Raw genomic sequence first — 57,671 nt, 5'->3', positions numbered from 1 at the left:
AGCCAGTTCAGGTCGCGGGCCGGGTCACCGACGCTGAGTGCCGACCAGCCGAGAACGCCGGAAACGGAATCCTCGCTGATCAGGAACGAGTCGGCGGACATCGACCCGTGCACCACGCAGGGCGCGAACTGCCAGAGCGAGTCGTCGTCGGTGGCCAGTTCCCACCGGCGGAGGATCGCGGCGGGGAGGTAGCCGGTCGCGGCGGCACGGTCGATCAGGTCGATCGTTGACGTGCGGCACTCCTCCGCACTCTGCTGGGGGAGCCCGGCGGTGCCGACGAACGCCGTCGGCAGACCGTGGATCGCGGCGATGGCGCGGCCGATCGAGCCGGACACGCCCGCGTGGCCGGTGAGGGCATCCGCGTCAAAGGAATCGCCGGGCAGCAACTCGTAGACCACCGCGCGGGTGCCGCCGAGCGGCGCCTGGCCGACGAATTCCGGCACGTCGAAGGGCAGCCGGCTGCGCGTTCCGGTCGTGAGCGCGCGGAGTGCCACGAGGTCGGCGGACTGTTCGGTCTCGGCGGCCTGACTGGCGGGCACCCTGATGATCAACTCGCGGCCGTCGCGGTCGACGATGAGGGCGGAATCGAAGGCGCCGTGAGCGCCGGGGGTGCGCGCGCTGGACCCGTGCAGCCGGGCCCGGGCGACGTCGAGGCCCGGGACAGCGGAGGTGGCCAGCGCGGCTAGAGTGAGATGGGATCTGGCCATGCCTACTAGGTTAGGTCGACTTCCCCCCGGCGTGGTTGTCCGCCACGCCTCCACACCTATTCGGCAGTCACGCCAGAGACCGAAGGGTCAGCATGTCGTTCTCTTTCACGGCCCGGTTGCCGCTGTCCCGTCACGCGGTCGACCGCGATCATGAAACCAGGTCGCGCCCCGGCCTTTTCGACGAGCTGGGGGCGGATGCCGGCACGCGGGTGCTCGTGCTCTGGCGCGGTTCGGTGCTGCTGGCACCGGATCCCGGCCCGCCCCGGCTCCTGCTGCTCGAACCCCGCGCCGTGCCCGAGGCCGACGTTTCGGTCTATCTCGGCCGGTCCCTGGCCGAGGACGCGGACGAAGCGGTGGGCACCCGGTTGGTGGCCGCGGTCCTCGGCGACGAGGCGGCGCACGCCCTCGAACCCGACCCCGAGGCCTGGATCTCGTTGCGCACTCTGGCCACCACCCTGTCCGACCGGGACGCCGGTCTGTTCACCGAGGCGCTCGGCCTCGCCAACTGGCACCTCTCGCACACGCACTGCCCGCGCTGCGGCGCCCCGACCACGGTCGAGTCGGCCGGGTGGAGCCGGCTCTGCCCCGTTGACGGCAGCCAGGTCTTTCCGCGCACCGACCCGGCCGTGATCGTGCTGATCACCGACGCCGACGACCGCATCCTGCTCGGTTCCAACGCGCTCTGGGAAGGCAACCGCTACTCCCTGCTCGCCGGTTTCGTCGAGCCGGGCGAATCACTCGAGGCGGCCGTGATCCGGGAGATGTTCGAGGAATCCGGGCTTCGGGTCACCGACCCGGTCTACCTCGGTTCGCAGCCGTGGCCGTTCCCGGCCTCGATCATGTTCGGTTTCACGGCCAGGCTCGCCGACGACCAGGCGCCGACCGGGTTGCGGCCCGACGGCCAGGAAATCCTCGACCTGCGCTGGTTCAGCCGCGATGAGCTCCGCGCGTCCGGCGAGAGCATCATCCTGCCCGGCCGCTCATCGATCGCCCGCGCGATCATCGAGGAGTGGCTCGGCGAACCGATCGACTTCGGACCGGACCTGGTGCACGGATGGCGGTGACCGGCGAGGAACTGCTGGCCGGCCTCGACGAACAGCAGCGGGTCGCGGCCGAGTCCCTCGTCGGTCCGGTCTGCATGCTCGCGGGAGCGGGAACCGGGAAGACCCGAGCGATCACCCACCGGATCGCCTACGGCGTGCTGACCGGCGCCTACGCGCCGGGCCGGGTGATGGCGCTCACCTTCACGGCGCGCGCCGCCGCGGAGCTACGCGGCCGACTGCGCCAGCTCGGCGCCGGCGGGGTCGCCGCGCGCACCTTCCACTCCGCCGCCCTGTCCCAGCTGAACTACTTCTGGCCTCACGTCGTGGGCGGTCAGGCACCGCGCATCCTCGACGGCAAGGGTCGCCTCCTCGGCCACGCCGCCGAAACCCTGAAACTGAAACTGGACACGGCCACCCTGCGCGACCTGGCGGCCGAGATCGAGTGGCGCAAGACCAGCGGACTGAGCATCGAAGCCTACGGCGCCGGCATCGCGGCGCGCAGCCTGCCCGGCCGCCTCGACGTCGACCAGGTCATGTCGATGCAGGAGAGCTACGAGCGACTCAAGGACGAGCGCAAGCAGATCGACTTCGAGGACGTGCTGCTGGCCATGGCCGGCATGATCGAGGCGGAACCGTCGGTCGCCCTGCAGGTGCGGGAGCAGTACCGGTTCTTCGTCGTGGACGAATACCAGGACGTCTCGCCGTTGCAACACGACCTGCTCACGCTCTGGCTCGGCGAACGCCGCGACCTCTGCGTCGTCGGCGACGCCAGCCAGACCATCTACTCCTTCGCCGGGGCCCGCAGCGACTACCTGCTCAACTTCCCGAAGCGGTGGGAGGACGCGACCGTCGTGCGGCTGGAACAGAACTACCGGTCGAGCGGCTCGATCGTCGCCGCCGCGAACCAGTTGATGCGCGGCCGGGCAGGTGCCCTCACCCTCCGCGCCCACGCCAGCGAGGAGGGCGTCGTGCCGACCGTGCGCGAATACGCCAACGACATGGCCGAGGCCAGGGGAGTGGCCCAGAGCATCCTCGACCTGATCGAAGCCGGCACCCGCCCCGAGAACATCGCCGTGCTCTACCGGATGAACGTGCAGGCGGCGATGCTGGAGACCGCGCTCGGCGACATCGGCGTGAACTACCAGATCCGCGGATCGAAGCGGTTCTTCGACCTGGCCGAGGTCAAGCAGGCGGTGATGCAGCTGCGCGCGGCATCCGTCTCGATCGTCGGCGAACCCCTGTTCAAATCGGTCAGCGACGTGCTGCGTTCCCTCGGCTGGAGCCAGACGGCCCCCGATGCCCCCGGCGCGGTACGCGACCGCTGGGAGTCGCTCAACGCGATCATGGGCCTCGTCGACCAGGCCGGCCCGGAGACCACCTTCCGCCAGTTCACCGACGAGCTGATGGAACGCCAGGCCGGCCAGCACGAGCCGACGGTGTCGGCCGTGACCCTCGCCACCCTGCACTCGGCGAAAGGGCTCGAATGGGACGCCGTGTTCCTGATCGGGCTGTCCGAGGGGCTGGTGCCGATCAGCTACGCCGGCAGCTTCGACCAGATCGACGAGGAGCGGAGGCTGCTCTACGTCGGCATCACCCGGGCACGGCGTCGGCTCGGGTTGAGCTGGTCGTCGGTGGGAGCGCAGCAGCGGTCACCGCGGGAGCAGTCCCGGTTCCTGGCAGAGATCGGCATCCGCACCGCTCGTGCGGCCGGTGCCCGCGGCGCCTGATCATACCTGAGGCCGCGTCGATCACCAGGGTCGTGCCGGCCAGGCTCGACCTGCCTGAGTCGACCCGGTCCTGCACGAGACCGGCGACCCTGGCGGCGACGTCAATGCTCATCCGGCGGGTTTCCGTGGCGGCGACGCGGGTGAGCAGCTGGCAGGCGATCGCCGTCCAGGCCGGGTCGGCGTCGAGACGGGTCAGCTCGAGGCAGTACAGGCACGGGCCGGAACCCGGTTCGACCAGCGGACCGATGCGCACCTCCGCGTCGCTGAAGACGACCGGCAGGTGCGGCACGTCCCGGCGCAGCCAACGGCCGTGCCGGGACGGTTCGAGGGCGTAGTGACCGACGATGACCGCCAGGGCCGGCTCGTCCGGGTCAGGACCGGCCGCGACCCGCAGCCCCAGGTCGAGAAGCAGCGTCCCGATCCTCAGCGCGGTCTGGCCGTCCCCGTCGACGCAGACCACGGGCACGGGAGGGGGCGGCGTCACGGCGGCAACGGGGTCGGGGAGCGCCGACCGGCGCGGTGGTTCCGCGGTGACGATGAGGGCGGGTCGGAGGGCCTCCAACAGCGCCTCGGTGGTGGCGCCGGATGCCCCTGCTCGCCGGCCGAGCATCAGCGCGCCCGAGCGTGGTACCCCGCCGATGAGGGCGGCGATGACGTGTTCGAGGCCGGGGTTCACGTCGGGGATGACGACGAGGGGGTGGTCGATGCCGACCTGGATGGTGTCTGGTGTGCGCCAGACGAGCGGGTAACGAGGGTTGAGTCGAAGTGTCATGCGGCGATGATGCCGGAGACGGTGTCCGCCCGCACGAGTCATCCACAGGGGCGACGGCCGGGCGGGCGCGACATCCTCGGCTCCAACCCAGTTTTCCCGCCTAGGCTGGTTGCATGACGGGCAGAAAAGTTCTCGTGACCGGGGCCACCGGGTACATCGGTGGCCGACTCATTCCGCTGTTGCTGGATTCGGGCGACGAGGTGACGGCGCTCGTGCGGTCACCGCAAAAGCTCAAGGATGTGCCCTGGATGCACCGGATCACGGTCGTGCAGGGGGACCTGGGGGACGCGGCCGCTGTGCGGTCCGCGCTGGTCGGGATCGACGTCGTGTACTACCTCGTGCACTCGATGGGCACCCGCGGCGACTTCGAGCGCACCGAGCGGGTGGCCGCGCAGAACGTCGCGGATGCCGCCGCGGAGGCCGGGGTCTCCCGGATCGTCTACCTGGGCGGACTGCACCCAGAGGCCGCCGAACTGTCCCAGCACCTGCGATCCCGGGCCGAGGTGGGCAGGATCCTCCTCGCCTCCGGGGTGCCGACGGCGGCGCTCCAGGCCGGGGTCGTGATCGGATCCGGGTCTACCTCGTTCGAGATGATCCGGCACCTGACCGAGGTGCTCCCCTACATGCCCGCGCCGAAGTGGGTGCGCAATCGCATCCAGCCGATCGCGGTGCGCGACGTGCTCTACTACCTCGTGGAAGCGGCCGGCCTCCCCGCCGAAGTCAACCGCACGTTCGATATTGGCGGGCCCGACGTGCTTCGTTACGGCCAGATGATGAACGGCTACGCGCTCGAGGCCGGTCTGCACCAGCGCCCCATCGCGTCGCTGCCGGTGTTCACGCCGTGGCTTGCCTCCCAGTGGGTCAATCTGGTCACCCCGATCCCGCGCAGCCTCGCCGTGCCGATCATCGCCTCCCTGCAGAACGACTGCGTCGTGCACGAACGGGACATCGACACGTACATCCCGAGGCCGCCCGGCGGTCTCACCGGTTATCGGCGGGCCGTGCGGCTTGCCCTGGGACGGATGCGCGACGGTGACGTCGAGACGAGCTGGCGCAACGCGTCCATCGAGGGGGCGTCGAGCAACCCGCTGCCCAGCGACCCGGACTGGGCCGGGCACCTCGTCTACACCGATCTGAAGGAGAAGCACACCGCCGCGAAACCGGCCGACCTGTGGCGCGTGATCGAGGGCATCGGCGGCGACAACGGCTGGTATTCGTTCCCCCTGGCCTGGGCGGTGCGCGGCTGGATGGACAAGATCGTCGGCGGGGTCGGCCTGCGCCGCGGGCGTCGCGATCCGCAGCATTTGCACACCGGTGACGTGCTCGACTTCTGGCGGGTCGAACGGATCGATAGCGGTCGGTTCCTGCGCCTCCGGGCCGAGATGCGCGTCCCCGGGCGGGCGTGGCTCGAAATGACCGCCGCACCGGCGCCGGACGGCGGCTCGGTCTACCGCCAGCGCGCCGTGTTCTTCCCCCGCGGCCTGGGCGGGCGGCTCTACTGGTTCTCGATCCTGCCGTTCCACGGCGTCATCTTCAACGGCATGGCCAACCGGATCACCGAAGCAGCAGCGGCAACCGCGGAAGATGAGCGGACGTCGACCGGTGCCTCGTCGACTGCCGATGCGAAGCCCGTCAACCCGGCTGGCCCGGTCGGCCCGGAGGTCCCCGCCGGGCAACGCTAGGTCGAGCGCCGTCCTGCTGCGTTTCCCCGTGGCTTCAGACCGTTGGGTTGCGGAAAACGCACCTTGGTGGGTGGCTTGAGGGTGTCTTTTCCGCGACTCAGCGGGGTGGGATGGTGGGGTGTGCGGAGGCGGTGCGGGGCGGTCAGGCGCGCCCCGAGGGGACCGCAAACGTGAATACCCCAGAGGGGTACGAGGCGGTGGGTTCTCAAGCCCTGAGTAGAGTTGGATCATGCGTCGACTGGTTCGCCTTCTCCTGTCCGGTTCGCTGGCACTCGCGGTTTCGCTCGGCGCGTTCGCTCTGCTCGGAGTGCCCGCCTCGGCGTCGGCGTCTCCCTCCACGGCCGTCGGGTCGGTGCAGGCGTCTGCCCCCGGCAGCCTGCGCGCGGGCACCGACGACTTCACCTTCGACTCCTGGCGCTCCGAGTTCCGGCTCGGCCTCACCGACGATGGCCACTCCAGCCTCACCACCACCGAGACGATCGTCGCCCGATTCCCGGATTTCGACCAGAACCACGGCATCCGTCGCGCCATCCCGACCCACTACGACGGCCACCCGACCGGGCTCACCCTGGTCAGCGTCACCGACGAGAACGGCACGAAACGGGATTCCGAGAGCGAATGGACCAGTGACGACGGGCCGGAGTTCCTCACCGTCACCATCGCGGCCGACGATTTCGTGCACGGGGCGCAGACCTATGTGATCACCTACCGCCAGATCGACGTCACCCTCATCCCGGACAATGCCATCGGTGAGGAGTTCTACTGGGAGGTCAACGGCACGGGCTGGAACCAGCCGTTCGGCGACGTCACCGCGTCTCTGACCGTGGCGCCCGAACTTCTTCCCAGCCTGACCGGTCAGAACGACTGCTACCAGGGCGGCATCGACTCATCGTCGGCCTGCGCGGGCCTGACGACGTCGGTGGACGGCAGCGAGGTCACCGCCGAGGCCGGCTCCCTCGAACCGCACCAGGGGCTGACCATGGTGGTCGGATTCGAGCCAGGCACCTTCGTCCCCCGGGACTCCTCATTCACGGCGAACCCCTTCCCGAGCATCGGCCTCGGCGCGGCGCTGATCGGCCTGGCCGTGTCGATCATGGCGGCCGTCCAGCGGGTCACCCGCTGGCGCAACGCGCCGGGGCGCCCCGCCATCATCGCCGAGTACCTGCCGCCGAAGGGCGTCAACCTGCTCCAGGCCGGCGACGTGGCCGCGGCATCCGCCAAGGCCATGACGGCGCTGTTCCTCTCCTTCGCCGTTCGGGGCAATGTGCGAGTGCTCGAGGGCGAAGGTAAGAACCACTACCTGCTCGAGCTGCGGCACTCCGGGGGACTCGACCGCACCGAACGCTCCGTGCTCGCCAAGCTCTTCCCCGGGCTCGCCCCCGGCACGGTGCGGGATCTGAAGGCGAAGGACACCCGGCTGACAACCGCGCTGGTTGCCGAACAACGAGGCAATCCGAAGCGGATGCTCGACGACGGTTTGCGAGAGAAGAAGGGCGGCTCGACCCGCCGTTGGCTGCTGTTCGCCGCCGGCGCCAGCGTCGTGGTCGCGGTCGTCGCGAGCATCATCGGACTCGCCAGCGAGATCGGCGGAGTCTGGCCGGTGCTGATCCTCGTGCTGGGCATTCTGTGCGCGGTCGGCACGATGGTCCTGGCCGGGAGCGTGCGACCGCTGACCGCGTCCGGTTCCGAGCTCCGCGACTACCTCAAGGGCGTGAAACTGTACATCGGAGTGGCCGAAACCGACCGTCTTCGAATGCTGCAGAGCCCGGCCGGCGCCCTCCGGTCGCCGTATCGGCCTGACCCTGCGGCGGTGCTCGCGGAAGCCGGGCTGGACGGCTCCGGCTCGTCCGCCGGAACGGCCGACCCCAATCGTCCGCTCCAGGTGCTGAAAATCTACGAGCGCCTGCTGCCGTTCGCCGTGTTGTTCGGCCAGGAGAAGGAGTGGTCCAGCGTGCTGGGCGACTATTACGCGCGCAGCGGCACCCAGCCGGACTGGTACTACGGGAGTACCGCCTTCAACGCCGGCTTCTTCGCGGCCGGGATCAGCTCGTTCGCCAGCAGCACCTCGGCCGCCTGGTCGGGAACGGCGTCGAGTTCCACCAGTTCCGGTGGCGGGGGCGGCGGCTCCGTCGGCGGGGGCGGCGGCGGCGGCGGCGGAGGGGGAGTCTGATGGGCACTCCGGTCGCACCCACCTTCAGCAGGTCAGCGCTCGCGCCGGGCCTGCTCGGCGCCATGGCGCTGCTCGGCGGCCTCGCGCTGCTCGAATCGCCCGGTTACATCGTCATCCGCTACGCGGTGAGCATCCTCGCCCTGATCGTCTGCGTCTTCGCCTGGCAGGCGCGGTCCTGGTGGTGGCTGCTCCTGCTCGGTCCGATCGCGGTGCTCTGGAACCCCGTCTTCGTGATCGACCTGCACGGGCAGGGCTGGGTGTCCGCCCAATTCGCCGCCGCACTGGTCTTCATTCTCGTCGGCGTACTCACCAAGGTGCCGGTGCAGCGGGCCGGTGGTGCTGGCGTAGACTGAATCAGCGCCTTGAAAGCCCGGTTACCGTCTCGGCCGTGCCGCTCCACGCAAAATGTGAGCAGCACAAATATGGTTGACGCGGTGTTCGATTCAGGGTTCGGCGTATCGATCGCAACGGCATCCGTGGATGCCGCAACACGACGAGCACGGCTCCGTCTGCCGTGCTGCTGTGAAGTTGGAGAAGAATGGCATACACCCGCCACCAGGCCGCAGGTTCGAACAACCGTGCCGCGGCCGGAGGTCGCGCCAGGCAGCGGCCACGATCCCGCGACGACGACGCGCCGATCATCCCCATCCTCGCCCGCAAGGTGCGCGAGGTGGAGGCGAAGGCGCAGACCGGCGGCAAGCTCGGCCCGACCAACCGCACCAAGTACCAGGTCATCGCCCTGCTCATGCGCGAGGAGCGCGCCAGGGTCAAGGCCGACAAGGAACTCACCGACGCGAACCGGGCCGAGCTGCTCAAGCGCCTCGACGGCATCGCCCAGATCCTCGCGAAGACGGCCGCCCGGGACACCAGCCTGATCACCCTGCTCGAACCCGACGCGGGCGTCTCCACCGTCGCCCAGCGGTTCCGCCGGGACTGGCTGCTCGAATCCGGGGCGGAGCTCAGCCCCGACGAACTCATCATCACCCGCGAGCCGGAGGCCAAACCGGAGGTCGCGGAGAACCAGGTCGTGCCGCAGTCGGTGAAGGCCAGACAACTGGCGAACCCGTTCCTCGCCCCCGACTTCAGTGCGGCCCAGGCCCGTCCCGTCGCCTCAGCCCGCCGGCTCGCGAACTGGGACCTCATCGGCCCGCTGTTCAAGTCCTTCGAGTACGGATCCGGTGGCCAGGCCGCCAGCATGGACCTGCCGGAGGCACCACGGGTCGACCGGCTCTCGCCTCCCGGCATGGAACTGATGCGCCACCAGGCCCGGTTCGTGGAGAACGCCCGCCTCGGCCACCGCAGCTACCTGCTCGCCGATGAGCCGGGACTCGGCAAGACCGCGCAGAGCCTGCTTGCGGCATCCGTCGCCGGCGCCTACCCGCTGCTGGCGATCGTGCCCAACGTTGTCAAGATGAACTGGGTACGCGAAGTGGAGATGTGGACGCCGCACCGCCGCGCCACCGTCATCCACGGCGACGGCCAGACCCTCGACGCGTTCGCCGATGTCGTGATCGTCAACTACGACGTGCTCGACCGGCACCGCACCTGGCTCGGCACGCTCGGTTTCAAGGGCATGGTCGTCGACGAAGCCCACTTCATCAAGAACCTGCAGTCGCAGCGGTCCAAGCACGTGCTGGCACTGGCCGAGCAGATCCGCCGCCGCACCCCGGGCGGCAACCCGCTGCTGATGGCCCTCACCGGTACGCCCCTGATCAACGACGTCGACGATTTCCGCGCGATCTGGCAGTTCCTCGGCTGGATCGACGGCGACAAGCCGACACCGAAGCTGATGGAGCGTCTCGAGGCGACCGGGCTGACCCCCGCCGATCCCGGATTCTACGCCGAGGCTCGCGCCGCCGTGATCGACATGGGCATCGTGCGCCGCCGCAAGATCGACGTCGCCGCCGACCTGCCCGCCAAACGCATCGCCGACCTCCCGGTCGAACTCGACGACGACCTGGGCCGCTCCATCCGTCAGGCGGAACGCGAACTCGCCGCCCGCCTGGTCACCCGCTTCAACGGCCTCGTTGCGGCCAGGCACCCCGACGAGAAGAAGCCCGTGCTCTCCGATGAGCAGCGCGCGGCGTTCATTCGCGCGGTCGCGCACGCCGAACTCGAGGAATCGAAGGGGCAGACCACGGGGGAGAACGTCTTCACCATGGTGCGCAAGATCGGCCAGGCCAAGGCCGGGCTCGCCGCGGACTACACCGTGCAGCTGGCCCACTCGGTCGGCAAGGTCGTCTTCTTCGCCAAGCACATCGACGTGATGGATGCCGCGGAAGAGATCTTCGCCAAGCGCGGGATGCGTTCGGTTTCGCTGCGCGGCGACCAGACCGCCCTGGCCCGCCAGGCCGCGATCGACGCGTTCAACAACGACCCCGGCGTGGCCGTCGTGGTCTGTTCCCTGTCCGCGGCCGGCGTCGGCGTGAACCTGCAGGCGGCCTCCAACGTCGTGCTCGCCGAACTCAGCTGGACCGCCGCCGAACAAACCCAGGCGATCGACCGGGTGCACCGGATCGGCCAGGACGAGCCCGTGACCGCCTGGCGGATCATCGCGGCACACACCATTGACGCGCGCATCGCCGAATTGATCGGCAGCAAGCAGGGCCTCGCGGCCCGCGCACTCGACGGGGTGGAGGACGAGATCTCGTCCGCCGACTCCGTCCAGGCCAGCGCATTGATCTATCTGCTCACCCAGGCACTGGACGGGGAGCTGTAGGAGCGCCCCTCACCGGCGTTGATTTGAATACGGGCCCATTCCGGGACCATCATTAGGAGGCGCTGAAGGCGCCGACATGGTTAATAGTGCATGAAGGAGCTGTCACAAATGAAAATTGGTATCCTCACGAGCGGTGGAGACTGCCCAGGACTGAACGCTGTTATTCGCGGCTCCGTCCTTAAAGGCGTTCGAGTTCTCGATGCCGAGTTCGTCGGTATTCGAAACGGCTGGAAAGGTCTGGTAGAAGGCGACTTCATGACCCTGGACCGGCACAGCGTGCGCGGACTTTCCCGCCAGGGCGGCACGATCCTCGGGAGCTCACGTACCAACCCGTTCGAGGGCGAGCGAGGCGGCCCCGTTAACATCCAGAAGACCATGGACGCTGAGGGTATCGACGCCATCATCGCGATCGGCGGCGAGGGCACCCTCACCGCCGCGCGGCGCCTGACGGATGCCGGAATCAAGATTGTCGGCGTGCCCAAGACGATCGACAACGACCTCGAGGCCACCGACTATTCGTTCGGTTTCAACACGGCCGTCGAAATCGCCACCGAGGCCATCGACCGCCTTCGCACCACCGCCGATTCCCACGGGCGTTGCATGATCGTCGAGGTCATGGGCCGTCACGTCGGCTGGATCGCCCTGCACGCGGGCATGGCCGGCGGAGCCCACGCCATCCTTATTCCGGAGCAGCCGCAGACCATTGAACAGATCTGCGAGTGGGTGCTGCACGTCCGCGACCGCGGCCGGGCCCCCGTGCTCGTCGTATCCGAGGGTTTCAAGCTTGCCGAAATGGACGAGGCTCTCTCCACCAAGGGCCTCGACGCGTTCAACCGCCCCCGCCTCGGCGGAATCAGCGAAATGATCGCTCCGATGATCGAGGAACGCACGGGCATCGAAACCCGCGCGACCGTGCTCGGCCACACCCAGCGCGGCGGGGCCCCGTCGGCCTACGACCGCGTACTCGCCACCCGCCTCGGAATGGCGGCCGTCGACGCCGTCTACGCCGGCCAGTGGGGATCGATGGTCTCGCTCCGCGGCACCGACATCGAGATTGTCAGCATCGCCGACGCGACGATCGGTCTGAAGACCGTGCCGCAGGCGCGGTACGACGAGGCGGCCGTTCTCTTCGGCTAAACCGGTCAGGTAGTCGCTGAGGGGCCGTTGCCCGGTCTTCCCGAACGTCGGGAAGGCCGGATTGCGGCCCCTCAGCCGGAGAACAGGGCGACCAGCAGGGCAACGTAGACGACGACGAACACGGCCGGCGTCACGAACCGCACCACGTTCACCCAGGGTGCCGCTGACAGGATGCGCCGGGTGACGGCTGACGTGCCACCAGCGTCCCGGAGATCGGCGATGACCGCCAGGGCTTCATTGGCGGCGTTGATCTGAACCAGCGCACCGAGGATGCCGGAGGCCAGCAGCACGCCGGCGGCAGCGACTCGCACGCTCAGGTCTGCCGTGGCCAGGCCCAGGGCCAGGAAGCCCACCAGTGCCGTGAGCAGGAGGGTGGGGGCGACCTGGGACACGATAACGTGCCAGCGGGTCTTGATCCACAGGTTGACGAGCTCGGATTCAGTCATGCGGGGCTCCACTTCGGTCGCCGCGGACGGACGACATGCCTCCCATTCTTGCGCGGCCTCGCCCAATCGACCCGCCGACGGCAACGGCTGTCGGGTGGGGGTGTCGCGGAACCGGTCAGGCGAGTTTGGCCTGCACCTGGGCGAGCGACGGGTTCGTCGCCGCTGACCCGTCCGGGAACAACACGGTCGGCACGGTACGGTTGCCGCCGTTGAGGCTCATCACGAGCTCCGAGGTGCCGTCGACCTCTTCGACGTTCACCTCCGTGTAGCCGATCCCGACCCGATCGAGCTGGGACTTCAGGCGCGAGCAGTAGCCGCACCAGGTCGTCGTGAACATGGTGATGGTTCCGGATGCAGGCACGAAGTTCATCCGTGCATCCTAACAAGACCGTGGCGGACCCCGCGCAGCCCCGACCGGGACCGTCGGCTCCCGCCGATACCATGGGGCAATGGCCCTTCCCCAGGTGTGTGTCTGCTACCTCATTCGACGGAGCCCGGACGGGGCGCTCCAGGTGCTGCTCGGTCGCAAGAAGAAGGGCCTGGGGCTCGGGAACATCGTCGGCCTGGGCGGCAAGCTCGAACCGGGAGAGACTCCGGCGCAGGCGGCGGTGCGCGAAATCGAGGAGGAGTCCGGTCTGTCCGTCGTGGAGGCCGACCTCTCGCAGCGCGGCGTGCTGACCTATCTGTTCCCGCACCGGGAGGCCTGGAGCCAGGAGTCGACCGTGTTCGTGTGCGTGGCATGGACGGGTGTTCCGCGCGGGTCTGACGAGCTCGACCCGGAGTGGTTCGAGGTGGCCTCGCTTCCCGTGGACGAGATGTGGGACGACGCCAGGCACTGGCTGCCGGGCGTGCTCGCTGGACTCCCGGTGAGGGCCACTTTCACCTTCGGAGAAGATCTCGCAACGGTGGTCTCGCGGAGCTGAATTGACCTGCCTGCGTCGGGCTGTCAGGATCAGTGAGAAAGCTTGATCGCACGGCCTCCGGGGGGAAGCGAACGGATTCGGCACTCCAACTCCAAGACAGTCAAGAGAGATGCCGGTGGATTTCACCCTGATCGTTGTGCTGGTCATCGCACTCGCCCTTATTTTCGACTTCACCAACGGGTTTCACGACACCGCAAACGCGATGGCAACCCCGATCGCGACGGGCGCCATGCGGCCCAAGGTCGCCGTCGGCCTGGCCGCGGTGCTCAACCTGGTCGGCGCGTTCCTGTCCACCGAGGTGGCCAGGACGGTGTCAGGCGGCATCATCCGCGAGGGCGACGGCGGGGTGCTGATCACCCCGGAGATCATCTTCGCCGGCCTGATCGGGGCCATCGTCTGGAACCTGATCACCTGGCTGCGCGGACTGCCATCGAGCTCCAGCCACGCCCTGTTCGGCGGGCTGATCGGCGCGGCCATCATCGGAATCGGCTTCCAGTCCGTCGACTACAGCGTCGTTGTGGCCAAGGTGATCCTGCCCGCACTGATCGCACCGCTCACCGTCGGCCTGGTCGCGTTCATCGCCACCAAACTCGCCTACTCCATCACCCGGCGCGACACCGGCCGGGCGGACGGTCGCGGCGGCTTCCGCTACGCCCAGATCTTCTCCTCCTCTCTCGTGGCACTCTCGCACGGCACCAACGACGCGCAAAAGACGATGGGGGTGATCACGCTTACCCTGATCGCCAGCGGCACCCAATCCATCGGCAGCGGTCCCCAGCTCTGGGTGGTCATCGCCTGCGCCCTCGCCATCGCGATCGGCACCTACACCGGCGGCTGGCGAATCATCCACACCATGGGGCGCGGCCTGACCGACGTGAAGCCGGCTCAGGGCTTCGCGGCGGAGACCAGCACCGCGGCGACCATCCTCGCCTCCAGCAGCCTCGGCTTCGCCCTGTCCACCACGCAGGTTGCCTCCGGTTCGGTGATCGGCTCCGGCCTCGGCCGCCGCGGCGCCACCGTGCGCTGGGGCATGGCCGGCCAGATCGCGCTCGGCTGGGTGCTCACCCTGCCGGCCTCGGCCATCATGGGCGCGTTCGCCGCCGGGTTCGCCATGCTCGGGCCGATCGGTATCGTGATCGACCTGCTCCTCGGAACCCTCGTGGTCGCGATGCTGTACCAGCGCTCGAAGCGCACCCGCATCTCGCACGACAACCTGCACGACATCGATGACGCCGGGCGTGTCGTCAAAATTCGCAAGACACCGCGCCGGATCGCGCGCCGAGACCGGAAGAAGGTCGCGCTGTGATCAACTGGGCAGCATTCGTCGTGGTCGCCGTGGCCTCACTCCTCGCCTCCGTCGTGGTCGTGAGCCTGTACTCCCTCGGTCTTCGGCTCCTCACGAGCGCCGGCCGCGCGCTCGTCGTCGACCCGCAGTCCTTCACCGGCGCGATCACCGTGCTCACCCCGAAGCGGGCGGCGAAGGAAGCCAAACGGGCACGCAAGACCGCCTCGGCCAACCCGCTGACCGCCGGCCAGAAACGCCTCGCCCTGGTCGGTGCGTACACCTGCTTCGTGCTCTGCGTCGGCGCCGTGCTCTACGGCGTCTACCTGATCGTTCCGGCGCTGCACCGCTAGGTCGCCCAGCGCCCTCACTCCCGCGCCGCAACCCTCGCCGAACTGAGAGTTATGCCCGCTTTCCGGGGGGAAAAGTGGGCACAACTCTCAGTTCGGCGATCGGTGGGGGATGTGGTGGCGCGGCCGGGTCTCGACCGGCTCGACCACGGGGGGCAGCTGCGCCGCTACCGGTCCGTGCGGCGCAGCCGACCGACCCAGCTCATCAGGTGGAAGATCACGATCGCGGCGATCGTGCCGAGCGCGATGCCGTTGAAGCTGAGCGTGCCGACGGTGAACGTGTAATCGGCGATGCCGATGATCAGCGCCGTCGCGGCGGTGAACTGGTTGACCGGGCGGCTGAAGTCGACCTTGTTGTCGAGCCAGATCTTCACGCCGATGATGCCGATCAGCCCGTAGAGCGCGGTGGTCACCCCGCCGAGAACGCCGGCCGGGATCGTGTTGATCACGGCGCCGATCTTCGGGGAGAGACCGAGCATGATGGCGACGATGCCGGCCACCCAGTAGGCGGCGGTGGAGTAGATCCGGGTCGCGGCCATCACGCCGATGTTCTCGCCGTAGGTGGTCGTGCCTGACCCGCCGCTGAAGCCGGCGAGCATGGTGGCCAGGCCGTCGGCCATCAGGGCGCGGCCGGTGTACCGGTTCACCTTCGCATCCGTCATCTGGGCGACACCCTTGATGTGGCCCACGTTCTCGGCCACCAGCACCAGCACGACGGGGAGGAACGCGGGAAGCAGGCCGAAGACGGCCGGGTTCTCAAACGGGTTGGTGGGGCCGGTGAACTGGGGCAGGCCGAGCCACGGCGCTGCGGCGACCTTGCTGAAGTCGACCTCGCCGAACGCGACCGCGGACAGGTACCCGATGACGACGCCGATGAAGATCGAAAGCCGGCCGAGGATGCCCCGGAACATCACGGTCGAGAGGATGACGGCCGCGAGCGTGATGATCGCGGTCAGCGGCGCTGCGGAGAAATTGCTCTTCGCGACCGGGGCCAGGTTGAAGCCGATCAGGGCCACGATCGCGCCGGACACGACCGGCGGCATCAGCACGTCGATCCAGCCGGTGCCGGTGAGCTGCACGACCAGGCCGACCACGGCGAGCAGGAAGCCGACGACGACGATACCGAACAGGGCGCTGCCCATCCCGGCCGTGGCCGTGGCCGCGGTGATCGGCGCGATGAACGCGAACGAGGAACCGAGGTAGCTGGGCAGCTTGTTCCGCGTGATGACGAGGAACAGCAGGGTGCCGATGCCGGAGAAGAGGAGGGTCGTGCTCGGCGGGAAGCCGGTCAGCAGCGGCACGAGGAAGGTGGCCCCGAACATCGCGACGACGTGCTGGGCTCCGATCCCGATGGTCAGCGGCCAGTTCAGGCGTTCGCCCGGGGCGACAACGTCCCGCGGTCCGACCGTTTTACCGTCGCCGTGCAGGGTCCAGGGCAGTGCCATGTCTATCTCGTTTCTGTCTACGTCTTCTGCGATCGTAGTGAAGAATTAGGATCGGACCGTGACCCGACCCGTGCAGGCGACCCGTGAAGACACCCTCGACGTGACCATTCCGACCGGCACGCTGCGGGGAATCCGGGAGCGTGGTGTGCGAGCGTGGCGAGGGATCCCCTACGCGGCCGCGCCGGTCGGCCCCCTCCGTTTTCGGGCGCCCCGCCCGGCCGAGGCCTGGCCAGGCGTACGCGACGCGCGGCAGTGGGGGCCGGTTGCGCCGCAAAGCCACCGGGGCCAATTCATCGGGGCGCACCCGAAGATTCCGCAGGGCGAGGACTGCCTCAATCTCAACGTGATCGCACCGGACGCCCCCGTCGACCCCGACTCGCTCCGCCCGGTGATGGTGTTCATCCACGGCGGCGCGTACAGCGTCGGTTCCTCCCGGGAGGTGCCCCGGCAGGGGGAGGGGCTCGTGCGCCGCGGTGGGGTGCTCTACGTCAGCCTCAACTACCGCCTGGGTGCGCTGGGCTACCTCGACTTCAGTCGATACGGCAGCGGTGAGCACTCGTTCGAGAGCAATCTCGGCCTGCGCGACCAGGTCGCCGCCCTGCGGTGGGTGCGAGACAACATCCGTCACTTCGGCGGCGATCCGGCCAGGGTCACCCTGTTCGGCGAGTCGGCCGGCGGCAACGCCGTGACGACCCTGATGACCGTGCCGAGTGCCGCCGGGCTGTTCCAGCGTGCAATCGCGCAGAGCGCCCCGCCGAACGCCGTCTACCTGCCTGGGCAGGCGCAGGAGTGGGCCCGCGACTTCGTCGACATCCTCCGCCGCGCCACCGGCCGGACCGATGTCGACCCGGCGGACCTGCTCCGCGGTGTCACCCCCGACGTGCTCGCCGCCGCGACCACCACCCTCACCCTCCGCGCTCCCGACCGATACCCCGGAACCATCCCGCTCTCGCCGGTGATCGACGGGGAGTTCCTGCCCGAGCGGCCGCTCGACGCGTTCCGCGACGGTCGGGCCCACCGGATTCCGCTGATCATCGGCACGAACGCGCGGGAGGGGTCGCTGTTCAGCGGCCGGATCGACATCCTCGCGACCACACCGAAGCGGATCAGCGCGATCTTCGTCAACACCAAGAAGAAGGCCCGCCGCCGGCTCAAGGCCCAGTATCCGGGCATCCCGGCGCTGCGGCCGGCGCTCGACTTCGGCGGTGACTTCTCCTTCTGGTACCCCAGCGTCAAGGTCGGGGAACGGCATTCCCGATACGCTCCGGTGCACTTCTACCGCTTCGACGCCGCGCCCCGCCTGGTGCGCCTGCTCGGCCTGGACGCCACCCACGGTCTCGAACTCTTCCCGCTGTTCGACCGGCTCGACGGCTGGTTCGGCCGTTCGATGACCGTGCTCGGCGGCCGCCGGGAATTCGCGGCCATCGGGGCGAGGATGCAGTGCTGGTGGCTCGCCTTCGCCACGACCGGGGAACCGGATGCGGCCTGGCCGCCGTACGAGGAGGCCCACCGCCGCACGCTCATCATTGACGCCGTCGACCGGGTCGAGTCGGACCCGCTCGGCGACCGCAGGGTCGCCTGGGGCAAGTTCGTTCCCCACGTCTGATCCCGCTCCGGGCACGTCAGGCGCGTGCTCCCGAAGGCCGTAAACTAGGGAACTGAAAATACGCTGAGTCGGACACCAGGAGCACACCATTTCTGCAACAGAGACCCACACATCAACCGAGCCCACCCCCCAGCCGGGCGTGAAGGCCAGGTTGGACCGCTACTTCGAGATCACGGGACGCGGTTCCACCATGGGCCGGGAGGTCCGCGGCGGACTCGTCACCTTCGTGACGATGGCGTACATCGTCATCCTGAACCCGCTCATCCTCGGCGGCTTCAGCGCCGATCAGGCGTCGGTCGACGTCGTCGGCGGCTGGCTGCCCAACGCGCAGGTCGCGGCCGTCACGGCCCTCACCGCCGGGGTCATGACGATCCTGTTCGGCGTTGTCGCCCGGCTGCCGTTCGGTTTCGCCGCCGGCCTCGGCATCAACTCGTTCCTCGCGGTCAGCGTCGTCGGCCAGGTCACCTGGCCTGAGGCGATGGGCCTCGTGCTGATCAACGGGCTCATCATCGTGTTGCTCGCCTCCACCGGGATGCGGGAACTGATCTTCAACGCGGTCCCGCGCCAGCTCAAGATCGCGATCACCGTGGGCATCGGCCTGTTCATCGCGTTCATCGGCCTGGTCGATTCCGGCTTCGTGCGAGCCAGCGGAACGGCGTCCCCGCCCGTGCAGCTCGGCGACGAGGGCTCCATCGTCAGCCTGCCGACGACCGTCTTCGTGATCGGCCTGATCATCCTCGGCATCCTGGTCGCCCGCAAGGTCAAGGCCGCGCTGCTGATCGGCATCGTCGGCACCACGATCATCGCCGTCATCCTCGAGGCGATCTTCAAGGTGGGACCGTCCCTCGGCCAGAACCCCGACGGCTGGAACCTCAACGCGCCCGTCGTGCCGACCACCGTCGTCGCCCTGCCCGACCTCAGCCTGATCGGCCAGGTCAGCTTCGGCGCCTTCGACCGGATCGGCGTACTCGCCGCGATGATGCTCGTCTTCACCCTCGTCTTCACGAACTTCTTCGACGCGATGGGCACCATGACCGGGCTCGCCAACGAGGCAGGGCTCGCCGATGAGAAGGGTAACTTCCCCCGGCTCAAGTCCGCGCTGATCGTCGAGGGCGTCGGCGCCGTCGTCGGCGGGGCGACATCCGGCTCGTCGAACACCGTGTTCATCGAATCGGGGGCCGGCATCGGCGAGGGAGCCCGCACCGGCCTGGCGAACGTGGTCACCGGTCTGCTCTTCCTGGCCGCGATGTTCTTCACGCCGCTCACCCAGATCGTTCCGCTCGAGGTGGCCGCGGCCGCCCTCGTGATCGTCGGCGCGATGATGGTGTCGCAGATTCGCTTCATCGACTTCGCCGAGTTCTCGATCGTGCTCCCGGTGTTCCTCACGATCATCGTGATGCCGCTGACCTACTCGATCGCCAACGGCATCGGCGCGGGCTTCGTGAGCTGGGTGCTGGTGCGCTCGTTCTCCGGCAAGGGCAAGGAAATCAGCCCGTTGCTCTGGGTCGTGGCCGCCGGCTTCCTGATCTACTTCGTGCGCGGCCCGATCCAGGCGCTGCTCGGCTGATCGCCGGGAACCCCCGAGACGGTTCGGGGGCTAACCCCATGTCGGGCGTTCCGGGGCGACCGTAGGGTGAAGGGAGAGTCGCAGGCGCGGCTCTCCCCAGCAGAAGGAGTCTCACCCCATGTCAACCATCGCCCCAGACCAGGCGCCGGTATCCACCCCCCAGCCGGATTCGTCCGGCGCGGAGTCGACAACGCCCAACAGTCCGCTGGCCGTGTCGAGCCTCGTGCTCGGCCTGGTCTCGATCCTGGCCGGCTGGACGTTCCTCGCCCCGCTCGCAGGCCTGATCACCGGAATCCTCGCTCTGGGCCGGGAACCGCAGGCGCGCACCATGGCACTGTGGGGCATCGTTCTCAACGCTGTGATGCTCGCCGGCGCGGTCATCGTCGTGCTCGTCGCCCTCGGGTTCGGACTCGCGCTGCTGCCGTTCGCCTTCATCTTCTAGGTGCTGGCCCCGGCCGGCAGTTCGGCGGCCGGCCACCGGGTCACTCCAGGAAGCCGCGCAGGAGCAGGGCCGTCCCGGCCAGGTGCTCGGTCATCGCCTGCGCTGCCGCGTCCGCCCGGCCGGTCAGGATGGCGGTCACGATTTGCTCGTGCTGGATATCCGAGTGGGCGATGTTCGGTCCGAGCGACGGGATGTGGTCCAGCAACTCGTTCACCCGCATCCGTACCTCGGCCAACAACGGCACCAGCGACGGCGACCCTGACAGCTCGCCGATGGTCAGGTGCAGCCGGGAGTCCAGCCGGCGATAGTCCTCCCCGGTCGCTCCGATCGAGTCGCTGAGACTTCTCCAGAGCACCTCGCGTTCTCCGGGCGACAGGGCGCGGTCGGCCGCGTGCCTGGCGGCACCGACCTCGAGGATCTCCCTCAGCGCCAGTGCGTCGTCGATCTCCGCGGTGCCGATGTTGCGTCGCACGACCAGCTCGCCGCCGGCGTCCACCCCCGGCGTTTGCAGCGGCAGCGCATCGTTGACGAAGGTGCCGCCATAGCGGCCCCGCCGGGAGACGAGGTAGCCGGCCTCGGCGAGGGAAGCGATCGCGTCCCGGAGGGTGTCCCGGCTCACCGCCAGCATGGTGGAGAGTTCCCGCTCGGCCGGCAGGCGCTCACCCGGCGCGATCAGGCCCAGCCGCACGGTCTGCAGCAGCCGTTGCACGGTCTCCTCGAACGCGTTGCCGCTGTGCACGGGGCGCAGCAGCAGCCCGCTGTTCAGGCCTGGCTGATCGTCGATCATGTCTTGTCCCTGCTGTCTTACTGGGTTGCCGTACCGGTTCCCCGGTCGCCGGGGTTCCAGTCCACCACGTTCCGGCCTAGACCGGAGTCACATAGGCCGAGCTGATGCCGCCGTCGACCAGGAAGGTGGAGCCGGTGATGAACGATGAGTCGTCGCTCGCGAGGAACGCGACGGCAGCCGCAAGCTCCTCCGGCTCCGCGAACCGCCCGACCGGGATGTGCACGAGGCGCCGGGCGGCCCGCTCCGGGTCCTTCGCGAACAGCTCCTGCAGCAGCGGGGTGTTCACCGGTCCAGGGCAGAGTGCGTTCACCCGGATCCCCTGGCGGGCGAATTGCACGCCGAGTTCGCGGCTCATCGCGAGCACCCCGCCCTTCGACGCGGTGTAGGAGATCTGGCTGGTCGCTGACCCGAGCACGGCCACGAACGACGCCGTGTTGATGATCGAACCGCTGCCCTGCTTCACCATGTGGCGCAGCGCGGCCCGGCAGCAGAGATAGACCGACTTGAGGTTGACGTCCTGCACCTTCTGCCAGGCCGGCAGCTCGGTCGTCTCGATCGAGTCGTCGTCTGGCGGGGAGATCCCGGCATTGTTGAAGGCCACGTCGACGGACCCGTAGGTGAGGTAGGCGGTGTCGAAGAGTGCGTTGACCTCGTCCTCGTTGGTCACGTCAACTCGCACGAACAGGCCGTCGACGAGGTCGGCGGCCTCGAGCCCCGCCGTCTCGTCGAGATCGCCGATCACCACGGTGGCACCCTCCGCGGCGAATCGCCGAGCGGTGGCCAGACCGATGCCGCTGGCGCCGCCGGTGACGACGGCGACCTTGCCGGCGAGACGCTGGGTGAGGTCGATGGGGGTGATGCTGCTCATGGCTTGCTCCTTCAATGAATGGTGACGGGGACTGCGACTGCGGCCGTGACGCTCGGCGGGCGGGACTCAGTCGACGGCGATGAAAACGTTCTTGGTTTCGGTGAAATTGAGCGGGGCGTCCGGTCCCAGTTCGCGGCCGAGGCCGGACTGCTTGAACCCGCCGAACGGGGTCGAATAGCGCACCGAGGAGTGCGAGTTGACCGAGAGGTTGCCGGATTCAACCGCCCGGGCAACCCGGATCGCCCGGCCGACGTCCCTGGTCCAGATCGATCCGGACAGACCGTATTCGCTGTCGTTGGCCAGGCGCACGGCGTCGGCCTCGTCCTCGAATGGGAGCACAGTGACGACCGGGCCGAAGATCTCTTCCGTGACCGTACGGTCGCTGGGCGAGGCCGGGGTGAGCACGGTCGGAGGGAACCAGAATCCCGGCCCGTCCGGAACCGAACCGCGGAAGGCGACCGGGGAGCCGTCCGGCACGAACGCGGCCACGGCGGCAAGGTGGCCGGCCGACACGAGCGGACCCATCTCGGTGGCCGGATCGGTGGGATCGCCGACCTTCACCCCGGCTACCGCCGGCTCGAGCAGCTCCATGAACCGGTCGTACACGCTCTTCTGGACCAGGATGCGGCTGCGCGCGCAGCAGTCCTGGCCGGCGTTCTCGAACACCCCGTACGGCGCGGTCGCCGCGGCCTTCTCCAGGTCGGAGTCGGCGAAGACGATGTTGGCGCTCTTGCCGCCGAGTTCGAGGGTGACCCGTTTGACCTGGTCGGCGCAGCCGGCCATGATCCGCTTCCCGACCGCGGTCGACCCGGTGAAGACGACCTTGCGCACGGCCGGGTGGGTGACGAAGCGTTCGCCGATCACCGACCCTCGCCCGGGAAGCACCTGGAAGAGTCCCTCCGGCAGCCCGGACTCCACGGCCAGCTCGCCCAGCCGGATGCTGGACAGCGGCGTCCACTCGGCCGGCTTGAGGAGCACCGCATTGCCGGCCGCGAGGGCCGGGGCGAACCCCCAGGCGGCGATCGTCATCGGGAAATTCCACGGCGTGATGATTCCGACCACACCGAGCGGCTCGTTGAACGTCACATCGAGACCGCCGGCCACCGGGATCTGCCGGCCGAACATCCGCTCGGGTGCGGCGGAGTAATAGGAGAGCACGTCCCGCACGTGGCCGGCCTCCCAGAGGGCCTGGCCGATCGGATGCCCGGAGTTGGCCACCTCGATCCGGGCCAGGTTCTCCCGATCCCCGTCCACCGCCTCCGCGAACCGGCGCAGGATGGCGGCCTTGTCGGCCGGGGCGACGGGTGCCCACAGCCTCTGCGCGTCACCGGCGCGGGCGACCGCCTCGTCGGTGGCGGCCAGGTCGAGGTGAGCCACCACGGCCACCTCGGTCTCGTCGGCCGGGTTGATCACGGTGTAGCTGCTCACGAGAGTTCCCTTCGTTCGTGGCTGGGGCGATTTCGGTCGTCGCGGTACCGGTCGGCCGCACGCACGAGACCAGCGAACAGGCGCAGATCCTCGGCCACCTGTTCCGGGTGCCATTGCACGGCGACCCCGAAGGGAACGGCCGGGAGTTCGACGGCCTGGATCACCCCGTCGTCGGTGCGAGCGGTCACGACGAGCCCGGTGCCGAGGGTGTCGATCGACTGGTGGTGGTAGACGGGCACGCTGTGCGGGCCGGCGAGGGCATCGAACAGGCCGTGCAGGCGCGACTCGGGCTCGACCCGCACGTCGACGACATTGAACACGCCGCCTCCGGCCTGGTAGCTGCCGTGGCCGACAAGGTCAGGCAGATGTTGGTGCAGGGTTCCCCCGAGCGCGACGTTCAGCAGCTGGGCACCCCGGCAGATGCCGAGGAACGGCAGCCCCCGGTCGATCGCCTGGCGAAGCAGTTCGTCCTCCCACGCGTCCCGGTCCGGCCGGGGCTCGTCGGTGGCCGGGTGGGCCGCCTGCCCGTAGCGGGCAGGGTCGACGTCCTTACCGCCCGTGACGATCAGGCCGTCGAGGGTGTCGAGCACCCGGGCGACCGTGTCAGGGTCGGCAGGTTGGGGCGGCAGCAGCACGGCGATGCCGCCGGCCCTGATCACCGAGTCGAAGTAGACCCGGGGCAGGAAGGCGGCCGGCACATCCCAGACGCCGGTGCTGGACTGTTCGAGATAGGTGGTCAGACCGATGATGGGATGGGACGGATGCCGGTCAGAGACGCTCAAAGCCGCGCACCCGCTCCCAGTCCGTCACTGCGGCGTCGTACGCCGACAGCTCGATCCTGGCGTTGTTGAGGTAATGATCGACGACGTCGTCGCCGAACGCCTCCCTCGCCACGACGGATTGCGCGAACAGGGCGGTGGCCTCGCGGAGAGACGCCGGCACCCGCACCGCGTCGCTGCCGTAGGCGTTGCCGACGAAAGCGTCCTCGAGTTCCAGCTCGTTCTCGATGCCGTACAGGCCGGCCGCGATCAGGGCGCTGACGGCGAGGTACTGGTTGACGTCGCCGCCGGGCACCCGGTTCTCCACCCGCATGCCGAGTCCGCGGCCCACCACGCGCAGGGCGCAGGTGCGGTTGTCGAAGCCCCACGCGATCGCGGTCGGCGCGAAACTGCCCTCGACGTAGCGTTTGTACGAGTTGATGTTGGGGGCGGAGAACAGGGTCAGCTCCCGCATCACGGCCAGCTGTCCGGCGATGAAATGACGGAACATCTTCGACATCCCGGAGGAGTCGGCGGAGTCGGCGAAGACGGCGTCCCCGTCGGTGCTGCGCAGGCTGATGTGGATGTGGCAGCTGTTGCCCTCCCGCTCGTTGAACTTCGCCATGAAGGTCAGGCTCTTGCCGTGGGCGCCGGCGATCTCCTTGGCGCCGTTCTTATAAATCGAGTGGTTGTCGCAGGTCTCCAGGGCCGTGGCGTATCGGAACGCAATCTCCTGTTGGCCGAGGTTGCACTCTCCCTTGACGCCCTCGCAGTACATTCCGGCACCGTCCATGGAGTTGCGGATGTCCCGCAGGAGCGGTTCCATCCGGGTGGAGGCGAGCAGGGCGTAGTCGATGTTGTAGTCGGTCGCGGGGGTCAGGTCGTGGTAGCCCTTCTTCCACGCCGCCCGGTAGTCGTCGTCGAAAACCATGAACTCCAGTTCGGTGCCGACGAACGGCACCAGGCCGCGTTCGGCCAGCCTGGCGAGCTGGGCCTTGAGGATCTGGCGTGGTGAGGCGACGACCGGGGAATCGTCGAGCCAGTGCAGGTCGGCGGTGACGAGGGCGGTCCCCGGCAGCCAGGGCGCGCGACGCAGGGTGTCGAGGTCGGGGATCATCGCCATATCGCCGTAGCCGTGGGACCAGCTCGACATGGCATAGCCGTCTACCGTGTTCATTTCGACGTCGACGGCAAGCAGGTAGTTGCAGCACTCGGCGCCGTGCTTGGCGACATCCTCGAGGAAGAGCCGGGCGGAGACCCGTTTGCCGACCAGGCGGCCCTGCATGTCAGTGAATGCGACGATGACCGTATCGATCTCACCCACCCCGATGAGCGCGGCCAAGTCTTCCAACGACAGGTTTCCGGTGCGGGGTGCCATGTGGTTCTCCTCGATGAGCCGGTCAAATGGTGAAGTTCTCGACCATTAGAACACAGAACTTCCCATCGAGTAGGAGCAATTTTTCTCGCATCCGAGGACAATCTCTTTTCCAAAGGTATGTACACACAACCATTGGGGTCCTATAGTCAAGCCAAGAAAACTGACGGCGTTGTTCGGTCCTCGTGGGCGCGCGCAACCAGAGCGTAAAGGAAAACCAGGATGTCCAAAGACACCTTGAACGTCTCAGGCGTGCAGTACACGACGGCGGAGGCGGGGTACTTCGAGAAACGTGGGCTCAGACGCAGCGCGGGCATCTGGGGGCTCTGGGGACTCGCCGTCGCGGCGGTCATCTCCGGGGACTTCTCCGGCTGGAACTTCGGCATCGACTTCGCCGGCTTCGGCGGCATGCTGATCGCGTTCGCCCTGCTGATCGTGATGTATTACGGCATGATCTTCAGCATCGGCGAGATGGCGTCGGCGATGCCGCACACCGGTGGGGCGTACTCCTTCGCCCGGGCGGCGATGGGACCGTGGGGCGGCTTCGTCACCGGCCTGGCCGAGACGATCGAGTACGTGGCGACCACCGCGGTGATCGTCTACTTCTCCGCCTCCTACGCCGACGGCATCACCAGCGAACTGCTCGGGTTCTCGATGCCCGCCTGGATGTGGTGGGTCATCCTCTACGCCGTGTTCATCGCGCTCAACTCGGCCGGCGCCGCGATCTCGTTCCGGTTCGCGATCGTCGTCTCGATCATCTCGATCGCCATCCTGCTCGTCTTCTCCGCGATGGCGGTCTTCTCCGGGTTGTTCAGCGTCGACAAGCTCTTCGACATCGCTCCGGATGCCGGACAGACCACGTTCCTGCCGCACGGCGTGATCCCCATCCTCTTCGCCCTTCCCTACGCGATGTGGTTCTTCCTGGGCATCGAGGAGCTTCCGTTGGCCGCCGAGGAATCGCACAACCCGGTCCGCGACATCCCGAAGGCCGGACTCATCGCCCGCACCACCCTCATCATCACCGGTCTGCTCGTGCTGTTCCTCAACACGGGGATCGTCGGCGCCGGCGCCATTGCGACCTCCGGCGAGCCCCTTCTCGACGGCTTCCGGGCGATCGTCGGCGACGGGGCGGCCGCCGTGCTGGCCCTGTTCGCGCTCGTCGGTCTCCTCGCGTCGCTGCAGGGCATCATGTTCGCCTACGGGCGCAACATGTACTCGCTGTCGCGGGCCGGCTACTACCCGAAGTTCCTCTCCCTGACCGGCAAACGGCAGACCCCCGGGGTCGCGCTCCTCGTCGGAGCCGTGTTCGGGTTCGTCGCCCTCGTGCTGGTCGACTCGCTCGGCGGCGCTTCCGGGGTCGCGGGGGCGATCGTGCTCAACATCGCCGTCTGGGGCGCCGTGATCGCGTACGTGCTGCAGATGGTCTCGTTCGTGATCCTGCGCCGAAAGTACCCGAACGCGAACCGCCCCTACCGCAGCCCGTGGGGCGTGCCGGGGGCAGTGATCGCCGGCATCCTCTCGCTCGCGATCTTCTTCGGCTTCTTCATCAACGAACCGGCTCGGCCGGCGATCGCGGCGATCGCCGTGGTCTACGTGGTCATGCTGCTCATCTTCGCGCTCTACGGCCGCACCCGGCTCGTGCTCTCCCCGGAGGAGGAGTACGCGGTGTCCGGCGGCTTGCACGGCGACCCGCAGAAGGAAGGCTACGGCGGGGCCGTCGAGGAAGAGCTGCTCGCCCTGGACGGTAAGGACGAACCGACGCCCTGAGCCGCCCCAGTGCTGTGAAGTGCCCGCCCCCACCAGGGGGCGGGCACCTCGGCGTCGGGCGGTCCGCGGGGGCGTGGCGGCGGGCCCCCCTTGCGCTCTCGCGGGCCGCCCCAGGGAGCGCTACTCTGACGCCATGTCCACACGGTCGCGGCGAAGCGTGGGCGAGCCGGATGCCCGCCCGTTCGATGAGGCCGCCGCGCGGGATCGCGCACTCGCCGACCGAGACTGGACGGTGCCGCCGCCGGGAAGCCGCACCTTCCGCTTTCCCGCACCGAGCGGCGCACTCGCGGCGACGGTGATCGGCGAGCCGGGGCATCCGCGGGTCGTGCTCGTTCCCGGTGCCACCGGGTCGAAGGAAGACTTCGTGTTGCTCGCGCCGCTGCTGGCCGAGGCCGGCTACCTCGTCGAGAGCTACGACCTGGCCGGGCAGTCCGGATCCGCAGCGGCCGGGCCGCCGGGCGGCGAGCCGTTCGGCTACGGCCTCTTCGTCACCGACCTGATCGCGCTCCTGGCGAACGGGGCGTCGCCGTCGCACGTGCTCGGGTACTCGTTCGCCGGAATCGTCGCCGAGATCGCGCTCACCGAACGCCCGGACCTGTTCGCCTCGCTGACCCTGCTCGGCGCGCCGCCGCAGGCAGGCCAGGTGTTCAGGCGGGTGCGCTGGATCGGTGCGCTGAGCTGGCTGATCCCGGCGCGCGGGATCGCCTCCCTGCTGATCTGGGGCCTGCTCACCAACCGCAATCATGCGCCGCCCGGTCGGCTCGCGCTCGTTCGGGCCCGGTTCGACGCCACGAGCCGGCGCAGCGTGGACGACATCGTCGGCCTGATGAAGCGGTCCCCGGACGTGCGGCGGCTCTTGTTCGAGTCGCCGATCCCGATGCTGGTCGCGGTCGGCGAGCACGACCTCTGGCCGACCGGACTGCATCGGGCGTTCGCGAACCGGATCGGCGCGGCCTGCCGGGTCTACGCGACCGGGCACAGCCCCTGCGAGACCACCCCGCACCAGCTGGCGCGGGACATGGTCGCCCTGTTTCAGGGCAGGCTCTGAGCCAGGGAGGTTGTGAGTCAGGGCAGGCTCTGACCGGTCGGGCTCTGCTCTGCCCGCCGCCCGGCCCCGGCCCGCCAGGCGCGGCGTTCGATCCGGAGCCGCCACGGCGCGGCCGCGGGCCAATGCAGCGCGAGGGTGCGATACGCCCAGTTCAGACGTCGGATGAAGCCGGCCCAGCTCTGGAACGGCCTGGCCGAGATGCCGACCCGCAGGGTGTGCTGGTAGGCGACCGTGATCGACGGACCCAGGTGGAGGCTGAGGTCGAGATCGTCGTGGATGTCCCCCCGGTCGCGGTGCACGCGCTCACGCACCTCTCGCCAGGTGTCCCGTCGGATGGCGAAGTTGGACCCGAAGACCGGCGAACCGCCCAGCCACAGCCCGATCGCCCAGAAGTAGCCGCCGATGTAGAGGACCCGGCCGAGTCGTGCCACGGTCGGCGAGCAATCGTAGAAGTCGCCCGGGCCGGTGATGACGTCCACCTCGGGCGATGCCGCGAAGGCCCCGTCGATCCGGGCGAGCCAGTCGGCCGGGGGAATCGAGTCGGCGTCGAGCCGGGCGATCACGTCCCCGCCCGCCGCGTCGAAGCCGGTCGCCGCTGCCGGCCAGATCCCGGGGAACGGGGCCGTGACGACCCGGGCGCCACCGGCGCGCGCAACCGCGGCCGAGGCATCCGTGCTCAGGTTGTCGACGACGATGACCTCGTCGGCGGGGCGGGTCTGTGCCGCCAGAGCCTCGAGGCAGACGGCGAGGAACGACGCGTCGTTGTAGCAGGGGATGACGACCGAGATCGTGGACATCGGGTCCCCTCTCCGACCGCGTCGGGTCCTGGAAGCGAGACTACGCTTGCCGGGCAGATCCGGCTCGTAGTCAGAGCACGCGGCAGTGCGTGGTCAACAGACCGATCTTGTCGATCGCCACCGTGACGGTCGACCCGTCGCGCAGGAATACGGGCGGCTTGCGGCTGTAACCGGCGCCGCCGGGGCTGCCGGTGGAGATGAGGGTCCCCGGCATCAGGGTCGACGTCCGGGAGAGGTAGGAGATGATCTCCGCCACCGTGCGCACCATGTCACCGCTTGAGGCATCCTGCAGGATCCGCCCATCCACGTGGGTGGTCAGCCACAGGTCCTGTGGATCGCCGATCTCGTCCGCCGTGATGACCACCGGCCCGGTGGGGGTGAAGCCGTCGAAGGACTTGCAGCGCGACCACTGCGCCTCGGAGAACTGCAGGTCACGGGCGGTGATGTCGTTGACGACCGTGTAGCCGAAGACATGGTCGAGGGCGTCCTGCACCGCGACGTTGCGGGCCGCGCGGCCGATGACGACCCCGACCTCCGCCTCGTAGTCGACCTGCGTCGTGTGATCGGTCGCCCAGGTGACGGTCGACTCGTGGCCGGTCAGTGAATTGGGCCAGAGCGAGAACACGGTTGCCGCGGACTCGGCGCGGAGCTTGAGCTCCGAGGAGTGGGCGGCGTAGTTGGCGCCGATCGCGATGATCTGCGGCGGCCGGAGCACCGCGGAGGAGTAGCGCAGCTCATCAAGCGGGGTGAGGGTGGCGCCGTGCGACACGGTGTTCATCGCCAGCGCGCGCACCCGGTCGTACTCGTCATCGCCCTTCTCGATCAGGTCTTGAAGGTCGCGCGGGGCGTCGTCCATGATCTCGTCGAGGAATACCGCCGATTCGTCGAATACCGCGGCGAGACGGGGAGTGGACTGGCCTTCAACTCTGAGGTGCGCGAATTTCACCTGTTCAGGCTATCGGCAGCCGGAGGGGTTTGGCTGTGGGGCCGCTCATCCGGGCCGATCAGACCGGTTCCGGCAGCGAAACGGCGGGTGCCCCTGCCGCTCGCCACAGGTGCATGCCGGCGTAACTTCGCCACGGGGCCCAGTCGGCGCCGTGCGCGGCGAGTCGTTTGGCATCCGCCGGAAGGGACAATCGGCCGGCGCCCTGACGCAGCGCAAGGTCGCTGGTGAGCAGGATGTCCGGGCTCCCCAGCACCCGCATGGCCACGTAGCCGGCCGTCCACGGGCCGATCCCGGCCATGGCGATCAGGCTCGCCTCCAACGCCGGCCGGGTCTGCCCGTAGCCGAGCAGGAGGTCGCCCGAGGCGAGGGCCTCGGCGACCCGGATCACCGTGTCGATCCGGGCGGCCGGGCCGCGCAGCACGGAGCGACCGTCCGCCGCGATCCGGGCGGCGGATGGGAAGAGGCGGGACAGCCCCGGCGTGGCGCCGGCATCCGGGAACGACTCGCCCAGGGCGTCGGCGAGCCGGGACAGCGCCGTGCGCGCGGCGTCCACCGAGACCTGTTGGCCGAGGAGGGCACGGAACAGGGTCTCCTCCGGGTCCATGCTTCCCGGCAGCCGGATGCCGGGCGTCGCGGCGACGGAGGCGACGAGCAGCGGATCGGCCGCGAGGGCGTGGTCGATGGCCTGGGCGTCCGCGTCGAGGTCGAGCAGCCGCCGCACCCGGCTGACCAGGGGGGCGAGGTCGGCGAGACTGGTCAGTCGGGCGACGCAGCCGACGAGCGGGGAGCCCGGGGTGCCGGCCAGGGTCAGCTCGACCGAAGCCAGACCGTTCGGCAGCCGCAGCGTGCGCGAGTAGGACCCGGCCGTGGCCACCTCGACGCCCGGGATGGCGCGAACGCCGAGGAAGCGGAGCACGCCGAGACCGTCGAACGGCGCCCGGGCGGGTAGCTGCAGGGTGACGGCGACACCATGCCCGGGCTCGTCAGGTGTCCCGTGCGCGGTCTCGTGCGTGGTCCTGGTTGCGGTCCCACCGGACGGGGCCGCACGGCGCATCGTGCCCCGCAGTTCCGTCGGTGTGCGCTCGTAGACGGCCGCGATGGTGTCGTTGAACTGGCGGATGCTGCCGAAACCGGCGGCGAAGGCGACCTCGCTGATCGGCAGTCCCGTACCGAGCAGGAGCCGGGCGGTCTGCGCGCGGTGCGCGCGGGCCAGCGCCAGCGGGCCGGCGCCGAGCTCGTCGACGAGCACCCGGGTGAGGTGACGTTCGCTGTAGCCCAGCCGTGCGGCGAGCCCGGCCACGCCCTCCCGCTCGACCGCGCCGTCGACGATCAACCGCATCGCCCTGGCGGCCAGGTCATCGCGGATGTTCCACTCCGGTGACCCGGGGACGGCATCCGGCAGGCAGCGTTTGCAGGCGCGCAGGCCGGCCTCGTGCGCGGCGGCGGCGGTGAGGTAGAACGACACGTTCGAGGCCTTGGGGGTGACGGCCGGACAGCTGGGACGGCAGTAGATGCCGGTGGAGTGCACGCCCGTGATGAACTGCCCGTCGAACCGGGAATCCCGTGACGACATGGCGCGGTAGCGTTCGGCGAAGGCCGGGTCGGTGGCGGGGCCTCGGCGGGCGGGGCTGCGTTCGGGCCCGCGGGGTGCGGGCTGGCTGGTGTCGGTCGTGGTCACGATTCCAGCCTGACAGGTTCCGGCTCGACCCGATAGCGGAAATCGGACATGGCCGCCGTTCGGGGTGGGCGCCGCCGCCCGGTCGAGCCGGTACTCTGGCGGGATGAGCGCATTGGAGCGACTGCAGGCCGAACTGGGCACGATCGTCAGCGTGGACCCGGCCGAACTCGGGGCATCCCGGGCCGACAAATCCGGTTGGGTGGCCGCCGGGTTGCCGCTGGCCGTGGTGCGGGCCGCCACCGTCGAACACGTGCAGGCGACGCTGCGCATCGCCTCGGAGTGGGGCGTTCCCGTGGTGACCCGCGGGGCCGGGACCGGGCTGGCCGGAGGTGCCTGCGGTACGGACGGGTCGATCGTGCTCAGCGTCGCCGGGATGAATCGCATTCTGGAGATCCGGCCGGAGGACGAACTGGCGGTGGTCGAGCCGGGGGTGATCAACCAGCAGCTGGGCGACGCACTCCTCGAACACGGACTGTGGTTCGCCCCCGATCCGGCGAGCAGGGCGATTTCCTCGGTCGGGGGCAACATCGCGACCAACGCCGGGGGACTGCTCTGCGTGAAGTACGGGGTCACCAGGGAGGCGGTGCTCGGGCTCACTGTCGTTCTCGCCGACGGCAGTCTGCTCCGTACCGGGCGCCGCACGGTGAAGGGCGTCACCGGCTACGACCTGACCGCGTTGCTCACCGGGTCGGAGGGCACCCTCGGTGTGATCGTGGAGGCGGTCGTGCGTACCAGGGCGATCCCGGCGGGGGACACGGTCACCGTCGGCGCGGTGTTCCCCGACGTCGCCGGGGCGGCCGCGGCATCCGCGCTCATCACGGCGGCACGCATCCGGCCGGCCGTGATGGAACTGATCGACCCGGTCGCGCTGGCCATGATCGCCGCGCATCTCGGGCCGGCGGTGTCGGCCGACCTGCCGCTCGGACGGGGCGCATTCCTGCTGCTGCAGACCGACGGGCCGGCCGCCCGCACGGAGGCCGAGCAGGCCGTGGCCGTGCTCCGTGCGGCGGGCGGTGAGGCACGACTGTCCACGGATGCCGCTTCCGCCGAGCGCCTGCTCGACGTGCGGCGGGCCGCGCACCCGGCCCTGGCCGCCCACGGCCAGGTGCTGATCGAAGACGTCTGCGTACCCCGATCCCGGATGAAGGAGATGTTCGAGCGGATCGCCGAGATCAGCGCACGCACGGGGGTGCCCATCCCGACCGTCGCGCACGCCGGCGACGGCAATCTGCATCCGAATTTCGTCATCCCGGTCGACCCGTTGCTGGCCGACGAGGAGCAGACGGTCCCCGACCTGATCTGGGTCGCCGCCGGCGAGCTCTTCCGGGCGGCGCTCGAACTCGGCGGCACCCTGACGGGCGAGCACGGTGTCGGCGTGCTCAAACGGCGCTGGCTGGCCGAAGAGCTCGGCGACACGAGCTTCGACCTGCAACGGCGGATCAAGGCCGTGTTCGATCCAGTGGGCATCCTGAACCCGGGGACCATGTTCGCCTCCTGAGCGACGCGGGACGCCGGCGCCGTCGTAGGGTGTTGGTCATGACCTTCGAGACCCCGGCGCCCGGACAGAGTCGGGCCGGCCCCCAGGTGAACCCGGCCCCGCATCCGGTGCGGCAGGTGTGGACCACCCCGGTGCGCCGCCCGAGCGGCGCCACCGTCGCGCTCGCGATCCTCGGGATCGTCTTCGGCGGGGCCGCAGTGCTGCTGGTGCTGGTCTATCTCTCCACTTTCCTCGGCCCTGCCGCGTTGCTGATCTGCCTCGGGCTCGCGCTCGTCCCGCTCAGCGTGATCCTGCTCGCGGTGCGCTGGATCGACCGGTGGGAGCCGGAGCCGCGGCCGGCCCTCCTGTTCGCGTTGCTCTGGGGTGCCGGGGTGTCCGTCGTCTCGGCGCTCGTCTTCGACCTGGGGGTGCAACTGGCCCTGGCCGCGTCCGGGGCGGCGACTACCGGCGACGGCGCCGATTTCCTCACCGGCGTGATCCAGGCGCCGATCGTCGAGGAATCGGCGAAGGGCGCCGGCATTCTGCTGTTGTTCTGGGTGCTGCGCCGCCGGTTCGACGGCCCGGTCGACGGTGTGGTCTACGCCGCCACCATCGCCGCGGGATTCGCCTTCTCGGAGAACATCCAGTACTTCGGGGTCGCGATGATCGAGGGGGGAGTGCAGACTCTCGGCTTCACGTTCCTCGTGCGGGGCGTGCTCTCCCCGTTCGCGCACGTCATGTTCACGGCCAGCACCGGCATTGCGGTCGGGCTGGCGGGACGGCGCCGGGCCGGCGGCGGCATCGTCACCGTGCTCTTCGGGTTGCTTGTGGCGATCGCACTGCACGCTCTCTGGAACGGGGCGTTCATCCTGCTCGTCGGCGACGCGACCCTGATCTCCTATTACCTGCTCGTACAGGTCCCGCTTTTCATCACGGCCATCGTGGTGGTGGTGCTGTTGCGCAGGCAGGAGGAGCGCATCACGCGGCGCCGCCTGACCGAGTATGCGGAGGTCGGCTGGTTCTCCGCCGCCGAGGTGGCCATGCTGGCGACGCCGGCGGGGCGCAGGCAGGCGCTCAGCTGGGCGGCCGCGCAGCCGAAGGACCGACGAATCGGGATGCGCGACTTCATCGCCGACTCGACCCGACTGGCCTTCGCCCGCCAGCGGATGCTCACCGGCCGCGCCGCAAACGTCGACCGGGCCGATGAGGCGCAACTGCTGGCTCTGGTGCGCCACGACCGGGCCGCGATCGTCGGCGAGGCCCGTGCGGTGCGCTGACCGGCAGCAGCAGCGGCAAACGCCGTGGCAGACAAAGAACTCGCCGCCCGGTGGTGTGGCGATGCCGACGACTCTCCCGGACCGGCGAGTTACTGATCCCATAGTGCGCCTCACTGACCCGTTCGCGCAAGGGGTAATTTTCCGGTGTGCGAACGGCGGCCGAATCCGGTTGGATAGGACCATGACTGATCTGAACTCCAAGCCCGAACTCGACGCGCCGGAGGGCCCCGCGCCCGAGGCCCTCACCGTTAACGACATCGTGGTTGGCGAGGGAGCCGAGGCTACCCCCGGCGCCACCGTCGACGTGCACTACCTGGGCGTCGAGTACGACACCGGGGACGAATTCGACTCGTCGTGGAACCGCGGCCAGTCGATCAACTTCCCGCTCGGCTCCCTGATCGCCGGCTGGCAGCAGGGCATCCCGGGAATGAAGGTCGGCGGGCGTCGCAAGCTTGTCGTGCCGCCGCACCTGGCCTATGGCCCCGCCGGCGGAGGCCACCGTCTCTCCGGTCAGACGCTGATCTTCGTGATCGACCTGCTCGGCGTCAGCTAGGTATCCATCCCCCGGTGGCCGAGCCTGCGGTGGTCGGGCCTGCGGTGGTCGAGCCGGTCGAGACCTGCGAGGCCTCGACACGCTCGACCACCGGCACCGATCCTGCCGAAATCCTGACGACTTGTGACGGACCCTTGCGGCTGCCCGGCTGGACGTGCACAGTGAGATTCACCGATCGGGTCACTCCGGTCCTCTCAGAAGACTGTCTCTCTGACGACGTCAGTGGGCGGAGGTAACGGGCAATGATCTCACTGGACCGCGCACGGGCCCTGGCCGGCGCCGGGTTGCGCTGGCGGCCGACCTCGGGCGATGCCTTCCGAATCGAGCGGTCGGGCTTCGAGAACGACGTGTTCACGGTCAGCGAGATGACCATCGAGCCGCACGAGTTCGACACCGGCACGATCCTCGGCTTCAACGGCACCACGGAGTGGGCCCTCGATTCGCTGGCCCTCGAGGATGCGCTCTGGCTGCCCCGCGAGGACCAGCTGCGCGAATTGCTCGGCAGCGCCTTTCGCTCGCTCACCCGGATCGGTCTCGACGGCTACCGAGTCGGCGTCGTGGTGGCCGGGACCGAGGAGAACCACGACGCAGCCGACACCGCGGATGCCTACGCCCTGGCCCTGCTCCGGCTGATCCGGCTCGCGGCCGACGACCTCGCCTGAGCACTCCGGCCGAGCACTCCGGCCGGATGCCGCAGCGCCCACGCCGCGCCGCTTTCCGCGGAGCGCGCCCGCGGTGGCGGGCGCGGTCCGCGGAAACGGGCTCGGGCTCGGGCCTGGACGCTAGGCGATCCAGCTGCCGGTCAGGCCCTGGACGGCGGCTCCGTCGAGATCGGCGAGCTTGACACCCACGAACTGGCGGGCGGCATCCGAGGTCTGCACGCGGAACGCGGGCGTATCGCCCTCGAGGAGCGCGGCGACGACGCCGCCGGCACTTTCCGCCGACTGGGCCGCGGCGAAGGAGGAACCCGCCCGGGCCAGATAGGCGGTCAGACCGGCCGCATACGGGTCGCCGAAGGCGGGCGGCGCGGTCAAATCGAAACCGACGTTCGCGACGAACGAACTCGCCACCGCGCCGGGCTCGACCACGGTCACGGAGACCCCGGCGGCGCGGGCCACGGGAGCGAGGCTCTCCATGAATCCCTCGACGGCGAACTTCGCGGCGCAGTACGCCTCATTGAACGGCTGGCCGACCACGCCCCCGACACTGGAGACGGTGATCAGCCGGCCTCCGCTGGTGCGCAGGTGGGGGAGCGCGGCCCGGGTCACGGACACCACTCCGAAGAAGTTCACTTCCATCACGGCCCTGACCTGGTCGATGGTCTCGTTCTCGATGGTTCCCACGTGCCCGGACCCGGCGTTGTTGACCACGGCGTCGAGGCGGCCGTACCGGTCGACGATCTCGGCCACCACCTCGGTCACCGATTCAGCCTCGGTCACGTCGAGGCGGCGGATGTCCAGGGTCACCGCGGCAGCATCCGCCGCGTCGCGCAGGGCGCGCGCGCCCTCGAGATTGCGCATGGTGGCCACGACCGTGTGACCGGCCCGGGCGGCCGCGATGGCGGCGTGCAGCCCGATCCCTGACGAGGTCCCGGTGATCAGGACGATGCCCGGCGTGCTGGTCGGCGTGTGCTCACCCGTGTTGTCTGAAGGCGTGGTTGACATGGCGTTCTGCCTAGTAGCGCTCGGGTTCCGGCCCGAGTTCGAACCGCCTGCCGGTGACCACCTGGGGGGTGATCTCGACGTAGATGTACTTGAGCGTGGGGATCAGCGGCCGCAGGGGGAGCTGGTCAGCGGCCTCGATCTCCGCCTGCGTGTCCAGCACGCGGGCTTGACCTCGTACCACGACGCTCCACGCCTCGTCGCGGCCGATCCCATCGGTCTCGAAGGCGACCTTGTCGTTCACCGTCAGTTCGAGGAGCTTCGTCCCTTCCGCCGTTCGGAAGAGGAGCCGCCGGTCCGAGGCGATGAAATTCACGGGGTAGATGTCCGGCTCCCCCGAGATGCTCATGGCGAGGCGCCCGAAACTCGACGAGATCAGCAACTCCCAGCACTCGTCTTCGCTGAGGTGCCGGACCGGATACAGGTCGTTGGTGTCCATGCCCCATATTCCCACGCCATCGGGTCGGATGCGAGCAGGCGACAAAGCAATCCGGGCGGGGGCCGGGACCGCGCTCATCCCGGAGGCTGGGAGTTCACTCCAAAATCACCCAGTGGCGAGTCAGGCGTCCGCGACGACCGGGCCCGCCTGCCCCCCGCCGCGGACACCCCGGATTGCGACGCCTTCACCCGGTCGACGAGTTCCTTCCACGGGCCGCAGAGCTGTGGTTCGGCGAGCACCACCTCGTTCGGCGGGCACCGGATGCGGTAGACGAATCGGTCCGGTTCCGGGGCGCGCACCGCCACCTCCGCCCAGGGCAGGGCCGTGATCAGGCTGGCCCAGTCGTCGGCGTCGGGCTGCGCGTCGACGTCGACCTCCCAGGTGGTTCGGATGCCGGCCATGCCACCGCTTCGTGAAACGACGACCTTCATGCGCCCGATGCTACTCCGGCCGCTGGCGTTCCGATCGTTTCGGTCCGGGAACGCCCGCTGCCAGACCGGACCCGAGACCGACGGTGGTCCAGCCGGAGACGACCGCCAGGTGCTCCGCCGATCCGATCCCGTAGCGCTTCACGGCCGCCCGCACGGTGGCCCTGGCGAACACGGCAAAGGTGGCGGTGCCGCCCAGGGTGCCGTTGGTCAGGGTGTCGTACCAGATCTGCCCCGGAGCGTCCCAGGCGTTGCCGCCCAGGGCCGTGGCGACCAGGTAGAACGCCCGGTTGAGGATGCCGGAGTTCAGGTGCACGCCGCCGTTGTCGTCTTCGGTCTCGACGTAGCCGGCCATGCTGTCCGGTTGCGGGTCCCGGCCGAGGACGTCATCGTTGTACGCGGTGCCCGGGGCCTTCATCGAGCGGAGGGCGACCCCCTGGACCTGATCGGTGAAGAGTCCCTCACCGATCAGCCAACCAGCCTCGGCCGTCGACTGATCCCGCGCGTGCTGCTCGACGAGGGAACCGAAGACATCGGACAGGGACTCGTTGATCGCGCCGGACTGACCCTGATAGGCGAGATTCGCGGTGAACTGGGTCACTCCGTGGGTGAGCTCGTGCCCGATCACGGTCAGCGACGCCGTGAACCGGTTGAAAACCAGCCCGTCGCCGTCGCCGAAGACCATCCGCTCGCCGTCCCAGAACGCATTGTCGTAGTTGCGCCCGTAGTGCACGGTGGCGTCGAGCGGCAGTCCGTGGTCGTCGACCGAGTCCCGGTCGAACCGGCTCCAGAACAGGTCGTGCGTGCGGCCGAGGCCGTCCCAGGCTTCCTGCACCGCGACATCCGGCACGGGCGGGTGGCCCTCCGCGCGTGCGAGGCGACCGGGCAGGCGTTCCAGCCCGGCGGCATCCGAGATGCTGCGGTCGATGGTGCCCGGCACCCGCTTGGGTGCCGCACCGGCGCGCAGCCCGGGACCGGGAAGCGGATGCGGCGCCTCGCGCACAGTGCGCAGCGGGGCATCCCTGAGCAGTGACTGGCGGGCCGCCTCGGCCGCCGCGGCGAACCGCGGGTCATCGAGCCGGGCAAGCCGGACCAGGAGATACGGCGGGACGATGCCGCAGCGGATCGGTGAGTGCTCGCTTCCAGTCATGGCTCGAGTGTGGCACCTGCCGCTGACCTGCGCACCCCTCATGCCCTCGGAGAGGGGGGCGCCTGGACGGGGTGCAGGCGGTGACCCCGCGCGGCCGCGTGCCGTGTGCGGCCACCCCGACTGTCCTGAGGATGCGCAGCCACAGCAACGCAGGCGCCGGGGTCAGATTGCGGACCAGCCGCCGTCGGAGGCGAGCAGGGCGCCCGTGACATTGGCCGAGTCCTCGCTGGCCAGCCAGGTGATCGACGCGGCGAGCTGCTCCGACGTGGCGATCGGCGGCACGATCGTCTGCAGGATTGGACCGAGCGCCTCCCCGGCCAGGGCGGACTTGAACGGCGCCTCGATATTGGTGGCTACCCCGCCGGGCACCACCGCATTCGAACGGATGCCTTTCGCGGCATACATCACGGAGGTGTTGCGGGTGAGCCCGATCACGGCGTGCTTCGACGCCGTGTAGGCGACCCCGGCGCAGCCGCCTCTGATGCCGGCCTCCGAGCTGACGTTCACGATCGACCCTGAGCCGGCCTCGAGCATGCTCGGCAGCACGGCGCGGGTCAGCCTCATGACGGCGGTGACGTTGACCCGGAACACCCGCTCCCAGGTCTCGTCGTCGATCTCCCCGACAGGGAGGAAGCCGTCCATGATGCCCGCGACGTTGGCGAGAACGTCGATCCGGTCTCCGGCGGCGGCGACGATCCTCTGCACGGTTTCCTCGAGGCTCACGTCGCCGTCAACGGTGACGAAGCCGAGCTCGGGAAACTCCGCCATGAGCGCGGCCAGGCGATCTGCGGAGATGTCGGCCGCGACAACCGTCGCGCCCTCCCGCGCCAGACGGATGGCCGTGGCCCGACCGATGCCCGATCCTGCCCCGGTGACAATGGCGGTCTTCCCGGAGAACCGGTCGGGGGAGAGTGCGGCGTTCATCTGGTGCTCCTTCGCTGTGCTCGCCCGCGGTGAGCGTGCGCCCCATTAATAGCACCGGCGGCATGGGCTGATAAGGCGACGGCCGGCACGGTCCGTAGACTCGCAGCATGCGTTTCGGAATCGTCATTTTGCCGCAGGATCCGTGGGCGCTCGCCCGGAAGAAATGGGTCGGCGCCGAAGCGCTCGGGTTCGACCACGCCTGGACCTACGACCACCTGTCCTGGCGGAGCCTGGCCGACCAGCCGTGGCACGCCACGATCCCCACGCTCACCGCCGCGGCCGTGGTGACCGAGCGGATCCGGCTCGGCACCTTCGTCTCGTCACCGAACTTCCGGCATCCGGTGCCGTTCGCCAAGGAACTCGCGACCCTGGATGACATCGCAGGCGGCAGGCTGCTCCTCGGCGTCGGTTCGGGCGGAACCGGCTTCGACGCGTTCGTGCTCGGTCAGCCGGAGTTCACGCCGCGGCAGCGGCACGAGCGGTTCTCGGAGTTCGTCGGCGACCTCGACGTGCTCCTCCGCCACGAGGAACCGGGCGGCGCCGGCATCAGTTTCACCGGCGAGTGGGCGACCGCGGTGAACGCGCGAATGGTCGGGGCGCCCCGGCAGTCACCCAGGCTTCCGTTCGTGATCGCGGCCAACGGGCCGAAGGGGCTGCGCCTGGCCGTGCGGCACGGCGCCGGCTGGGTCACGACCGGCGCCGACGGCGTCAGCGGCGAGGACTGGTGGGCCTCGGTCGCGCGGCTCGCGTCCCGGCTCGACGAGACCGCGCACGCCGAGGGGCGCGACCCCGCCACGATCGACCGCTACCTCAACCTGGACAGCGGCGGGTCGTATTCGCTGGCGAGCGTGGCGGCATTCGAGGATGCCGTCGGTCGGGCCGACGCACTCGGCTTCACCGATGTGATCAGTCATTGGCCCCGCGGCGACGGCATCTACGCCGGGTCGGAGGCCGTTCTCGACCAGCTGCCCGCTTCGATGCGGCGACTGCGCGGCTGAAGCGGACCACCGCGGTCGTCGCCGACCGGACTGGCGGTAGGATGGAAGATTCGCGTCGGGCATCCCTTCCCTGTTACGGACCTGGGTGCTCGTCTCGCTGCAGGCCTCGCGGATGCGGTACTGCCGAGATTCATTGACGCCTGCACGGCCACGATGACGGCGTTCCCTGCTCCCGATCCAGAAAGCACCGCCGTGACCGCACCACAGACTGCTCAGCACAGCCCCGACGCCCGACCCCCAGAACACTCCCGGCACAGCACCCGGGCCAGGATCGTACCTGCCCCCCGTGTCTTCTATCCGGCGATCGTCATCATTCTCGCCATCGTCGTGGTCGCCATCGCTTTCCCGACCAGGACGGGCGACACCCTCGCTCTGCTCCAGGGCTGGGTCGTCGCGGGACTGGGGCCCTACTACCTCCTGATTGTGGGTGCCTTCGTCGTCTTCGCCGCCTGGATGGGGATGAGCCGATTCGGCGACATCAAGCTCGGCCAGGACGACGACGTTCCCGAGTTCGGCCTGATGTCGTGGTTCTCGATGCTCTTCGCCGCGGGGATGGGCATCGGTCTCGTGTTCTGGGGAACGGCAGAGCCGCTCACCCACTTCACCGACCCCAAGCCCGGCGTCACCGGCAGCAGCCAGGACCTCGCCGCGGCGGCGATGTCGCAGACCTTCCTGCACTGGGGTTTCCACGCCTGGGCGATCTACGCCGTCGTCGGACTGTCGCTCGCCTATGCCATCCACCGCAAGGGCCGGCCGGTCTCGATCCGCTGGGCTCTGGAACCGATCCTGGGCGACCGGGTGCGCGGTCGCCTCGGCGACGTCATCGACGTGACCGCAATCGTCGGAACGCTCTTCGGCGTGGCCACCTCCCTCGGCCTCGGCGTGAAGCAGATCGCGGCCGGCCTGCACCACCTGGGCGTCGTGGACAAGGTCGACAACACTCTCCTCGTCGTGCTCATCGTTGTCATCACCCTGATTGCCACGGCGTCCGTGGTCAGCGGCGTGGGCAAGGGCATCAAATGGCTCTCGAACATCAACCTGGGCATGGCCGGTCTCCTGCTCTTCGCCGTTCTGATTCTTGGCCCCACGCTCTACCTGCTCCGCGTTTTCGTCGAGTCCATCGGCGGGTACCTCCAGGATGTCGTCGGTCTCACGTTCGATGCGGGCTCCTTCACCGGGCAGGCCGGCCTCGACTGGCAGGGAGGCTGGACCATTTTCTACTGGGGTTGGTGGATCTCGTGGGCGCCGTTCGTCGGCGTCTTCATTGCCCGAATCTCCCGTGGCCGCACGGTGCGCGAGTTCGTGGCCGGCGTACTGTTGGTGCCGACGCTGGTGACCTTTGCGTGGTTCGCGGTGATGGGTGGCAGCGCCATCAAGCAGGCCTGGGACGGCAGCGGCGGCGGTCTGTTCGACCCCGCGGTCGGCATCATCCCCGAGAACGTGCTCTTCGATTTCCTGTCCGGGCTGCCGTTCGGCGGTGTGCTCTCGGTCATTGCCGTGATCGTGGTCGCCATCTTCTTCGTGACCTCGGCCGACTCCGGGTCACTCGTCATCGATATGCTCGCTTCCGGCGGCGATACCAATCCGCCGAAGTGGAGCCGCATCCTCTGGGCCGGTCTCGGCGGCCTCGTCTCCATCGCACTGCTGCTGGCGGGCGGCCTCGCCGCCCTGCAGACCGGAGCCATCCTGACCGCCATCCCGGTCAGCGTGGTGATGATCGGCATGTGTGTCGCGACGTACAAGGCCCTGCAGGAGGAGCACCAGGTGCTCGTTCTGGCCGAGCGTCGCCAGCGGCGCGAGGAGCTCGCCCGGCGGATCGGTAAGCACGTCACCGCCCACCTGGAAGAGAACTTCGACGATCACTTCGGTGACCAGATGGACGAGCGGATCACCGCGGCGCTCTCCGAGGGCGAGCAGCGCCGGTGGAAGCTGTGGCGGCGCAAGCATCCGGTGGAGCATGCCCGCGCGGAGTCGGACGACACCGTGCAGGAGGCACAGTCTGAGCAGACCGAAGCGGCCGCGGCCGCCGAGGAGGCCGAGGCCGCCCTCGGCGCCGTGTCGGAGACGATCGAGGCCCTCACCGAGCAGACGACCGCCGAGCAGACGACCGCCGGGCAGACGACCGCCGGGCAGACGACCGCGGAGCCCGCGGCGCGCCAGACCTCAGACGTCGATGCGGTAGCCACGCTTGATCACCGTGGCGACGAGGCCCGGCACCGGTAGTGACTGGCGTAGCCGGCTGATCGCCACGTCGACGGCGTGGTCGTCGGTGATGTCGGGCAGGGTCGCGCTGAGCTCGGATCGGGAGATGACTGAGCCGCGCCGGTCGAGCAGGGCCCGCAGCAGGGTGAGGGACCCGGGGGCGAGAACCGCCTCGGCGTCGCCCAGCCGGAACAGCCGGCCGCGGAGCTCGACGGGACCGTGCCGGGTATCCAGCCTGAACACCCGCTGCTGCTCGAGGTGGTCGCAGACCTGGCGGATCAGGGCGCCCATCCGGAACCGATCGGGGACCAGAGGTTCGATTCCGGCGGCCCGGAGGGGGGCGGCCGTCACCGGGCCGACGGCCGCGGCGACGACGGTCTCGCTGAGGGCGTCGAGCAGATCGTCCAGACGGCCGATCCCATCGGCGGCACCGAACAGGGCCTCGACGGCGGGGGCACTGGTGAACGTGACCGCGTCGACCGCGCCCGTGCAGATCAGGTCGACCAGTTTGAGCACGCGACCGGAGTCCTCCGGGAGCAGCCAGCGGTACGGCGCGACCGTGAGCACGGTGGCGCCGGCCGCCCGCAGCCGGTCGAGCTGGGGCTCGTCGGTGAAACCGTGCAGCTGCACGGCAACCGTCGTGCCGGCCGGGTCCTCCCGGAGCACATAGTCCACGAGGGAACGGGTGGTCTCCTCGTCACTCATTCCGGAGTCGTCCAGTCCCGCGGCCCGCACCGCGCCGCGCGCCTTCGGGCCGCGCACGAGAATTCGAGAGTGCTCGAGGGTGGTGGTGAGGTCATGGCCGAGGCCGGCGGCATCCGCGGCCTCGAACCAGCGGCGGATGCCGTAGGACGTGGTCGCGAGCAGCACGTCCGGCCGGGCGTCGATGATCAGCCGGGTGTCCTCGGTGAGCTTGGCCTCGTCATTGGTCGCGGCAATGCGGATTGCGGGGGCATGGATGACCTCGGCCCCGCGTCGCTCGAAGGCGGCGATGAGGTCTTCGGAGCGCCGGTCGCTGGTGACGGCGATCCGGAAGCCGTCGAGCTGGTCGGGGCGCACCCCAGGCTGGGTCGTGTCGTGGCCCGTGTCGCTGATGGTGTCTCCGGCATCGTTTGGTTGGGTGGACCTGCCAGGCGGGCTACCCAAGATCTGCGAGTTCCGCGGCGCCCCGCATCAGTTCCACGGCGGCGGTGTCGTCCTGTTGCGCCAATCGTACGACCTCGCCGATCACCAGCACAGCCGGCGAGCGGGCCCCGAGCGCGCCGGCCACCGCGGCGACCTCGGCCAGGCTGGTGATGGTCGTGCGTTGCCGGGTGGAGTAGCCCTGTTCGATGATCGCAACCGGCATTCCCGCCGTCATCCCGTGCCTGGCCAGGCCGGCAGCCAGATGTTGCAGGGTGCCGATGCCCATCAGCACGACGAGGGTGCCGTTGAGGCCGACCAGGTGCGCGAGTTCGGCGTCGCTGAGCGGGGCGTGCCCGGAGAGCACGGTGAAGATGCGGCTCACGTCGCGGTGGGTGACCGGGATGCCGGCGGCGGCGGGCACAGAGATGGCGCTGGTGACCCCGGGGATGACGGTGACCGGGATGCCGGCCACGCGGCAGGCGATGACCTCCTCGCCGCCGCGGCCGAAGACGAACGGATCACCGCCCTTGAGTCGGACCACGGTCTGGCCGGCCCGTGCGCTCGCGACGAGCATCCGCTCGATCTCGGATTGGGCGACGGCGTGGTGGCCGGGTGTCTTGCCGACGTCGACGAGTTCGGCGCCGGGGCACCAGTCCGTGAGCAGATCGGTCGGGCCGAGGCGGTCGAAGTAGACCACGTCGGCGTCCCGGAGCGCCCGCTTCGCGGCGAGGGTGAGCAGGCCGACGTCGCCCGGCCCGCCGCCGACCAGGCTGACCTTGCCGACGGGAGCCACCGCGGCCGCCCGTTCGCGCGCGAGCCAGCCCCTCGCTTTGGCGCAGGCGTCGGAGACGATGCCGTCGGTGGCGGGGGAGACCTCGACCAGAACGACCAGGTCGACGGCGGAGACGAGGTCACGCCAGCCGTGCGGGAAGTGCGGGTATTCGACCGGACGCACCTGGGGGTGCGGCCGGTCGGGGGTGTGCCCGTCGACCGGGGTCCTGGCGAGGTAAACGGTGGCGCCGGCCGCGAGGTACCGGGCCAGGACGCGCCTGGCCGGCCGGGCCTCGCCGAAGACGAGCACCCGGCGCCCGGCGAGATCGAGGTTGATGTCCATGTTCACGCTCCGATCCTGAGGTCGCGGGGCAGGTCGGTCGTTTCGTCCGACGGGCGCACGGGGATGGTCGGCCCGGCCAGCGGTACCGGCCCGGACGGGGCTCGTTCGGCCGCGGCGCGCTCAGCCGGGCGGGCCGGCCGCGGCTGGCCACGCTCCTGCACCTGCACTATCGCGGGATCGCCGGTGCCGGGGGCATTCACGAATGACCGGAACCGGCGCAGCCGCTCCGGGTCCTTGAGGGTGGCTGCCCACTCGTCCTCGTAGTTGCCCACGTGTTCGAGCATCGCCGCTTCCAGCTCGCCGGCGATGCCGAGCGAGTCGTGCACTACAACATCGCGCACGTGGTCGAGCCCGCCGTCGAGGTCTTCCTGCCACCGGGCCGTGCGCTGCAGGCGGTCCCCGGTGCGGATGTAGTACATCAGATAGCGGTCGATGTAGCGCACCAGGGTGTCGTCGTCGAGGTCCTGGGCGAGCAGCTGGGCGTGCGCCGGCTGGAAGCCGCCGTTGCCGCCGACGTAGAGGTTCCAGCCGAGCTCGGTGGCGATGATGCCGACATCCTTGCCGCGGGCCTCGGCGCATTCCCTGGCGCAGCCCGACACCCCGAGCTTGAACTTGTGCGGCGCGCGCAGCCCCCGGTAGCGCAACTCCAGGTTGATCGCCATGGCCACGGAGTCCTGCACGCCGAACCGGCACCAGGTCGAGCCGACGCAGGATTTCACCGTGCGGAGGGACTTGCCGTAGGCCTGCCCGGACTCGAACCCGGCGTCGACGAGGATCTTCCAGATCTCGGGCAGCTGCTCCAGCCTGGCCCCGAACAGGTCGATCCGCTGGCCGCCCGTGATCTTCGTGTAGAGGTTGAAGTCCGCGGCGACCTCGGCGATCACCTTGAGCTTCGCGGGGGTGATCTCTCCGCCGGGGATGCGGGGCACCACCGAGTAGGTGCCGTCCTTCTGCATGTTCGCCAGCGCCCGGTCGTTCGTGTCCTGCAGAGCCCCCCGGCCGGAGTCGAGAATGTAGCCGGAGGTCTGGGTGGCGAGGATCGACGCGATCACGGGCTTGCAGATGTCGCAGCCGAGGCCGGTGCCGAACCGGTCCATGATCTGCTCGAATGAGGTCAGCTGCAGGATGCGCACCGATTCGAACAGTTCGCTGCGGCTCTGCGGAATGTGCTCGCAGAGGGCGCGGGAGACCTCGATTCCGGCCCGGGTCAGCTCGGTCTCAAGGATCTTCTTGACCAGGGGCACGCAGGACCCGCACTGGGTGCCCGCTCGGGTGCAGGCCTTGAGCGGTCCGAGCTCGGTGCAGGCCTCGATGTGGCCGGCCGCTTCATCGCCGCGGATGGCCGCGCGCACGGCGCCGACCGAGACGTTGTTGCACGAGCACAGCTGCACGTCGTCGGGCAGGTCGGAGTTCGCGGGCGGTTCGGCGCCGGCGGCGGAGAGGTAGGCGCCCGGTTCGGCGGGAAGCTCCCGGCCGAGCAGGGGGCGCAGCGAGGTGTACGGTGCGGCGTCTCCGACGAAGATGCCACCGAGCAGGGTCTTGGCATCGTTTGTGACGACGATCTTCTGGTACAGCCCCCTGGCCGGGTCGGCGTAGACGACCTCGAGGGCATGCGGTGTTGCGGCGAGGGCGTCGCCGAAGCTGGCGACCTCGACGCCGGAGAGCTTGAGCCTGGTGGCATCGTCGATGCCGGGGAACACCGCCGCCCCGCCGTGCAACCGGTCGGCGACCACCTCGGCCATCGCGTTGGCCGGCGCAACCAGCCCGACGCAGACCCCGCCGATGCTGGCGACCTCGCCGATGGCCCAGATCCCGGCGACGGATGACGCGCAATCCTCGCCGATCGCGATCCCGCCGCGCGGGCCCAGTTCGAGCCCGGCCAGGCGGGCGAGCTCGTCGCGGGGCGTGATTCCGATGGAGAAGACCACGAGGTCGGCGTTCAGTGCGGTGCCGTCGGTGAGGCTGACCCCGAGCACGCGGCCGGTCGGGGAGGTGAGGATCTCGGTCGGCCGGTTGCCGAGGGCGAGGCTGATGCCCTGCGCCTGGATGAGCCGGCCGAGGGCCTGGCCGGCGCCCTCGTCGAGCTGAGCGCTCATCAGCCAGCGGCCGGAGTGCACGATTGTGGCCAGGCCGCCGAGCCGCGCCAGGCCACCCGCCGCCTCGAGGCCGAGCAGCCCGCCGCCGACGACGACGACGTTCGCGGGCCGGCCGAGCCGTTCGCGAAGCCGCACCAGTTCTGCGGTGAGGAAGTCGACGTCCTCGATCGTGCGGTAGACGTGGCCGGCCGAGGCGCCGGGAATCGACGGCACGCTGGCCGCGGAGCCGGTCGCGAAGACGAGCTCGTCGTAGCCGAGGGTTTCGCCGCCGTCCAGGGTCACGGTGCGCGCGACGGGGTCGAGCCCGGTCACCGTGCGCTCGCCACGGAACCGGATGCCCGGGGAGTCCCACAGCCTGCGGTCGCCCAGGGTGAGGTCCTCGGAGTCGACCAGCCGACGGGAGAGCGCGACCCGGTCGTAGGGAAGGTGCGGTTCCGAACCGATTACCGTCACGGTGCTGCCGGGGGCGCCTGCCGAGCCGGTCTGACCGGACGAGGCGCGGGCCGCCATCGCCTCGGCGAACCGGTGCGCGGCCGGGCCGCCGCCGATCACGAGCACCCGGCGGACCGCGCCGGACTCAGCGGGAGTGCTGCTGACGTTTTCCATGGCTGAGCCTTCCGGGTTGGGATGCCGCCAGCCTAAAAGCGGCGCGTTTCCCCGCCATTGCGCCGACGTAACAATGTGTGACCGCGACCTCACGGCGGCATCCGGGAGCGGTGAGGTCCATTTCACGCAATCGACACGGTGGGTGCGGGGCGGCGAAACACGTGATCTTTAGCGTGGGGCTACCGACAAGCCAAGAAAGGTCTGGTACCCCGTGTCGATAGCCACCCGGATCAACCGTCCCGACGCATCCGTCGCCGGGGAAACGAACCACCAGGCCTGGACCAGCGTCTGCGCCCTCGAGCAGCTCGAACCCCTCTGGGGCGAGGCCGCCCTGGTCGACGGGCAACAACTCGCTCTCGTGTTGCTGCCGCACGGCCACCTGTACGCGGTCAGCAATCAGGACCCGGCCACCGGCTCGTTCGTGATGAGCCGCGGCATCGTCGGATCGAGGGGGGACCGGCACACGATCGCCTCGCCCCTGCACAAGCAGGTCTACGACCTCGAGACCGGCCGGTGCTTCACCTCGGCCGAGTACGCGCTGCGCACCTTCCCCGTGCGGGTCGACGCCGGCCTGGTGCAGGTGCGGCTGGCTGCCGACCCGGCGGGCTGACCGGCACCGCTCGTCCCCATGGCTTTCCCCTGAGTGTCCCTTCCCCTTCGTCCCCTTCCTCACCCTCCCAGGAGCAACTGATGAGCCCCAGCAGCACACCCCCCGAAAGCACCATCCAAACGGCGATCGGCCTGCACCCCGCCCACGACGCGCTCGGGCACCGGCCCGGCCGTTGGATCGACAACTGGAACCCGGAGAACCACGTGCAGTGGGAGGGCGGGGGACGGGCCATCGCCGCCCGCAACCTCAAATGGTCGATCTTCGCCGAGTTCCTCGGCTTCGTCGTCTGGCAGCTCTGGAGCATCGTGGTCGTGCAGCTCCCGGCCGCCGGGTTCACCTTCGACACCGGCCAGATCTTCTGGCTGATCTCGATGCCGAGCCTCGTCGGTGCCACCCTCCGTCTGCCTTACACGTTCCTCGTGCCCCGCTTCGGCGGCCGCAACTGGACCATGATCTCGGCCGCCCTGCTCCTGATCCCCGCGATCGCGCTCGGCGTCGCGGTCGGCAACCCGGAGACCCCGTTCCCGGCCATGCTCCTCATCGCGGCGCTCGCCGGGTTCGGCGGCGGCAACTTCGCCAGCTCGATGTCGAACATCACCTACTTCTACCCGCAGAGCCAGAAGGGCTGGGCGCTCGGCCTGAACGCCGCCGGCGGCAACCTCGGCGCTTCGGTCGCCCAGTTCGCCGTACCGATCGTGATCACGCTCGGCGCCGTCGGCAGCCTCAACCTGCCGTTCGCCGGGTTCATCTGGGTGCCGTTCATCCTCGTCGCCATCTGGGGAGCGTGGAAGTACATGGACAACCTCTCCAACGCGAAGGCCGACTTCGCCGCGTCCGCCGCGGCCGTGCGGGAACCGCACCTGTGGATCCTCGCCGTGCTCTACATCGGCACCTTCGGCTCCTTCATCGGGTTCGCGAGCGTGTTCCCCAAGCTCATCGCCGACCAGTTCCCCACCTTCTCCAGCTTCGCCGTCGGCTCCGCCTCGCTCTCGCTCGCGTTCCTCGGCGCCCTCGTCGGGTCCCTCGCCCGTCCGGCCGGCGGCCGCCTCGCCGACCGGTTCGGCGGTGCCCTGATCACGGTCGCCGCGTTCGGAACCATGGCCGTCGGCGCGCTCCTCGTGATCTGGACGCTCACGCTCGGCAACTTCTGGGCCTTCCTGGCCTCGTTCCTGGTCATCTTCGTCGCCAGCGGCGTCGGGAACGGCTCCACCTACCGGATGATCCCCAGCGTGTTCGCGGCTCGCAGCGGTGTCACGGATGCCCACCGCGATTCCGGCGACGTCGGCACCCAGCGCAAGACCGCGGCGGCCCTCGGCGTCATCTCCGCGGTCGGCGCCTATGGCGGCTTCATCATCCCGCAGGTGCTCGGCCTGTCCAAGACCGCGACCGGTGATTACACCAGTGCGATCTACGGTTTCGTCGGCGTCTACGTCGTGATGATGGCGATCACGGCCTTCGTCTACCTGCGCCGTGGCTCATCGGTCGGCGGGCACCGCATTTGAGCCGCGGTGAGTGAGCCGCCGCCGCGGTGAGTGAGCCCCCGCCGCGGTGATTGAGCCTGTCGAAATCCGCACCGGGTCTCGACAGGCTCGACCACCGGGTCTCGACAGGCTCGACCACCGGGTCTCGACAGGCTCGACCACCGGGTCTCGACAGGCTCGACCACCGGGCTCGACCACCGGGTCTCGACAGGCTCGACCGCCGCCCCACTACCGTTGGAGGAACCCCGTGACCGAGACCACCGCCACCCATTGCCCGTACTGCGCGCTCCAGTGCGCGATGGCCCTGACCCAGACTGAGGCCGCGACCCCGGGACGCGGCGCGCGGGTGGCCCTAGCCGGGCGCGCGTTCCCGACCAACCGGGGCGGCCTGTGCAAGAAGGGCTGGACAGCCGCCGAGCTCATCAACTCGCCCGATCGCATCCTCGAGCCGATGCTGCGCCAGCCGGACGGCAGCTTCGCCCCCGCAGCCTGGGACATGGCGCTCAACCTGATCGCGGAGCGGCTGGCCGGCGGCCGGGCCGAGCACGGCGCCGACTCGGTCGGCGTCTTCGGCGGCGGCGGGCTCACCAACGAGAAGGCCTACCAGCTCGGCAAGTTCGCCAGGCTCGCCCTCGGCACGAGCCGGATCGACTACAACGGGCGGTTCTGCATGTCCTCCGCCGCGGCGGCCGGCAACCGGGCATTCGGCCTCGACCGGGGCCTGCCGTTCCCGGTCGAGGACCTCGACGCCGCCGCGACCATCCTCATCCTCGGCTCCAATCCGGCCCAGACCATGCCGCCCTTCATCGGGCACCTCGACGGCGCCCGCGCCGCCGGCGGTCTGATCGTCGTCGACCCGCGCCGCACCGCCACGGCCAGGCTCACCGAGAACGGAGCCGGAAGCCACGTGCAGCCGACGCCGGGCAGCGACCTCGTGCTGCTGCTCGGGCTGATCAACATCGTCATCGCCGAGAAGCTCGTCGACCAGGACTACATCGACTCCCGCACGATCGGCTTCGACGAGCTGCGGCGCAGCGTCGGCCAGTGGTGGCCGGAGCGGGTGCAGGCGCAGACCGGCGTGCCCACCCAGCAGCTGCGTGACCTGGCCCGTCGACTGGCGTCCGGCCGGGGCACCTACATCCTGACCGGACGCGGCGTCGAACAGCACGCCGACGGCACCGACACCGCGACCGCCGCGATCAACCTCAGCCTCATCCTCGGCCTCGTCGGCACCGACCATTCCGGCTACGGCACGCTGACCGGCCAGGGCAACGGGCAGGGCGGCCGTGAACACGGCCAGAAATGCGACCAGCTGCCCGGCTATCGCAAGATCACCGACCCGGCCGCGCGGGCGCACGTCGCCGGGGTCTGGGAAGTGCACCCCGACAGTATTCCCGGGGCAGGCCTCCCCGCCGTCGAACTGCTCGCCTCGATGGGCGAGTCGGGCGGCATCCGCACCCTGCTCGTGCACGGGGCCAACGTCGTCGTCTCGGCCCCGAATGCCGACCGGGTGCGCGCCGGACTCGCCGCCCTCGATTTTCTCGTGGTCTGCGACTTCTTCTTCTCCGAGACGGCCGCGCTCGCCGATGTCGTGCTGCCGGTCACCCAGTGGGCGGAGGAAGACGGCACGATGACCTCGCTCGAGGGGCGCGTCATCCGTCGCCGCACCGCGGTCGCCGCCCCGGCCGGGGTGCGCAGCGAACTCTGGATTTTCCAGGAACTCGCCCGCCGACTCGACGCCCCGTCCCGCTACAGCACCGACCCCGCCGAGGTATTCGACGAACTCGCCCGCGCCTCCGCCGGCGGACCTGCCGACTACTCCGGACTCAGCTATGGCCTGCTCGACGAGGGGCAGGCGGCCTACTGGCCATACCCGGCCGGGTCGACCGGCACGCCGCGGCTCTTCCGGGACCGCTTCCAGCATGCCGACGGCCGAGCCCGGATGTTCCCGGTGCGCGCGCGCGTCGCGGATGCCCCCGCCCAGCAGCGCGGAATCCTCACCCTGATCACCGGGCGCCTGCTCGAGCACTACCAGTCGGGCGCGCAAACCCGCCGGGTTCCGGAGCTGGCCCTGGCCCGGCCCGAGGCCCGCCTGCAGCTGCACCCGGCCACCGCCGCGCAGCTCGGCGTCGCAGACGGCGGCTGGGTGGACGTGACCAACTCTCGCGGGGTGGTGCGCTGCCGGGCCGAGGTCACCCTCTCCATTCGGCACGACACGGTATTCCTGCCGTTCCACTTCCCCGGCGAGCAGAGCGCCAACCGGCTCACCGACGACGTCACCGACCCGGTCTCCGGGATGCCGGAATTCAAACGCACGACCGTGCGAGTGCGCGCACTCGCGGGCGAGGAACGAGGAGCAGATGCCTGAGCCCGGGTCTGAGTCGCGGCCGGGGCCGATCCCCGAGCGCATCGTGCTGGTCGGCTACGGGCCCGTCGGTGCCCGGTTCGTCGAGGAGCTGCTGCCCGTCGTGCGCGCCGGCCTCGCCACGCTCACCGTGGTGGGCGCAGAGACCGCCGACGCCTACAACCGGGTGCTCATCGCCGACTATGCCGTCGGGCATGCCGGGCGTGAGGCTCTGGAGGTGACCGACACCGCGGCCGCGCGAGCGACGGGGGTCAGCATCCTCACCGGCACGAGCGTGACCGCGATCAGCCGGACGAGAAGCACGGTCACCCTCGGCACCGGTGCCGAACTGGCCTGGGACAGGCTCGTCCTCGCCACCGGAGCCAGGGCCAATGTGCCGACCCTGGCCGGCGTCGCCCGGGTGCGCCGCAATCTGATGATGCCGCCGCAGGATGCCGCAACCCTCGACTCGAATGAGGCCACGCTGCCCCGCGGCGTCGTCGCGCTCCGCGATCTGGACGACGCGCGCACCGTGCGCGGAGCGGTGCGCGCCGGCGGCCGGATCGTCGTGCTCGGCGCCGGAGTGCTCGGCATGGAGCTCGCGCTCGCCGCGGCCAGGGGCGGCGCCGAAGTCTGTGTGGTCCACCACGGTGAGATCCCGATGAACCGCAACCTCGATCGAGGCGGCGGCACCGTGCTCGCCCGCGCCGCACGGGCCGCCGGGGTCACCATGGTCAATCACTCCCGCGCCGAGAGCGTGTTGTTCCGCCTCGATGACGACGCCGTCCAGCGCTTCGACGCCCTCATCTGCGCCGACGGCAAGCAGATCGGCGGTGACCTGCTCGTGCTCTCCTGCGGCACCGGAGCCCGCACCGAACTCGCCCACCTCGCCGGCCTTCCCGTCTCCACGGGCATCCTCGTCGACGGGTCGCTGCGGAGCTGGGCGGATCCCCGCATCCACGCGATCGGCGACTGCGCCCACGTCGCGGCGCCACCGGCACCGGGTGCCGGGGCCGCGCGCCCGACCGGGGGCCCGACCGGCCTGATCGGGCCGGGCTGGCGCCAGGCGGACCGGCTCGCCGCCGACTTCACGGCCCGCCTCACCGCTGCGGGCTCCGGCGGGGCGCCCGCGCCGAACGAGTTCGCTGCCGGGCGGGCCGGCGACCTCCTCGCACCGGCGACGGCCGTGGTGATGCTCAAGGCCGAGGGGGTCGACGTCGTCGCGGCCGGTGACACCGCGGCTGACCCGTGGGACAGCGAACCGGGCAGTCACGCCGACGGCTGCGCGACCGCCCCGGTCAGCGTGTCGCAGTGGGCGGACCCTGAGCACGGTCGCTACGTCAAAATGGTGACCCGGAGCGGCATCCTCACCGGCTTCGTCTGCGTCGGGATGCCGCGCACGGGCGCCGAACTCACGCTCCTCTTCGAGCGCGGCAGTGAATTGCCCGCAGACCGCTCGGTGCTGTTGCGCTTCGACGGGCCGGACGACGTGCCCGGTGCGGGCGGAGACGCCTTCGCCCGCGAGACGACGGTGTGCTGGTGCAACGGGGTCAGCGTCGGCGCGATCACGGATGCCGCGGCCGCCGGCAACGCGACGGTCACCTGCATCGGTGCAGCCACCAGGGCCGGAACCGGTTGCGGCGGCTGCAAGACCCGGATCGGCGAACTCCTCGACCGCTTCCCGGTCCCGACCCCCGCCCCCGCGCCATAGCCCGTTGACTTGCGGAGAGTGCGCCTTCGACCACACGACGAAGGCGCACTCTCCGCACTTCAGCGAGAGTCCGTGCGGGAGGGTGCAACATTTGCCCGCGTGATTATGGTGGAGACATGCGCGCAGACCTTACCAATGGGCGGGACCCGCTCCGTTCCCTGCTCACCGACCGCCTCGGCCGGGTGGCCATCCGTTGCGCGCAGGTCATCGTGGTCGTGGTGCTCGGCTCTGCCGTGGTGTTCGCGCTCGTGCAGGTGAAGCTCGTGGTCATCCCCCTGCTCGTGGCGCTGATCCTGGCGGCGGCTCTGCGTCCGGTCGTCGGTTGGCTGCTGAGGCGCGGGTTGCCCGCGGTGCTCGCCACCTGGATCACCCTGCTCGCGGGGATCCTGCTGCTCGGCGGCATCGTCACCCTGATCGTGTTCGCGGTGCGCAACCAATGGGATGCCCTGGCAACGTCGGCCTCCGATGGGCTCGACGAACTGCAGGGATACCTCGTCGACGGCCCACTGTCCTTCGACTCCGCGCAGTTCGAGGCGGCCAGGGCGGCCCTGGTGGGCTTCGTGACCAGCAGCCAGTTCGGAACCGGAGCGATCGCGGGGGTCTCCGTGGCGGCGGAGGTGATCACCGGCATCCTGCTGGTCGTGGTGATCCTGTTCTTCTTCCTCAAGGACGGACCGGCCATCTGGGCCTTCGCGCTTCGCCCCTTCGGCGGCGCCCGCCGCGAGCGGGCAGACCGGATCGGCGCCATCGCGCCGCGGGTACTCGGGGACTACGTGCGCGGCACGGCGATCATTGCCCTGTTCGACGCGGTCTTCATTGGCGCCGGGCTGGCGATCCTGCAGGTGCCGCTGGCGCTGCCACTGGCCGTGATCGTCTTCCTCACCGCTTTCGTGCCGCTGATCGGGGCGACCGTGGCCGGCATCCTCGCCGCTCTCGTCGCACTCGTAGCCAACGGACCCGTCGTCGCGCTGATCGTGGTGGCGATCGTCATCCTGGTCAACCAGCTCGAAGGTGACCTGCTCAACCCGCTCGTGATGGCGCAATCGCTCAGGCTGCACCCCCTGGTCATCCTCGTCGCCCTCACCGCGGGCACCATCCTCGGGGGGATCGCGGGGGCCGTGCTCGCCGTTCCGCTCGTCGCGGTCACCTGGTCGATCGTGAAGGTGTGGGATGGGCCCGACGAATCGCTCATCCGCCGGGCGCCGCTGCCGTTCCGCCGGAAACCGGCCGGCGCATGACGGCCTGGAGCGAGGACCGTGCCGCCTTCATCGCCGCGGCGCGCTGGTTTGCCGCCGTCGCCCGGGCCGTCGACGCCGAGGGGGACCGGCCGGCGCTCGGCGAATGGTCCGTGCGTGACCTGATCGGGCACACCAGCCGGGCCCTGCTGACCGTGGAGGCTTACCTGGCCGCGGGCGCCGCGGTGCCGCCGCCGGTGACGGTGACCTCGCCCGCCCAGTACTACCGCCTCGCGATGGCGTCGCTGGGGGAGCCATCGAAAGTGGCCGAGCGGGGGCGTGCGGCCGGGCGGGACCTCGGCACCGACCCCGCCGGCGCCGTCGCGGTCATTGCCACCCGGGTCGCGGCTCGGATCCGCGCGGCGAAACCGGGTGACCTCGTGGCCACGCCCGTCGGCGGCATGCGCCTGGCCGACTACCTGTCCACCCGCACGTTCGAACTCACCGTGCACACCTGCGACCTGGCCGCGGCCCTCGGCGTGCCGGCCTCGGTTCCGGATGCCGCGGCAGCCTCCGGCCTGCGCCTGCTCGGTGACCTCGCGGTCGAGAAGGGGCTCGCCGCGACCCTGCTGCTCTCCGCCACCGGCCGCGGCCCCCTGCCGGCCGGCTTCACGGTGCTCTGACCGCCGGGTTCGCCCCGCGCCCTTCGCCCCGCGCCCTTCGGGCCGCCGCGACTCTGCTAAACTCGGTGGGTTGCCGTTTGACGGCCGCGGATCAAGAGAGCCCAGGCATTCGGCCCCGGGCACCGCGCAGTGAGAGAAAGGGGATCCCATCTATGGCACTCGAAGCTAATGCTAAGAAGGCGATCATCGAAAAGTACGCTACCCACCCAGGCGACACGGGTTCCCCCGAAGTTCAGATTGCCATGCTCACGCAGCGCATCCTGGACCTCACGGAGCACCTCAAGGAGCACAAGCACGACCACCACTCGCGTCGTGGCCTGCTTCTCATGGTTGGTCAGCGTCGCCGTCTGCTCGGTTACCTGTCCGACATCGACATCAGCCGCTACCGCAAGCTGATCGAGAGCCTCGGACTGCGCCGCTAAGGCACGTTCGACAGAAGACTTCTGAGCTCGAAAGAGCTTCGACGACGGGCCGTCACCTTCGGGTGGCGGCCCGTTTTGCGTGCCCGGCGTCGGGTCGACCGCGGATGGCGCGGGGCATCCCCGCCACGGAACCCCAGTGCCGCAATGACCGCTGGGCGGGTGCGGCACTCGGACGGGGGTCGCGGGGCAATAACATGGACCGGTACCCAACGGAACGGACACCACCTCGCTATGAGCCTCTGGCGCACCAAAAGCATTGAGGCCTCCATGGCCGACTCCCACGAGACGGGCCACAGCCTCAAGCGAACGCTCGGCACCTGGGACCTCATGATCATGGGAGTGGCCGTCGCGGTCGGTGCCGGAATCTTCTCCGTCGGCGCGAAGGCGGCCGGCAGCTACGCCGGACCATCCGTCACCCTCGGTTTCCTGCTCGCCGCCATCACCTGCGCGCTCGCGATCATGTGTTACGCCGAGTTCGCCTCCGCCGTTCCGGTCGCCGGTTCCGCCTACACGTTCACCTACGCCACCCTCGGCGAGCTGCTGGCCTGGATCATCGGCTGGGACCTCATCCTCGAGATGCTCACCGCCGGCGCCGTGATCGCGAAGTACTGGGGCATCTACCTCAGCAAGGTCTTCGAACTGGCGAACTGGGATGTCCCCGCCACGATCCCGGTCTTCGGGCTCCAGGTGAGCTGGGGTGCCTTCGTGATCGTGGCCATCTTCACGACGCTGCTCGTGGTGGGCACCAAGCTGTCCGCGCGGGTCGCCAGCGTATTCACGATCCTCAAGGTCGCGATCGTGCTCTTCGTCATCGTCGTCGGCGCCTTCTACATCAAGCCGGAGAACTACACCCCCTTCATCCCGGACGCCGTCCCCAGCACCGGTGGTGACGGGGACGTCTGGATGCAGTCCCTGTTCTCCTTCATGACCGGCGCGCACCCGGCCCAGTACGGGATCTTCGGCCTGCTCGCCGGCGCCTCGCTCGTCTTCTTCGCCTTCATCGGCTTCGACGTGGTCGCCACGAGCGCCGAAGAGGTCAAGAACCCGCAGAAGACCCTGCCGCGCGGCATCTTCGCCGGCCTGGCCATCGTGACCGTGCTCTACCTCGGTGTCAGCCTGGTCCTCACCGGAATGGTGCCGTACACCGTGCTCGCCGACGACCCGAACGCCTCGCTCGCCACGGCCTTCATCGCCGTCGGCGCCGGCTGGGCCGCGCAGGTCATCTCCGTCGGCATCCTGGTCGGCCTGACCACCGTCATCATGGTGCTGCTGCTCGGCCTGTCCCGGGTTCTCTTCGCGATGAGCCGCGATGGTCTTCTGCCACGTAGCCTGAGCGTCACCTCGGCCAAGCGGGGCACGCCGGCCCGGGTGCAGATCATCGCCGGCACCGCGGTCGCCCTGATCGCCGGGTTCACCGACGTCGGCGTACTCGAGGAGATGATCAACATCGGCACGCTTTCCGCGTTCGTGCTGGTCAGCATCGCCGTGATCGTGCTGCGCAAGAAGCGGCCCGACCTCAAGCGGGCCTTTTCGGTACCGTTCTCGCCCTACCTGCCCATTCTCTCGGCGGTGCTCTGCTTCTGGCTGATGCTCAACCTCACGACGCTGACCTGGGTGCGGTTCGCGGTCTGGCTTGCGATCGGGCTCGCCGTGTACTTCGCCTACGGGCGGCGTCGTTCCGTCGTCGGAATCGAGGCGAAGCGCGTCCACGACGCCGCCCTGCGC

At 69.6% G+C, this 57,671-nt stretch carries 48 protein-coding genes and 2 pseudogenes (1 of these 50 running past the window's edge); 29 read left to right on the top strand and 21 right to left on the bottom strand.

Translation table 11 applies throughout. The features are described 5' to 3' along the window. Positions 1 to 707 (bottom strand): annotated as a pseudogene (locus QMG61_RS17415) (phosphotransferase) (its annotated part extends 58 nt beyond the left edge of the window); the annotation flags it as partial. A 92-nt stretch (positions 708 to 799) separates the two neighbouring features. Between QMG61_RS17415 and nudC the strand changes: the two are divergent. Both nudC and QMG61_RS03645 read left to right on the top strand, forming a co-directional pair. Beyond that, entirely contained in the window at positions 800 to 1,771 is a 972-nt protein-coding gene (gene nudC / locus QMG61_RS03650) for an NAD(+) diphosphatase (RefSeq protein WP_283492980.1), read from the top strand. Continuing rightward, positions 1,762 to 3,477, top strand: a complete 1,716-nt coding sequence (locus tag QMG61_RS03645) for an ATP-dependent helicase (RefSeq protein ID WP_283492979.1) — start codon at positions 1,762 to 1,764, stop codon at positions 3,475 to 3,477. Before nudC ends, QMG61_RS03645 begins: the two co-directional genes overlap by 10 nt. Here the strand turns inward: QMG61_RS03645 and QMG61_RS03640 are convergent. Further along, a pseudogene (locus QMG61_RS03640) lies at positions 3,431 to 4,087 on the bottom strand (TOMM precursor leader peptide-binding protein); the annotation flags it as partial. The gene QMG61_RS03645 and the pseudogene QMG61_RS03640 overlap by 47 nt on opposite strands. A gap of 275 nt (positions 4,088 to 4,362) precedes the next feature. Between QMG61_RS03640 and QMG61_RS03635 the strand changes: the two are divergent. The 5 genes from QMG61_RS03635 to QMG61_RS03615 all read left to right on the top strand — a co-directional run bounded on the left by QMG61_RS03635 (position 4,363) and on the right by QMG61_RS03615 (position 11,957). Then, positions 4,363 to 5,931: an SDR family oxidoreductase gene (locus QMG61_RS03635; RefSeq protein ID WP_283492978.1), complete on the top strand. Its 1,569-nt coding sequence runs from the start codon at positions 4,363 to 4,365 to the stop codon at positions 5,929 to 5,931. A gap of 229 nt (positions 5,932 to 6,160) precedes the next feature. Beyond that, on the top strand, positions 6,161 to 8,101 hold the full coding sequence (locus QMG61_RS03630; protein WP_283492977.1) for a DUF2207 family protein: 1,941 nt from the start codon (positions 6,161 to 6,163) through the stop codon (positions 8,099 to 8,101). Continuing rightward, positions 8,101 to 8,454, top strand: a complete 354-nt coding sequence (locus tag QMG61_RS03625; protein ID WP_283492976.1) for a DUF6804 family protein — start codon at positions 8,101 to 8,103, stop codon at positions 8,452 to 8,454. Before QMG61_RS03630 ends, QMG61_RS03625 begins: the two co-directional genes overlap by 1 nt. Before the next feature lie 185 nt (positions 8,455 to 8,639). After that, complete coding sequence (locus tag QMG61_RS03620) at positions 8,640 to 10,820, top strand: DEAD/DEAH box helicase (protein ID WP_283492975.1); 2,181 nt, start codon at positions 8,640 to 8,642, stop codon at positions 10,818 to 10,820. Positions 10,821 to 10,928: 108 nt separating this feature from the next. Then, the gene (locus tag QMG61_RS03615; RefSeq protein ID WP_283492974.1) at positions 10,929 to 11,957 is read left to right on the top strand and encodes a 6-phosphofructokinase; all 1,029 of its coding nucleotides are present in this window, start codon (positions 10,929 to 10,931) and stop codon (positions 11,955 to 11,957) included. A gap of 71 nt (positions 11,958 to 12,028) precedes the next feature. Here QMG61_RS03615 and QMG61_RS03610 read toward each other — a convergent pair whose 3' ends face one another. Both QMG61_RS03610 and QMG61_RS03605 read right to left on the bottom strand, forming a co-directional pair. Continuing rightward, on the bottom strand, positions 12,029 to 12,403 hold the full coding sequence (locus tag QMG61_RS03610) for a hypothetical protein (RefSeq protein WP_283492973.1): 375 nt from the start codon (positions 12,401 to 12,403) through the stop codon (positions 12,029 to 12,031). 115 nt (positions 12,404 to 12,518) lie between these two features. Then, positions 12,519 to 12,773: a mycoredoxin gene (locus tag QMG61_RS03605; protein ID WP_134510281.1), complete on the bottom strand. Its 255-nt coding sequence runs from the start codon at positions 12,771 to 12,773 to the stop codon at positions 12,519 to 12,521. A 79-nt stretch (positions 12,774 to 12,852) separates the two neighbouring features. Between QMG61_RS03605 and QMG61_RS03600 the strand changes: the two genes are divergently transcribed. From QMG61_RS03600 to QMG61_RS03590, 3 genes are all read left to right on the top strand, one after another. Continuing rightward, positions 12,853 to 13,326, top strand: coding sequence for an 8-oxo-dGTP diphosphatase (locus tag QMG61_RS03600; protein ID WP_283492972.1), 474 nt, complete (start codon positions 12,853 to 12,855; stop codon positions 13,324 to 13,326). 115 nt (positions 13,327 to 13,441) lie between these two features. Beyond that, a complete protein-coding gene (locus QMG61_RS03595; protein ID WP_283493163.1) occupies positions 13,442 to 14,632 on the top strand; it encodes an inorganic phosphate transporter in 1,191 nt (396 codons plus the stop codon). Beyond that, entirely contained in the window at positions 14,629 to 14,961 is a 333-nt protein-coding gene (locus tag QMG61_RS03590) for a peptidase (protein ID WP_283492971.1), read from the top strand. The genes QMG61_RS03595 and QMG61_RS03590 overlap by 4 nt, the downstream gene beginning before the upstream one ends. A 164-nt stretch (positions 14,962 to 15,125) precedes the next feature. Here QMG61_RS03590 and QMG61_RS03585 read toward each other — a convergent pair whose 3' ends face one another. After that, entirely contained in the window at positions 15,126 to 16,403 is a 1,278-nt protein-coding gene (locus QMG61_RS03585) for a uracil-xanthine permease family protein (protein ID WP_283492970.1), read from the bottom strand. Between the two features lie 58 nt (positions 16,404 to 16,461). On the opposite strand from QMG61_RS03585, the gene QMG61_RS03580 reads away from it, so the two are divergent. The 3 genes from QMG61_RS03580 (at position 16,462) to QMG61_RS03570 (ending at position 20,018) form a co-directional block, all read left to right on the top strand. Continuing rightward, on the top strand, positions 16,462 to 18,009 hold the full coding sequence (locus QMG61_RS03580) for a carboxylesterase/lipase family protein (protein ID WP_283492969.1): 1,548 nt from the start codon (positions 16,462 to 16,464) through the stop codon (positions 18,007 to 18,009). A gap of 190 nt (positions 18,010 to 18,199) precedes the next feature. Beyond that, on the top strand, positions 18,200 to 19,576 hold the full coding sequence (locus QMG61_RS03575; RefSeq protein WP_502847003.1) for an NCS2 family permease: 1,377 nt from the start codon (positions 18,200 to 18,202) through the stop codon (positions 19,574 to 19,576). A gap of 118 nt (positions 19,577 to 19,694) precedes the next feature. Next, on the top strand, positions 19,695 to 20,018 hold the full coding sequence (locus QMG61_RS03570; protein WP_283492967.1) for a hypothetical protein: 324 nt from the start codon (positions 19,695 to 19,697) through the stop codon (positions 20,016 to 20,018). Positions 20,019 to 20,058: 40 nt separating this feature from the next. On the opposite strand, the gene QMG61_RS03565 is transcribed toward QMG61_RS03570, so the two are convergent. The 5 genes from QMG61_RS03565 to QMG61_RS03545 form a co-directional block, all read right to left on the bottom strand. Continuing rightward, a complete protein-coding gene (locus tag QMG61_RS03565) occupies positions 20,059 to 20,805 on the bottom strand; it encodes a FadR/GntR family transcriptional regulator (RefSeq protein WP_283492966.1) in 747 nt (248 codons plus the stop codon). 76 nt (positions 20,806 to 20,881) lie between these two features. Next, on the bottom strand, positions 20,882 to 21,673 hold the full coding sequence (locus QMG61_RS03560) for a 3-oxoacyl-ACP reductase (RefSeq protein WP_283492965.1): 792 nt from the start codon (positions 21,671 to 21,673) through the stop codon (positions 20,882 to 20,884). Positions 21,674 to 21,739: 66 nt separating this feature from the next. Beyond that, entirely contained in the window at positions 21,740 to 23,101 is a 1,362-nt protein-coding gene (locus QMG61_RS03555; protein ID WP_283492964.1) for an aldehyde dehydrogenase family protein, read from the bottom strand. Then, the gene (locus QMG61_RS03550; RefSeq protein WP_283492963.1) at positions 23,098 to 23,883 is read right to left on the bottom strand and encodes a gamma-glutamyl-gamma-aminobutyrate hydrolase family protein; all 786 of its coding nucleotides are present in this window, start codon (positions 23,881 to 23,883) and stop codon (positions 23,098 to 23,100) included. The genes QMG61_RS03555 and QMG61_RS03550 overlap by 4 nt, the downstream gene beginning before the upstream one ends. Next, complete coding sequence (locus QMG61_RS03545; RefSeq protein ID WP_283492962.1) at positions 23,870 to 25,237, bottom strand: glutamine synthetase family protein; 1,368 nt, start codon at positions 25,235 to 25,237, stop codon at positions 23,870 to 23,872. Before QMG61_RS03545 ends, QMG61_RS03550 begins: the two co-directional genes overlap by 14 nt. Before the next feature lie 219 nt (positions 25,238 to 25,456). Here QMG61_RS03545 and QMG61_RS03540 point away from each other — a divergent pair, with 219 nt between their 5' ends. Next, entirely contained in the window at positions 25,457 to 27,001 is a 1,545-nt protein-coding gene (locus QMG61_RS03540) for an amino acid permease (RefSeq protein ID WP_283492961.1), read from the top strand. A 133-nt stretch (positions 27,002 to 27,134) separates the two neighbouring features. Next, positions 27,135 to 28,049: an alpha/beta fold hydrolase gene (locus QMG61_RS03535; protein ID WP_283492960.1), complete on the top strand. Its 915-nt coding sequence runs from the start codon at positions 27,135 to 27,137 to the stop codon at positions 28,047 to 28,049. A gap of 17 nt (positions 28,050 to 28,066) precedes the next feature. Here the strand turns inward: QMG61_RS03535 and QMG61_RS03530 are convergent, their stop codons facing one another. From QMG61_RS03530 to QMG61_RS03520, 3 genes are all read right to left on the bottom strand, one after another. Next, the gene (locus QMG61_RS03530) at positions 28,067 to 28,846 is read right to left on the bottom strand and encodes a glycosyltransferase family A protein (protein ID WP_283492959.1); all 780 of its coding nucleotides are present in this window, start codon (positions 28,844 to 28,846) and stop codon (positions 28,067 to 28,069) included. A gap of 70 nt (positions 28,847 to 28,916) precedes the next feature. Then, on the bottom strand, positions 28,917 to 29,792 hold the full coding sequence (locus QMG61_RS03525) for a fumarylacetoacetate hydrolase family protein (RefSeq protein WP_283492958.1): 876 nt from the start codon (positions 29,790 to 29,792) through the stop codon (positions 28,917 to 28,919). Positions 29,793 to 29,850: 58 nt separating this feature from the next. Beyond that, a complete protein-coding gene (locus tag QMG61_RS03520) occupies positions 29,851 to 31,365 on the bottom strand; it encodes an AlkA N-terminal domain-containing protein (RefSeq protein ID WP_502847002.1) in 1,515 nt (504 codons plus the stop codon). A gap of 208 nt (positions 31,366 to 31,573) precedes the next feature. On the opposite strand from QMG61_RS03520, the gene QMG61_RS03515 reads away from it, so the two are divergent. From QMG61_RS03515 to QMG61_RS03500, 4 genes are all read left to right on the top strand, one after another. Then, positions 31,574 to 32,968, top strand: coding sequence for an FAD-binding oxidoreductase (locus tag QMG61_RS03515; RefSeq protein ID WP_283492956.1), 1,395 nt, complete (start codon positions 31,574 to 31,576; stop codon positions 32,966 to 32,968). A gap of 38 nt (positions 32,969 to 33,006) precedes the next feature. Beyond that, entirely contained in the window at positions 33,007 to 34,224 is a 1,218-nt protein-coding gene (locus tag QMG61_RS03510) for a PrsW family intramembrane metalloprotease (protein ID WP_283492955.1), read from the top strand. Between the two features lie 181 nt (positions 34,225 to 34,405). Then, positions 34,406 to 34,777, top strand: a complete 372-nt coding sequence (locus tag QMG61_RS03505) for an FKBP-type peptidyl-prolyl cis-trans isomerase (RefSeq protein WP_283492954.1) — start codon at positions 34,406 to 34,408, stop codon at positions 34,775 to 34,777. 242 nt (positions 34,778 to 35,019) lie between these two features. Further along, positions 35,020 to 35,439 (top strand): hypothetical protein, encoded by a 420-nt coding sequence (locus QMG61_RS03500; protein WP_283492953.1) that lies wholly within the window; start codon positions 35,020 to 35,022, stop codon positions 35,437 to 35,439. 120 nt (positions 35,440 to 35,559) lie between these two features. Here the strand turns inward: QMG61_RS03500 and QMG61_RS03495 are convergent, their stop codons facing one another. The 5 genes from QMG61_RS03495 to QMG61_RS03475 form a co-directional block, all read right to left on the bottom strand. Next, on the bottom strand, positions 35,560 to 36,441 hold the full coding sequence (locus QMG61_RS03495; RefSeq protein WP_283492952.1) for an SDR family NAD(P)-dependent oxidoreductase: 882 nt from the start codon (positions 36,439 to 36,441) through the stop codon (positions 35,560 to 35,562). Between the two features lie 10 nt (positions 36,442 to 36,451). Further along, complete coding sequence (locus tag QMG61_RS03490; RefSeq protein ID WP_283492951.1) at positions 36,452 to 36,877, bottom strand: pyridoxamine 5'-phosphate oxidase family protein; 426 nt, start codon at positions 36,875 to 36,877, stop codon at positions 36,452 to 36,454. A gap of 74 nt (positions 36,878 to 36,951) precedes the next feature. Then, complete coding sequence (locus tag QMG61_RS03485) at positions 36,952 to 37,308, bottom strand: protealysin inhibitor emfourin (RefSeq protein WP_283492950.1); 357 nt, start codon at positions 37,306 to 37,308, stop codon at positions 36,952 to 36,954. A gap of 10 nt (positions 37,309 to 37,318) precedes the next feature. Continuing rightward, a complete protein-coding gene (locus QMG61_RS03480) occupies positions 37,319 to 38,455 on the bottom strand; it encodes a M4 family metallopeptidase (RefSeq protein ID WP_283492949.1) in 1,137 nt (378 codons plus the stop codon). Positions 38,456 to 38,617: 162 nt separating this feature from the next. Next, positions 38,618 to 39,379: an SDR family NAD(P)-dependent oxidoreductase gene (locus tag QMG61_RS03475; RefSeq protein WP_283492948.1), complete on the bottom strand. Its 762-nt coding sequence runs from the start codon at positions 39,377 to 39,379 to the stop codon at positions 38,618 to 38,620. Between the two features lie 107 nt (positions 39,380 to 39,486). On the opposite strand from QMG61_RS03475, the gene QMG61_RS03470 reads away from it, so the two are divergent. Continuing rightward, the gene (locus QMG61_RS03470; RefSeq protein ID WP_283492947.1) at positions 39,487 to 40,377 is read left to right on the top strand and encodes an LLM class flavin-dependent oxidoreductase; all 891 of its coding nucleotides are present in this window, start codon (positions 39,487 to 39,489) and stop codon (positions 40,375 to 40,377) included. A gap of 192 nt (positions 40,378 to 40,569) precedes the next feature. After that, complete coding sequence (locus QMG61_RS03465) at positions 40,570 to 42,600, top strand: BCCT family transporter (protein WP_283492946.1); 2,031 nt, start codon at positions 40,570 to 40,572, stop codon at positions 42,598 to 42,600. On the opposite strand, the gene QMG61_RS03460 is transcribed toward QMG61_RS03465, so the two are convergent. From QMG61_RS03460 to nirB, 3 genes are read right to left on the bottom strand one after another with little or no spacing between them, the layout of a single operon-like run. Continuing rightward, positions 42,541 to 43,725 (bottom strand): uroporphyrinogen-III synthase, encoded by a 1,185-nt coding sequence (locus QMG61_RS03460; protein WP_283492945.1) that lies wholly within the window; start codon positions 43,723 to 43,725, stop codon positions 42,541 to 42,543. The two genes, QMG61_RS03465 and QMG61_RS03460, sit on opposite strands and share 60 nt — an antisense overlap. Continuing rightward, positions 43,718 to 44,818: a uroporphyrinogen-III C-methyltransferase gene (cobA, locus tag QMG61_RS03455; RefSeq protein ID WP_283493162.1), complete on the bottom strand. Its 1,101-nt coding sequence runs from the start codon at positions 44,816 to 44,818 to the stop codon at positions 43,718 to 43,720. The genes QMG61_RS03460 and cobA overlap by 8 nt, the downstream gene beginning before the upstream one ends. Positions 44,819 to 44,820: 2 nt before the next feature. Next, positions 44,821 to 47,520, bottom strand: coding sequence for a nitrite reductase large subunit NirB (gene nirB, locus QMG61_RS03450; RefSeq protein WP_283492944.1), 2,700 nt, complete (start codon positions 47,518 to 47,520; stop codon positions 44,821 to 44,823). Between the two features lie 211 nt (positions 47,521 to 47,731). Between nirB and nirD the strand changes: the two genes are divergently transcribed. From nirD to QMG61_RS03410, 8 genes are all read left to right on the top strand, one after another. Beyond that, complete coding sequence (gene nirD / locus QMG61_RS03445; RefSeq protein WP_502846998.1) at positions 47,732 to 48,130, top strand: nitrite reductase small subunit NirD; 399 nt, start codon at positions 47,732 to 47,734, stop codon at positions 48,128 to 48,130. An 80-nt stretch (positions 48,131 to 48,210) separates the two neighbouring features. After that, positions 48,211 to 49,632, top strand: coding sequence for an MFS transporter (locus QMG61_RS03440; RefSeq protein ID WP_283492943.1), 1,422 nt, complete (start codon positions 48,211 to 48,213; stop codon positions 49,630 to 49,632). 226 nt (positions 49,633 to 49,858) lie between these two features. Then, on the top strand, positions 49,859 to 51,979 hold the full coding sequence (locus tag QMG61_RS03435; protein ID WP_283492942.1) for a molybdopterin oxidoreductase family protein: 2,121 nt from the start codon (positions 49,859 to 49,861) through the stop codon (positions 51,977 to 51,979). Beyond that, positions 51,972 to 53,666, top strand: a complete 1,695-nt coding sequence (locus tag QMG61_RS03430; protein ID WP_283492941.1) for an FAD-dependent oxidoreductase — start codon at positions 51,972 to 51,974, stop codon at positions 53,664 to 53,666. Before QMG61_RS03435 ends, QMG61_RS03430 begins: the two co-directional genes overlap by 8 nt. Before the next feature lie 116 nt (positions 53,667 to 53,782). After that, positions 53,783 to 54,904: an AI-2E family transporter gene (locus QMG61_RS03425; protein WP_283492940.1), complete on the top strand. Its 1,122-nt coding sequence runs from the start codon at positions 53,783 to 53,785 to the stop codon at positions 54,902 to 54,904. Further along, a complete protein-coding gene (locus QMG61_RS03420) occupies positions 54,901 to 55,524 on the top strand; it encodes a maleylpyruvate isomerase N-terminal domain-containing protein (RefSeq protein WP_283492939.1) in 624 nt (207 codons plus the stop codon). Before QMG61_RS03425 ends, QMG61_RS03420 begins: the two co-directional genes overlap by 4 nt. Before the next feature lie 152 nt (positions 55,525 to 55,676). Further along, positions 55,677 to 55,946: a 30S ribosomal protein S15 gene (gene rpsO / locus QMG61_RS03415; protein WP_134510745.1), complete on the top strand. Its 270-nt coding sequence runs from the start codon at positions 55,677 to 55,679 to the stop codon at positions 55,944 to 55,946. 231 nt (positions 55,947 to 56,177) lie between these two features. Continuing rightward, positions 56,178 to 57,671: amino acid permease (locus QMG61_RS03410; protein WP_283492938.1), on the top strand; the 1,494-nt coding region annotated here is incomplete at its 3' end.

The organism is Cryobacterium sp. PH31-AA6 (genome assembly GCF_030063195.1).
Lineage (GTDB): Bacteria > Actinomycetota > Actinomycetes > Actinomycetales > Microbacteriaceae > Cryobacterium.
Note: the sequence above shows the minus strand (reverse complement) of the source record. Positions and strands in the feature narration are given on the sequence as shown.

Bases quoted from the DNA above. Each gene is read 5' to 3' on its own strand.
- QMG61_RS03620 (WP_283492975.1), top strand. From the start codon at position 8,640: ATGGCATACACCCGCCACCAGGCCGCAGGTTCGAACAACCGTGCCGCG.
- QMG61_RS03495 (WP_283492952.1), bottom strand. From the start codon at position 36,441: ATGTCAACCACGCCTTCAGACAACACGGGTGAGCACACGCCGACCAGC.
- QMG61_RS03470 (WP_283492947.1), top strand. From the start codon at position 39,487: ATGCGTTTCGGAATCGTCATTTTGCCGCAGGATCCGTGGGCGCTCGCC.
- QMG61_RS03545 (WP_283492962.1), bottom strand. From the start codon at position 25,237: ATGGCACCCCGCACCGGAAACCTGTCGTTGGAAGACTTGGCCGCGCTC.
- QMG61_RS03505 (WP_283492954.1), top strand. From the start codon at position 34,406: ATGACTGATCTGAACTCCAAGCCCGAACTCGACGCGCCGGAGGGCCCC.
- QMG61_RS03575 (WP_502847003.1), top strand. From the start codon at position 18,200: ATGGGCCGGGAGGTCCGCGGCGGACTCGTCACCTTCGTGACGATGGCG.
- QMG61_RS03430 (WP_283492941.1), top strand. From the start codon at position 51,972: ATGCCTGAGCCCGGGTCTGAGTCGCGGCCGGGGCCGATCCCCGAGCGC.
- rpsO (WP_134510745.1), top strand. From the start codon at position 55,677: ATGGCACTCGAAGCTAATGCTAAGAAGGCGATCATCGAAAAGTACGCT.
- QMG61_RS03425 (WP_283492940.1), top strand. From the start codon at position 53,783: ATGCGCGCAGACCTTACCAATGGGCGGGACCCGCTCCGTTCCCTGCTC.
- QMG61_RS03610 (WP_283492973.1), bottom strand. From the start codon at position 12,403: ATGACTGAATCCGAGCTCGTCAACCTGTGGATCAAGACCCGCTGGCAC.
- QMG61_RS03645 (WP_283492979.1), top strand. From the start codon at position 1,762: ATGGCGGTGACCGGCGAGGAACTGCTGGCCGGCCTCGACGAACAGCAG.
- QMG61_RS03560 (WP_283492965.1), bottom strand. From the start codon at position 21,673: ATGAGCAGCATCACCCCCATCGACCTCACCCAGCGTCTCGCCGGCAAG.
- cobA (WP_283493162.1), bottom strand. From the start codon at position 44,818: ATGGACATCAACCTCGATCTCGCCGGGCGCCGGGTGCTCGTCTTCGGC.
- QMG61_RS03625 (WP_283492976.1), top strand. From the start codon at position 8,101: ATGGGCACTCCGGTCGCACCCACCTTCAGCAGGTCAGCGCTCGCGCCG.
- QMG61_RS03535 (WP_283492960.1), top strand. From the start codon at position 27,135: ATGTCCACACGGTCGCGGCGAAGCGTGGGCGAGCCGGATGCCCGCCCG.
- QMG61_RS03485 (WP_283492950.1), bottom strand. From the start codon at position 37,308: ATGAAGGTCGTCGTTTCACGAAGCGGTGGCATGGCCGGCATCCGAACC.
- QMG61_RS03520 (WP_502847002.1), bottom strand. From the start codon at position 31,365: ATGTCGTCACGGGATTCCCGGTTCGACGGGCAGTTCATCACGGGCGTG.
- QMG61_RS03475 (WP_283492948.1), bottom strand. From the start codon at position 39,379: ATGAACGCCGCACTCTCCCCCGACCGGTTCTCCGGGAAGACCGCCATT.
- QMG61_RS03565 (WP_283492966.1), bottom strand. From the start codon at position 20,805: ATGATCGACGATCAGCCAGGCCTGAACAGCGGGCTGCTGCTGCGCCCC.
- QMG61_RS03420 (WP_283492939.1), top strand. From the start codon at position 54,901: ATGACGGCCTGGAGCGAGGACCGTGCCGCCTTCATCGCCGCGGCGCGC.
- QMG61_RS03515 (WP_283492956.1), top strand. From the start codon at position 31,574: ATGAGCGCATTGGAGCGACTGCAGGCCGAACTGGGCACGATCGTCAGC.
- QMG61_RS03600 (WP_283492972.1), top strand. From the start codon at position 12,853: ATGGCCCTTCCCCAGGTGTGTGTCTGCTACCTCATTCGACGGAGCCCG.
- QMG61_RS03510 (WP_283492955.1), top strand. From the start codon at position 33,007: ATGACCTTCGAGACCCCGGCGCCCGGACAGAGTCGGGCCGGCCCCCAG.
- QMG61_RS03605 (WP_134510281.1), bottom strand. From the start codon at position 12,773: ATGAACTTCGTGCCTGCATCCGGAACCATCACCATGTTCACGACGACC.
- nudC (WP_283492980.1), top strand. From the start codon at position 800: ATGTCGTTCTCTTTCACGGCCCGGTTGCCGCTGTCCCGTCACGCGGTC.
- QMG61_RS03630 (WP_283492977.1), top strand. From the start codon at position 6,161: ATGCGTCGACTGGTTCGCCTTCTCCTGTCCGGTTCGCTGGCACTCGCG.
- QMG61_RS03540 (WP_283492961.1), top strand. From the start codon at position 25,457: ATGTCCAAAGACACCTTGAACGTCTCAGGCGTGCAGTACACGACGGCG.
- QMG61_RS03480 (WP_283492949.1), bottom strand. From the start codon at position 38,455: ATGACTGGAAGCGAGCACTCACCGATCCGCTGCGGCATCGTCCCGCCG.
- nirB (WP_283492944.1), bottom strand. From the start codon at position 47,520: ATGGAAAACGTCAGCAGCACTCCCGCTGAGTCCGGCGCGGTCCGCCGG.
- QMG61_RS03530 (WP_283492959.1), bottom strand. From the start codon at position 28,846: ATGTCCACGATCTCGGTCGTCATCCCCTGCTACAACGACGCGTCGTTC.
- QMG61_RS03500 (WP_283492953.1), top strand. From the start codon at position 35,020: ATGATCTCACTGGACCGCGCACGGGCCCTGGCCGGCGCCGGGTTGCGC.
- QMG61_RS03570 (WP_283492967.1), top strand. From the start codon at position 19,695: ATGTCAACCATCGCCCCAGACCAGGCGCCGGTATCCACCCCCCAGCCG.
- QMG61_RS03440 (WP_283492943.1), top strand. From the start codon at position 48,211: ATGAGCCCCAGCAGCACACCCCCCGAAAGCACCATCCAAACGGCGATC.
- QMG61_RS03615 (WP_283492974.1), top strand. From the start codon at position 10,929: ATGAAAATTGGTATCCTCACGAGCGGTGGAGACTGCCCAGGACTGAAC.
- QMG61_RS03635 (WP_283492978.1), top strand. From the start codon at position 4,363: ATGACGGGCAGAAAAGTTCTCGTGACCGGGGCCACCGGGTACATCGGT.
- QMG61_RS03585 (WP_283492970.1), bottom strand. From the start codon at position 16,403: ATGGCACTGCCCTGGACCCTGCACGGCGACGGTAAAACGGTCGGACCG.
- QMG61_RS03490 (WP_283492951.1), bottom strand. From the start codon at position 36,877: ATGGACACCAACGACCTGTATCCGGTCCGGCACCTCAGCGAAGACGAG.